The sequence below is a fragment of the Ruegeria sp. BG9 genome (genome assembly GCF_056538305.1).
In genome coordinates, this window is record NZ_JBQFSY010000010.1 from 1 (window position 1) to 57,671 (window position 57,671).

48 protein-coding genes and 1 tRNA gene (1 of these 49 running past the window's edge) are annotated in these 57,671 nt (G+C 58.2%); 31 read left to right on the forward strand and 18 right to left on the reverse strand.

Annotated features, from left to right (window positions below; genetic code table 11):
• The first annotated feature begins 270 nt into the window (after positions 1-270).
• Both ACR0I8_RS17125 and ACR0I8_RS17130 read left to right on the forward strand, forming a co-directional pair.
• The gene (locus ACR0I8_RS17125; RefSeq protein WP_170691822.1) at positions 271-738 is read left to right on the forward strand and encodes a hypothetical protein; all 468 of its coding nucleotides are present in this window, start codon (positions 271-273) and stop codon (positions 736-738) included.
• A gap of 91 nt (positions 739-829) precedes the next feature.
• On the forward strand, positions 830-1,456 hold the full coding sequence (locus ACR0I8_RS17130) for a hypothetical protein (RefSeq protein WP_170691824.1): 627 nt from the start codon (positions 830-832) through the stop codon (positions 1,454-1,456).
• 110 nt (positions 1,457-1,566) lie between these two features.
• Here ACR0I8_RS17130 and ACR0I8_RS17135 read toward each other — a convergent pair whose 3' ends face one another.
• Both ACR0I8_RS17135 and ACR0I8_RS17140 read right to left on the reverse strand, forming a co-directional pair.
• On the reverse strand, positions 1,567-2,307 hold the full coding sequence (locus ACR0I8_RS17135; protein WP_480703425.1) for a hypothetical protein: 741 nt from the start codon (positions 2,305-2,307) through the stop codon (positions 1,567-1,569).
• A gap of 190 nt (positions 2,308-2,497) precedes the next feature.
• Positions 2,498-3,808 (reverse strand): aminotransferase class I/II-fold pyridoxal phosphate-dependent enzyme, encoded by a 1,311-nt coding sequence (locus ACR0I8_RS17140; RefSeq protein WP_170691828.1) that lies wholly within the window; start codon positions 3,806-3,808, stop codon positions 2,498-2,500.
• Positions 3,809-3,908: 100 nt separating this feature from the next.
• On the opposite strand from ACR0I8_RS17140, the gene ACR0I8_RS17145 reads away from it, so the two are divergent.
• On the forward strand, positions 3,909-4,796 hold the full coding sequence (locus ACR0I8_RS17145; RefSeq protein ID WP_170691830.1) for a LysR substrate-binding domain-containing protein: 888 nt from the start codon (positions 3,909-3,911) through the stop codon (positions 4,794-4,796).
• 216 nt (positions 4,797-5,012) lie between these two features.
• Here ACR0I8_RS17145 and ACR0I8_RS17150 read toward each other — a convergent pair whose 3' ends face one another.
• From ACR0I8_RS17150 to ACR0I8_RS17180, 7 genes are all read right to left on the reverse strand, one after another.
• The gene (locus ACR0I8_RS17150) at positions 5,013-6,704 is read right to left on the reverse strand and encodes an adenylate/guanylate cyclase domain-containing protein (protein WP_480703427.1); all 1,692 of its coding nucleotides are present in this window, start codon (positions 6,702-6,704) and stop codon (positions 5,013-5,015) included.
• Positions 6,705-7,088: 384 nt separating this feature from the next.
• Positions 7,089-7,331, reverse strand: coding sequence for a glycine zipper 2TM domain-containing protein (locus ACR0I8_RS17155; RefSeq protein WP_170691833.1), 243 nt, complete (start codon positions 7,329-7,331; stop codon positions 7,089-7,091).
• Between the two features lie 330 nt (positions 7,332-7,661).
• A tRNA-Thr gene (locus tag ACR0I8_RS17160) sits at positions 7,662-7,737 on the reverse strand.
• Positions 7,738-8,054: 317 nt separating this feature from the next.
• Complete coding sequence (locus tag ACR0I8_RS17165; RefSeq protein ID WP_170691835.1) at positions 8,055-8,438, reverse strand: MAPEG family protein; 384 nt, start codon at positions 8,436-8,438, stop codon at positions 8,055-8,057.
• A gap of 72 nt (positions 8,439-8,510) precedes the next feature.
• On the reverse strand, positions 8,511-11,948 hold the full coding sequence (locus ACR0I8_RS17170; RefSeq protein ID WP_170691837.1) for a pyruvate carboxylase: 3,438 nt from the start codon (positions 11,946-11,948) through the stop codon (positions 8,511-8,513).
• 146 nt (positions 11,949-12,094) lie between these two features.
• A complete protein-coding gene (locus tag ACR0I8_RS17175) occupies positions 12,095-13,231 on the reverse strand; it encodes an alpha-hydroxy acid oxidase (protein WP_170691839.1) in 1,137 nt (378 codons plus the stop codon).
• Between the two features lie 39 nt (positions 13,232-13,270).
• Complete coding sequence (locus ACR0I8_RS17180; RefSeq protein ID WP_170691841.1) at positions 13,271-15,049, reverse strand: sensor domain-containing diguanylate cyclase; 1,779 nt, start codon at positions 15,047-15,049, stop codon at positions 13,271-13,273.
• Between the two features lie 180 nt (positions 15,050-15,229).
• Between ACR0I8_RS17180 and ACR0I8_RS17185 the strand changes: the two genes are divergently transcribed.
• The gene (locus ACR0I8_RS17185; RefSeq protein WP_170691843.1) at positions 15,230-17,692 is read left to right on the forward strand and encodes a UvrD-helicase domain-containing protein; all 2,463 of its coding nucleotides are present in this window, start codon (positions 15,230-15,232) and stop codon (positions 17,690-17,692) included.
• A 3-nt stretch (positions 17,693-17,695) separates the two neighbouring features.
• Here the strand turns inward: ACR0I8_RS17185 and ACR0I8_RS17190 are convergent, their stop codons facing one another.
• A complete protein-coding gene (locus ACR0I8_RS17190) occupies positions 17,696-17,986 on the reverse strand; it encodes a DUF1330 domain-containing protein (RefSeq protein WP_170691845.1) in 291 nt (96 codons plus the stop codon).
• A 374-nt stretch (positions 17,987-18,360) separates the two neighbouring features.
• On the reverse strand, positions 18,361-18,585 hold the full coding sequence (locus ACR0I8_RS17195) for a DUF1127 domain-containing protein (RefSeq protein WP_170691847.1): 225 nt from the start codon (positions 18,583-18,585) through the stop codon (positions 18,361-18,363).
• Between the two features lie 902 nt (positions 18,586-19,487).
• Here ACR0I8_RS17195 and mraZ point away from each other — a divergent pair.
• The 9 genes from mraZ (at position 19,488) to ACR0I8_RS17240 (ending at position 29,178) form a co-directional block, all read left to right on the forward strand.
• Positions 19,488-19,991 (forward strand): division/cell wall cluster transcriptional repressor MraZ, encoded by a 504-nt coding sequence (gene mraZ / locus ACR0I8_RS17200; RefSeq protein WP_170374975.1) that lies wholly within the window; start codon positions 19,488-19,490, stop codon positions 19,989-19,991.
• A 4-nt stretch (positions 19,992-19,995) separates the two neighbouring features.
• Positions 19,996-20,988: a 16S rRNA (cytosine(1402)-N(4))-methyltransferase RsmH gene (rsmH, locus tag ACR0I8_RS17205; protein ID WP_170375360.1), complete on the forward strand. Its 993-nt coding sequence runs from the start codon at positions 19,996-19,998 to the stop codon at positions 20,986-20,988.
• Positions 20,985-21,353, forward strand: coding sequence for a cell division protein FtsL (gene ftsL / locus ACR0I8_RS17210; RefSeq protein WP_170374977.1), 369 nt, complete (start codon positions 20,985-20,987; stop codon positions 21,351-21,353). The genes rsmH and ftsL overlap by 4 nt, the downstream gene beginning before the upstream one ends.
• A complete protein-coding gene (locus tag ACR0I8_RS17215; RefSeq protein ID WP_170691849.1) occupies positions 21,350-23,137 on the forward strand; it encodes a peptidoglycan D,D-transpeptidase FtsI family protein in 1,788 nt (595 codons plus the stop codon). The genes ftsL and ACR0I8_RS17215 overlap by 4 nt, the downstream gene beginning before the upstream one ends.
• 22 nt (positions 23,138-23,159) lie before the next feature.
• Positions 23,160-24,641 (forward strand): UDP-N-acetylmuramoyl-L-alanyl-D-glutamate--2,6-diaminopimelate ligase, encoded by a 1,482-nt coding sequence (locus ACR0I8_RS17220; protein ID WP_170691851.1) that lies wholly within the window; start codon positions 23,160-23,162, stop codon positions 24,639-24,641.
• Positions 24,638-26,032: a UDP-N-acetylmuramoyl-tripeptide--D-alanyl-D-alanine ligase gene (locus ACR0I8_RS17225; protein ID WP_170691853.1), complete on the forward strand. Its 1,395-nt coding sequence runs from the start codon at positions 24,638-24,640 to the stop codon at positions 26,030-26,032. The genes ACR0I8_RS17220 and ACR0I8_RS17225 overlap by 4 nt, the downstream gene beginning before the upstream one ends.
• 35 nt (positions 26,033-26,067) lie before the next feature.
• Positions 26,068-27,150: a phospho-N-acetylmuramoyl-pentapeptide-transferase gene (mraY, locus tag ACR0I8_RS17230; RefSeq protein ID WP_170374984.1), complete on the forward strand. Its 1,083-nt coding sequence runs from the start codon at positions 26,068-26,070 to the stop codon at positions 27,148-27,150.
• A gap of 147 nt (positions 27,151-27,297) precedes the next feature.
• Entirely contained in the window at positions 27,298-28,698 is a 1,401-nt protein-coding gene (murD, locus tag ACR0I8_RS17235; protein WP_170691856.1) for a UDP-N-acetylmuramoyl-L-alanine--D-glutamate ligase, read from the forward strand.
• Between the two features lie 99 nt (positions 28,699-28,797).
• Positions 28,798-29,178, forward strand: a complete 381-nt coding sequence (locus tag ACR0I8_RS17240; protein WP_170374988.1) for a glycine zipper family protein — start codon at positions 28,798-28,800, stop codon at positions 29,176-29,178.
• Between the two features lie 23 nt (positions 29,179-29,201).
• On the opposite strand, the gene ACR0I8_RS17245 is transcribed toward ACR0I8_RS17240, so the two are convergent.
• Positions 29,202-30,380, reverse strand: coding sequence for a BaiN/RdsA family NAD(P)/FAD-dependent oxidoreductase (locus tag ACR0I8_RS17245; protein ID WP_170691858.1), 1,179 nt, complete (start codon positions 30,378-30,380; stop codon positions 29,202-29,204).
• A gap of 194 nt (positions 30,381-30,574) precedes the next feature.
• Here ACR0I8_RS17245 and ACR0I8_RS17250 point away from each other — a divergent pair, with 194 nt between their 5' ends.
• From ACR0I8_RS17250 to ACR0I8_RS17325, 16 genes are all read left to right on the forward strand, one after another.
• Complete coding sequence (locus tag ACR0I8_RS17250) at positions 30,575-31,648, forward strand: Hint domain-containing protein (RefSeq protein WP_170691860.1); 1,074 nt, start codon at positions 30,575-30,577, stop codon at positions 31,646-31,648.
• Positions 31,649-31,775: 127 nt separating this feature from the next.
• Positions 31,776-32,939: a putative lipid II flippase FtsW gene (gene ftsW / locus ACR0I8_RS17255; protein ID WP_170374992.1), complete on the forward strand. Its 1,164-nt coding sequence runs from the start codon at positions 31,776-31,778 to the stop codon at positions 32,937-32,939.
• The gene (locus ACR0I8_RS17260; RefSeq protein WP_170691862.1) at positions 32,939-34,036 is read left to right on the forward strand and encodes a UDP-N-acetylglucosamine--N-acetylmuramyl-(pentapeptide) pyrophosphoryl-undecaprenol N-acetylglucosamine transferase; all 1,098 of its coding nucleotides are present in this window, start codon (positions 32,939-32,941) and stop codon (positions 34,034-34,036) included. Before ftsW ends, ACR0I8_RS17260 begins: the two co-directional genes overlap by 1 nt.
• Positions 34,033-35,442: a UDP-N-acetylmuramate--L-alanine ligase gene (gene murC, locus ACR0I8_RS17265; protein ID WP_170374995.1), complete on the forward strand. Its 1,410-nt coding sequence runs from the start codon at positions 34,033-34,035 to the stop codon at positions 35,440-35,442. Before ACR0I8_RS17260 ends, murC begins: the two co-directional genes overlap by 4 nt.
• Positions 35,443-35,514: 72 nt before the next feature.
• Positions 35,515-35,763: a DUF2484 family protein gene (locus tag ACR0I8_RS17270; protein ID WP_170374997.1), complete on the forward strand. Its 249-nt coding sequence runs from the start codon at positions 35,515-35,517 to the stop codon at positions 35,761-35,763.
• Entirely contained in the window at positions 35,760-36,002 is a 243-nt protein-coding gene (locus ACR0I8_RS17275) for a DUF2484 family protein (RefSeq protein WP_170374999.1), read from the forward strand. The genes ACR0I8_RS17270 and ACR0I8_RS17275 overlap by 4 nt, the downstream gene beginning before the upstream one ends.
• A 56-nt stretch (positions 36,003-36,058) precedes the next feature.
• Complete coding sequence (gene murB / locus ACR0I8_RS17280) at positions 36,059-36,985, forward strand: UDP-N-acetylmuramate dehydrogenase (RefSeq protein WP_170375001.1); 927 nt, start codon at positions 36,059-36,061, stop codon at positions 36,983-36,985.
• 108 nt (positions 36,986-37,093) lie between these two features.
• On the forward strand, positions 37,094-38,011 hold the full coding sequence (locus tag ACR0I8_RS17285; protein WP_170375003.1) for a D-alanine--D-alanine ligase: 918 nt from the start codon (positions 37,094-37,096) through the stop codon (positions 38,009-38,011).
• Complete coding sequence (locus ACR0I8_RS17290) at positions 37,999-39,006, forward strand: cell division protein FtsQ/DivIB (protein ID WP_170691865.1); 1,008 nt, start codon at positions 37,999-38,001, stop codon at positions 39,004-39,006. Before ACR0I8_RS17285 ends, ACR0I8_RS17290 begins: the two co-directional genes overlap by 13 nt.
• An 8-nt stretch (positions 39,007-39,014) precedes the next feature.
• On the forward strand, positions 39,015-40,349 hold the full coding sequence (gene ftsA, locus ACR0I8_RS17295) for a cell division protein FtsA (protein ID WP_170375007.1): 1,335 nt from the start codon (positions 39,015-39,017) through the stop codon (positions 40,347-40,349).
• On the forward strand, positions 40,336-40,752 hold the full coding sequence (locus ACR0I8_RS17300; protein WP_170691867.1) for a hypothetical protein: 417 nt from the start codon (positions 40,336-40,338) through the stop codon (positions 40,750-40,752). Before ftsA ends, ACR0I8_RS17300 begins: the two co-directional genes overlap by 14 nt.
• A gap of 349 nt (positions 40,753-41,101) precedes the next feature.
• Positions 41,102-42,703, forward strand: a complete 1,602-nt coding sequence (gene ftsZ, locus ACR0I8_RS17305; RefSeq protein WP_170691869.1) for a cell division protein FtsZ — start codon at positions 41,102-41,104, stop codon at positions 42,701-42,703.
• 213 nt (positions 42,704-42,916) lie between these two features.
• Positions 42,917-43,837, forward strand: a complete 921-nt coding sequence (gene lpxC / locus ACR0I8_RS17310) for a UDP-3-O-acyl-N-acetylglucosamine deacetylase (RefSeq protein ID WP_170691871.1) — start codon at positions 42,917-42,919, stop codon at positions 43,835-43,837.
• Between the two features lie 126 nt (positions 43,838-43,963).
• Positions 43,964-44,827: an outer membrane protein assembly factor BamD gene (locus ACR0I8_RS17315; RefSeq protein WP_170375015.1), complete on the forward strand. Its 864-nt coding sequence runs from the start codon at positions 43,964-43,966 to the stop codon at positions 44,825-44,827.
• A gap of 36 nt (positions 44,828-44,863) precedes the next feature.
• Positions 44,864-46,513 carry a DNA repair protein RecN gene (recN, locus tag ACR0I8_RS17320; RefSeq protein ID WP_170691873.1) on the forward strand — a complete coding sequence of 550 codons (1,650 nt, stop codon included), beginning with the start codon at positions 44,864-44,866 and terminating at the stop codon, positions 46,511-46,513.
• A gap of 100 nt (positions 46,514-46,613) precedes the next feature.
• The gene (locus tag ACR0I8_RS17325; protein ID WP_170691875.1) at positions 46,614-48,299 is read left to right on the forward strand and encodes a chloride channel protein; all 1,686 of its coding nucleotides are present in this window, start codon (positions 46,614-46,616) and stop codon (positions 48,297-48,299) included.
• On the opposite strand, the gene ACR0I8_RS17330 is transcribed toward ACR0I8_RS17325, so the two are convergent.
• On the reverse strand, positions 48,296-49,663 hold the full coding sequence (locus ACR0I8_RS17330; RefSeq protein ID WP_170691877.1) for a DUF3179 domain-containing protein: 1,368 nt from the start codon (positions 49,661-49,663) through the stop codon (positions 48,296-48,298). The genes ACR0I8_RS17325 and ACR0I8_RS17330 overlap by 4 nt on opposite strands.
• A gap of 459 nt (positions 49,664-50,122) precedes the next feature.
• Here ACR0I8_RS17330 and ACR0I8_RS17335 point away from each other — a divergent pair, with 459 nt between their 5' ends.
• Positions 50,123-50,788, forward strand: coding sequence for an outer membrane beta-barrel protein (locus tag ACR0I8_RS17335; RefSeq protein WP_170467984.1), 666 nt, complete (start codon positions 50,123-50,125; stop codon positions 50,786-50,788).
• Positions 50,789-50,814: 26 nt separating this feature from the next.
• Here the strand turns inward: ACR0I8_RS17335 and ACR0I8_RS17340 are convergent, their stop codons facing one another.
• From ACR0I8_RS17340 to cobS, 4 genes are all read right to left on the reverse strand, one after another.
• Positions 50,815-51,156, reverse strand: coding sequence for a DUF427 domain-containing protein (locus tag ACR0I8_RS17340; RefSeq protein ID WP_170375024.1), 342 nt, complete (start codon positions 51,154-51,156; stop codon positions 50,815-50,817).
• Positions 51,157-51,216: 60 nt separating this feature from the next.
• On the reverse strand, positions 51,217-53,007 hold the full coding sequence (locus ACR0I8_RS17345; protein WP_170691879.1) for an aminopeptidase P family protein: 1,791 nt from the start codon (positions 53,005-53,007) through the stop codon (positions 51,217-51,219).
• Positions 53,008-53,090: 83 nt separating this feature from the next.
• On the reverse strand, positions 53,091-54,968 hold the full coding sequence (gene cobT, locus ACR0I8_RS17350; RefSeq protein ID WP_170643028.1) for a cobaltochelatase subunit CobT: 1,878 nt from the start codon (positions 54,966-54,968) through the stop codon (positions 53,091-53,093).
• Between the two features lie 120 nt (positions 54,969-55,088).
• A complete protein-coding gene (gene cobS / locus ACR0I8_RS17355) occupies positions 55,089-56,075 on the reverse strand; it encodes a cobaltochelatase subunit CobS (RefSeq protein WP_170691881.1) in 987 nt (328 codons plus the stop codon).
• A 529-nt stretch (positions 56,076-56,604) separates the two neighbouring features.
• On the opposite strand from cobS, the gene ACR0I8_RS17360 reads away from it, so the two are divergent.
• Positions 56,605-57,501 (forward strand): Hint domain-containing protein, encoded by an 897-nt coding sequence (locus ACR0I8_RS17360; protein WP_170691883.1) that lies wholly within the window; start codon positions 56,605-56,607, stop codon positions 57,499-57,501.
• Between the two features lie 7 nt (positions 57,502-57,508).
• Here the strand turns inward: ACR0I8_RS17360 and ACR0I8_RS17365 are convergent, their stop codons facing one another.
• Positions 57,509-57,671, reverse strand: partial view of a J domain-containing protein gene (locus ACR0I8_RS17365; protein WP_170467975.1) — the end only. 464 nt of this gene lie beyond the right edge of the window; the window shows 163 of its 627 coding nt (coding positions 465-627); its start codon lies beyond the right edge, outside the window; it ends in the stop codon at positions 57,509-57,511.

Consider the following 57,671-nt stretch of genomic DNA (forward strand, 5'->3'; position numbering starts at 1 on the left):
AAACCGCGCAGACAGGCCGGACACATGACTGCTTCTGACAAATGCGCAAATCAGATCAAAAATGTCTTGCTAGGAAGGAGCCATCCACACAAGCCTTTCGCTGCACGTGGCAGAAACAGCTACCGTGCGGACAGAACAATCTTATGTAGCAAATAGACCAATAGGCGACAGCATAGGCTCTAGCCCAAGCTCGATCGTGCAAGTCCATAGTTGCCGGATCAAGGTTGCTTGGGCAGTATGAAATCATCTGGCGTCTAGGAGTTTCTTACAATGCGAAATTTCGCCACTGCACTAATTTTGATTGTAGTTTCCAGCACTGCTGCGCTCGCGGCGTCTCAAGAGACGCAAGGTCTAATCGAGCGCGCTGCTTCAGATTGCAAATCGTTTGAGAATGGCGAATTTGATCAAGGCGACGCGGTTTCAGAGATAACCCTCCGTTCGCAGTTCGGGGACGTTGTTGCCGAGCTTGTCGACGAAAGCGAATACGCGTGTTCTTCTGCAGCATCCCTTTACTGCGGCACCGGCGGCTGCATGCTGAACCTCGTGGTCGATGGCTCAGTACGGGCTTGGCAAGCCACCGGATGGCAATTGATAGAATGGGGCCCGGACACCATTCTTTTGATTGGTCGGGACGGTGGATGGTGCGGCGGTACGGGCGCAGAAGTATGCTATGAAGCGCTGGTCTGGAGTAATGGACAGGTCTTGACCGTAGGACCAAAACCAGAGCTACGAGAGTAGATTTCATTCTGCGTTTTGCGGAAAAAGCCTTGCGCGATTGAGTTGAGAGGAACGAATTCTGGGCTGGCTGAGTGGACTGATTGGTGGACTTTTGATCGGTGGCTTTGCAGCAGCCGCCTTCGTTGTTCATCGGGTCCAATCGCTGTCGGAGATTGATTTCGAGACTGTCCGACCTCCGGTTCCATTTGAAGTCATTGAAAAAGTGCGTGGCGCGGAGACGAGCTATTATTCCAATCAGTCGCAAGCGAGACGGTTTGTTGAACTGATACAAGACGTCATGGCGTTCTTGCATCCTCCACTAGTTTACCAAATGAACTTCTCTGTTGGACCGTTCCGTCTCAAGGGGCAAACACTGGAGCAAACAATCCCTTGGGCGCGTGATGAGGGATACCTGATTATCTCGGAGGCTCCCTTATCGGATTTCCACTGGCTCTACGTCTATCTTGCCGAACAACCCGGATTATCCAATTGGGGCGCAGCAGTTCAATTGGAATTTCTTCGAAAGAAGCACCCCCTTCTGCGCAACATAGGCTGGACTGACATTGCAGCTAACCCCGCGTTGGTCGCAAAAATCTACTCTGGGTACCTTGGAGCCGGCGGGGACTGGGCCACCTGGGAAGCAGATTTGGTTCCCGGTAAGATCGCAGTAGCCCGGCTTGGCGTTGGTTCGGTCGAACAAAGTGGGGCCAATCGCTCTGTTCCCGAACCGTCAGAATAGAATGATGAGTGAAAGCGTTGCACGATCTACAAATGACCGCTCAGGGCTCAAAGCGGTAGTTCGCTACGCTTTGCTTGAATGACCGCTCTGCAGGCAAAGTCACCATTCAATCAAAGGTCGGGTTTATGAATTCCGGAAGCGATGCGCGCGCGCTCGTAAAGACGTGAAAGAAGTGCTCCTAAAAGGTTGAGCCATGTCATCGGAATTAAAACGACAAGGCCATGACCCTTTGTAAAACCTGGATTGCGTAGCTTAAAAAACTGAACGTCTGATGGATCAAGCCGTTCATTGAGACGTTTTTCTTGCGGTGTTTCAATAGTGACCCATCCGACGTCGCGCACAAACGGGTCTTCTGGACGAACTGCCGGATCAGAGAAGCTTTCTATTAGCTGGCGAGCGATTTCCTGAATATCGCCGGGCGACTTAACATCCGGGTGCGGGAAAATTTGCCGAAAGTACTTGCAGAACAGGTGATAGCTCGACGTGTGAACGAGTGTGCCGAGATAGTACACTGGGGTGAATGGATGGCTTAGTTTTTCAGTTAAAGCACGCACGATCCCGAAGCCGTAAGTTGCGCCGCGTCCGCGAAACCTTGGTGCCAACCCAGCCTCTGCCCGCAATACTATGACGCTGCGCCCATGCAGTTGGCGTCGATAGCGGTGAACTGCACAATAACCAATAACACTTTGGTCTGCCGCGCAGTAAAGCTGGATGAATGTTGCTTCTGCCGGCGGTTCTATGACGTGCTGATGAAACTCTTCGGCGGAAACACCCGCAAAGATCTTTTGGTGTACTGAATACAGTTTGTTCGACAGAGCTCGCCGCTCGCAGGCCGATAGTTCTGCTGGCACAACAATCCTGCCTCGGAAAATCCTAGGTTCTTTTCCGGTATGGCGTTCCGTCTCCATTTCGACCGATTGTAGTGCGAGGATGTGGAGATGTCTCTGCTAGGCTCAGAGCAATCGTTCGCTGCGTTCTGTCTGAGTGACCGCTTTGCAGGGCGAAGCGATCATTTTTTCTCCTGCGGCAAATTCTAGAGATTTAGCCGTGAACGAAGTGTATGCTCGCAAAGTGACGGCGCCAGTCAGCCACTTCGGCGGCGATATCGTCGCCCTTCAATCCGCGCGCAATTAAAGAAGCCAGTCTGTCGGCGTGATCAGGCGTCATGCCCCATCTCACCAACTCGGGCGTACCGATGCGCAGACCATTCATGTCACCTTCGATTTCCGTCACCGGCAGGCCAATACCGCAAGCCAGAAACCCAGCTTTGCGCAGGGTCTTGGATGCAGCCTGTCCACCGCCAAAGCGTTCTGCCAGAACGGCGAACTGGTGAGAGGCGGTGAAACCCTCGCGTCCGGCAAAAACTGGAACACCTTGCGCATCGAGGCCCTGGGCCATTGCGCGGGACATTGCGATCATCTCGGCAGCGTAGTCCTTTCCGTAGTCGCGCCAATCAAGCATTGTCACAGCAAGCGCAGCTGACTTAGCGGCGTCGAAGTTCGCCGTCATGCCTGGGAATGCAATGGCATCCAAATCCTTTGCAATCTCCGCATCGTTTGTGACAATCAGTCCCCCAGCAGGACCGCCGAGGCTTTTGTACGTACTCATTGTCATGAAGTGTGCGCCCTCGGCCAAGGGGTTGCGCCAGGCTCTTCCCGCGATAATCCCGCATTGGTGCGCGGCGTCGAACATCACCTTGGCACCGACTTCATCTGCAATGGCCCGTACTTCTTTAACCGGGTGCTCAAAAAGGTTGAGACTGCCGCCGATCGTTATCAATTTGGGGCGCTCCCTTCGCACAAGCGCGCGCAGCTGGTCGAGATCGACTGTGTAGCCATCGGCATCGGTTGGTGCATCTATTGTTCGCAAACCAAACAAACCGGCGCATCCTGAGATGTGATGTGTTACGTGCCCACCGATCGATGCCGGCGGCGCAATGATAGTATCGCCGGCTTGGCAGGTGGCCATGAAGCCATAGAGGTTCGCAATCGCGCCAGAAGGCACGCGGATTTCTGCGAACTTTGCGTCGAAAACCTCCGCGCAAAGCTCGGCTGAGATGACCTCGATCTCTTCGATGGCTTCAAGTCCCATCTCATATTTTTCGCCTGGGTATCCAAGCGACGGGCGCGAGCCAATTCCCGAAGACAGCAATGCTTCAGCTCTCGGGTTCATTACATTGGTTGCTGGATTTAGGTTGAAGCATTCTTGCTCGTGGATTTCCCGATTTCGGGTGGCTAAATGCTCAATCCGATCCAGCAGAGCGTTGGATGAGGTGCGAAACGTTTCGGTTGCGATCTTCTGGACTAGTGCTTCGCTGTCGGCCGGCACCCAGTTTCTCATTTCTATGGTCATCGCAATTCCCTCCTTGGCTGCACACAGATTGGACAGATCGGAATGACAACGCAAACCAGTTTTGTTATTTCTGGGCTTAGAAAAACTAAGGCTGAGATCTATGGCTGTCGCACCACGCCGCCCCAAAGGGCCGCCCCTCAATGCCCTGCGTGCCTTCGAGGCTGCGGCGAGGCTAGAAAGTTTCGTTTCCGCGGCCGAGGAGTTGGGCGTCACGGCCGGCGCGGTCTCACAGCATATCAAAGCCTTGGAAGGCTGGGCCGGAACTACCTTGTTTGAAAGAGGGGCTCACGGTGTTTCGCTATCCTCTTCTGGTCGCAAGCTAGCGGAAGAGTTCACAAATGCCTTTGATCTTCTCGCCGCGGCGACGCAAAGTTTGCGAACCCTAGCACCCAACCCTGAGATCCACATCGCCGCTTTGCCCTCAATTGCGCAGCTATGGTTACCAGCGCGATTGGGCAAGCTGCGCGAGAAGCGTCCCGACCTGAATGTCTCGGTGACAGCGATGGAGAGGCCTCCCAGCCTGTCGAGAGAACTATTTGATCTGTCAGTTTTCTTTTCCGTCCCGGCTGAAACACCGGATCAGATCGTGCTTGCGGAGGACGAAATCTTCCCCGTTTGTTCACCAAGGATAGCAGATGGTCTTGATCTGGAGACCGCGCAGTTGCTGCACGACCAGACGTGGCAAGAAGACTGGTCCATGTGGTCAGAGGCGACGGCGGCTTCAGTTGGTGATCCCCAAAGGGGGCCGAGGTATTCGTTATACGCCCTTGCGGTAGAAGAAGCGAAGTCCGGTGCGGGTGTGCTTATGGGACATAGCTGCCTGGTTGAGCAGGCGCTTCAGTCTGGGCAACTCAAGAAAGTTTCATCGGAAAGTATCGGAACGGGTCGGGTGTTGGCCCTCGAGCTTCCGCATAGATCGAGACGCCATCCTGCGATTGATGAGGTCGTTAGTCTACTTCGAGAGGAAGGACAGCACTTCAACGGATAAGAACTGCTGAGATGGCGAGTCTTTCTGCTTTAGACGCGGCGCAGTCAATCGCTCTACTTGGCGTGAACGACTGCAACGCAGACAGTAAAGTTTTTGCATGCGGCAGGGGGAAAAGCCTTTCCTGCGGGTATCAGATTTCTAGGTTTTACGTTTCTGCGACTTCGCTAGCTTCGCATGGAATGGCGTCAGTCTCTGTTTACCGACTTTACCAGTCACCTATTGAGGTAACCCTGCCTTCAACCAACCTTCACGCCAGTTGTTTGCGGAGGCTGGAACAGTGAAGATTGGTATCTGGGTTTCCTGTGAAGCGGCAGTCAAGCCCGGGCGCAAAATCTGCAGGTCTTTAACCGCTTTGCGAGCGGCTTCTTCATCAGTCAGGTGCCCCAGAGAAGCGATCAGCATGAGATGACTCATGACGAAGCTGGATCGCACTGACAAAGCATCCCGACAAGCTCCAGCCGCTTCCTCATATCGCTCAAGCTGAAAGAGTGCGCTTGCCTGAGCAAGGTAGGCGGCGTGGCGCAACGGATCATGCGGGCTAAGGTCGACAGATTGAACCGCGTGTTTCAGAGCCTCCTCCGGCCTATCAAGCAGGCATAGGTTAATGGATGCCAGCATGTGAACTGTTGCAGCGTTTGGATTTTGCTTGAGCGCTTGTTTGAAAACGTCCCGCGCACGCGGCAGGTCTCGCGCGAGCATTGAGATGGAATGCGCCGCATACGCCATTGCGATCCCGTCTGCACGATCGCTCATGAGGACCCGTTCAGCGGCCTTGATAGCTTCCTTTGGTCCCTCACCAATAGGTTCAAGCCCTTGAACCATTCGTTGAATATGCAACCAAGCCAATAGCCCGGATGCGGACGTATAGTCTGGATCACGATCCAGTGCGAGTGTTGTGAGTTGTATGGCCTTGCGGTTGTCTTCGTCTGTCAAAAGATGGAAGTGCGATTGCGCCCGCAGGTACAGCTCGTAAGCTTCCAAATTGTCCGTTGGTTTCGCTCGTGCTCGGTTTGTTTCAGCGTGCCTCAGCGATGGCTCAATCGCTGTCACGACCTCAACGGTGACTTTGTCTTGAAGGTCAAAAATATCATCAAGCACGCCGTCAAATCGATCTGCCCAAAGATGGCTGCCGTTTTCTGCATCAATCAGCTGCCCTGTAATGCGGACGCGCTGACCTGCACGTCTGACCGAGCCCTCCAGAACATACCGTACCCCAAGAGTGCGCCCGACTTCCCGTATATCTGTGCTTCTACCTTTGAACGTGAATGACGAGTTTCGGGCCAACACCATCAGCCAGCGGAAACGAGACAGCTCTGTGATAATGTCCTCGGTAATGCCGTCTGCAAAAAACTCCTGTTCGGGGTCACCGGACATATTGTCGAACGGAAGCACGGCAATCCCGGGTCTGACATCTGTTGTTGTGGAAAGATTGGCCGAAGTGCCTTTGGGCCAGTGCCAAACACCAATTCGGCGTGTGATGTTCTTCAATTCTGTTTGCTCGCCGCCTTCGAAGTGAGATGCATCACCACGGTCCAAACTGTTGTGCGAGGTGTCGGACATCAAAACCTGATCCGGCTCGGCCAGTGCTTCGAGACGGGAGGCGACATTTATTCCGTCACCAAAAATGTCATCACCGTCCGTGACGACCTCGCCGGTATGAATGCCAATTCGAAGTTTGATACCGTCCGGTTTCTGAGCTGACTGTATTGCGATCGCGCAATCTGCGGCATCTGATGTGGATTTGAACTCGGCAATCCAACCATCGCCCATGCTTTTGATCAGCGTTCCATCATGGTCTTCCAGCAGACACTGAAGCGTTTCTTCACGGAATGATCTGAGCGCTGCAATCGTACCTTCCCGGTCGCGATCCATCAGTGCAGAGTAGCCAACGATATCAGCTGCAAGCACTGTGGTAAGCCTTCTGTCCATTCGTTAACCCCCGTTTCTAGGAACTTAACGCGACACTCAGGTTCTGTCAGCCCGACAAGGTCACCATTGAGCTAACCGCTGTCTTCCAAGCTTTTTTGATTAACGTCGGCTTTCGGGCCATTTGTAGACGCTGATTACCCCGCCTCTCGGTTGCGGGCTTCATCTCGTCGACCGATAAAAAGAGGCGCGCTTGATTACAAGCGCGCCCCAGTCCAACTGGGAGGAGGAAAATTCGCGTTCTCAAGTACACCAACGCTAGTTACTTAATGCGCTAGTTATCGATGGATCTACGAAGGAGTGCAGTGAAGTTGGTCACGCAAGACGCAAATTGCGGTAGCGCAGGTCCCCGCTGGTTGGGCGCTGCTAGTTGCAAGCTGATTGACCAGCATACATCCCTAGTCCAGCACCGGCTGCTGTTGCTAGCGTCTTGCCTGTTCCACCACCAAACCGATTTCCAACTACCCCGCCAAGGGCAGCGCCGCCGAGGACACCCGCCGCGCAGCGTGCGTCGTGCTGTGCTTGGGCCTGCGTTGGCGTTGTCGGCGCTCCGCAAGCAGCCACGAGTAGAGAACCTCCAAGCGCGCAAGCTATCAATTTCTTCTTCATCCAGAACGCCTCTCAAACTTTCGAATTGGTTGTCTGACTAGGTGGCTCCTAGCCATCTATTGTACAAGGCTTCAGCGCCTTTGGGATTTGAGGTTAACCAAATCTTAATAATGAGAACCTGAGGTCCAAGGTTTCGCCTTGGCTTAACGGCCACCTGAAAAACCTGAGATCCGGCCCTACCATTTCAAAAAGTTGAAAAATGATCCTGAGCGCCCATGGTTCACACTAAAAAGCGCGAAGCTCCAACAACGAGAAATCGGGGGACAAATCAGGGGATGTGAACCGTATTTCTTGATTAATTATTAATTATAAGTGAGATGTAAGTTTAAATGGTGCCCCCACACGGACTCGAACCGCGGACCTACTGATTACAAATCAGTTGCTCTACCAGCTGAGCTATAGGGGCACTTTTTCAACTTGGTCCTTGAGTGCAAAGCCAGATCTTTTTGTTCAGATCAAGCCACGAAAGGCTAAGTTTCAAAAGTTAGGGCGCTACCTTGAACATTTTGGTCTATGTTCGTTGGGCAACGGCCAACTGGATGAGCAGGCGTATATGGCAAAATTTTTTGGCCCGCAACCCGCTAATTTACTCAGTTTGCAACGTTGTTCATACACTCCGATTTTAACTGGAGGCAGCCAATGGAACCGTTGGCATCCTTCCGTCGTAGCTTGATCGCATCGGCTCGAAAAATATAGGCGTTCGCCAAAAAACGGATGCTTGGCTCAAAGCGCCAACACGAGGTTCGCAATTGCCGCAACGAGGATAGCTGTGAAGGTCAGGACCATCCCGATCTGGCGCAGAATCACGATCTGCGGGCTGCGGCCAAAGCCGTAGGCGTGCGACAAGCGACCGCTTAACAGACAGAGCCCCAACAGGTTCAGCATCAGCGCCCCGGCACCCTGAAGCTCGACCATGGTGATCAGCAGAAGGGCAAAGGGCGTGTATTCGATGAAGTTGGAGTGCGTCCGGATCACCTTGAGCATGTCCGGCTTGCCACCATCGCCATAGGAGACCTTGTCACTGCGGCGCTGGCTGATGACCAGGAAGCTCAGAACAATGTAAAGGATCGCCAGCAACGAGGCGTAGATTGGGGTGATGGACAGCATCGTGTTCCTCCTGAGTAGAAAAAGGCCGCCCGGTTCCCCGAGCGGCCCTTGTGCTTTTGAAAAATAAACTGGTTATTCCAGTTCGACCAGCAGGTCCTTTGCGTCAATCTGGCCGCCGGGCTGGACATGGACAGCAGAGACCACGGCGTCGCGTTCGGCGTGGATGCCGGTTTCCATCTTCATCGCCTCGATGGTCAGCAGAAGATCGCCTTCTTTGACCTCTTGGCCTGCGGTGACAGCAACGGTCGCGACAACACCCGGCATCGGCGCGCCGATGTGGTTGGCGTTGCCGGCCTCGGCCTTCGGGCGGGCCTGTGTGGAGGCTGTCACAAGGCGGTTGGGCACCCGAATGACGCGGGGCTGGCCGTTGAGTTCGAAGAACACTTTGACCTCGCCTTTCTCGTCGGTCTCACCGATGGCCTGACAGCGGATTTCCAGCGTCTTGCCTGGATCAATCTCGGCCGTGATCTCTTCGCCCGGCTCCATGCCATAGAAGAAGGTGCGGGTCGGCAGGGTGCGCACCGGACCATACGTGCGGTGACGGCCCATATAGTCGAGGAACACCTTCGGATACATAAGGTAGCCGTTCAGATCCTCGTCATCGACCTCTTTGCCGTCCAGTTGCTTGGAAAGGTCGGCGCGGGTGGCCTCCAGATCGACGGCGGGTACGTTTTTGCCTGGACGCTCGGTATTGGGGGCCTCATCCTTGAGGACCTTATGAAGGATCGCAGGCGGGAAACCACCGGGAGGCTGGCCCAGGTTTCCGCGCATCATGTCCACAACTGAATCGGGGAACGCCACATCGGTTGTTGGGCTTTCCACTTCTTCGCGTGTCAGGCCCTGGCTGACCATCATCAGCGCCATGTCACCGACAACCTTGGACGACGGCGTCACCTTCACGATGTCACCGAACATCTGGTTCACGTCAGCATAGGTCTGGGCGACCTCATGCCAGCGCTCTTCCAGCCCCAGAGAACGGGCTTGCGCCTTGAGGTTGGTGAACTGACCGCCTGGCATCTCGTGCAGATACACCTCAGAAGCCGGAGCCTGCAGGCTGGATTCAAAGGCCGCGTACTGGCCACGCACGGCTTCGAAGTAGTCGCTGATCTCACGGATCGATTTGATGTCCAGGCCGGTATCCCGCTCAGTATGGCGCAGCGCTTCGACCACAGTGCCCAGCGTGGCCTGCGACGTGTTGCCTGAGAAGCTGTCCATTGCGCAATCTACCGCGTCGACGCCGGCCTCAGACGCCGCCAAAATGGTGGCGCTGGCGATGCCTGCGGTGTCATGCGTGTGGAAGTGGATCGGCAGGCCGACCTCTTCCTTCAAGGCGCGGATCAGGATCTTGGCCGAGGCTGGTTTCAATAGACCTGCCATGTCTTTCAGGCCAAGAATATGCGCCCCTGCATCGCGCAGCTCTTTCGCCATGCCGACATAGTATTTCAGATCGTATTTCGAGCGATCCGGGTCCAGAATATCGCCAGTATAGCAAACAGTGCCTTCACAGATCTTGCCGCTTTCAACGACCGCATCCATCGCAACGCGCATGTTTTCAACCCAGTTGAGCGAGTCGAACACGCGGAACACGTCGATCCCTTGCGAGGCCTGACGCACGAACTCCTGCACCACATTGTCTGGGTAGTTGGTATAGCCGACACCGTTTGCGCCGCGCAGCAGCATCTGTGTCATCAGGTTCGGCATCCCCTCGCGCAGGTCACGCAGGCGCTGCCACGGGCATTCCTGCAGGAAGCGATAGGCCACGTCGAACGTCGCGCCGCCCCAACATTCCACCGAGAACAGCTGCGGCAGGTTTGCGGCATAGCTGGGCGCAACCTTGATCATATCGATCGAGCGCATCCGTGTCGCCAGCAGCGATTGGTGACCATCCCGCATCGTGGTGTCGGTGATAAGCAACTGGCGCTGGGCTTTCATCCAGTCGGCCACGGCCTGTGGGCCCTTTTGCTCCAGCAGGTTGCGTGTCCCCACCTGAGGTTCGGCTTTCTGGGCAGGGGCTTTTGCTTCTTTCAAATCAGCACGCGGCTCGGGGCGATCCTTGGTTTCGGGATGGCCGTTGACGGTGATGTCCGCGATATAGGTCAGAACCTTGGTGCCCCGGTCACGGCGCTTTTTGAAGGCGAACAGGTCTGGCGTCTCGTCGATGAACTTGGTGGTGTATTCATTCGACAGGAAGGTCGGGTGCTTCAGCAGGTTTTCCACGAATGCGATGTTGGTGGAAACGCCGCGCACGCGGAATTCACGCAGGGCGCGATCCATCCGGGCAATCGCCTTTTCCGGAGTCGGCGCCCAAGCAGTGACCTTGGTCAGCAGCGAGTCGTAGTAGCGCGTGATTACGCCGCCCGCATAGGCAGTGCCGCCATCCAGGCGGATGCCCATACCTGTGGCCGAGCGATAGGCGGTGATGCGGCCATAGTCCGGGATGAAGTTGTTCAGCGGGTCTTCGGTGGTCACACGGGTCTGCAACGCGTGGCCGTTCAGGCGGATCTCATCTTGGTTGGCTTTGCCAGTGGCCTCGGCAAGCGTCTTACCCTCGGCGATCAGGATCTGAGCCTGCACGATGTCGATGCCGGTGACCTCTTCGGTGACCGTGTGCTCTACCTGAACGCGCGGGTTCACCTCGATGAAGTAGAACTTGCCGGTGTTCATATCCATCAGGAATTCGACGGTGCCTGCGCATTCATAGTTCACATGGGCGCAGATGCGGCGGCCCAGTTCACAAATCTCGGCGCGTTGTTCTTCGGTCAGATACGGGGCAGGGGCGCGTTCAACGACCTTTTGGTTCCGGCGTTGGACCGAGCAGTCACGCTCATAGAGGTGATAGATCTCACCATGCTTATCGCCGAGGATCTGAACCTCGACGTGACGGGCACGGGTGATCATCTTTTCCAGATAGCCTTCGCCATTGCCGAATGCGGCCTCGGCTTCGCGGCGGCCTTCCAGAACTTTCTCTTCCAGCTCATCCTCGGACAGAATCGGGCGCATGCCGCGTCCACCGCCGCCCCAGCTGGCCTTCAGCATCAATGGGTAGCCGATCTCGGCCGCCTCTTTCTTGATCGCGGCCATGTCATCGCCCAGAACTTCGGTGGCGGGAATAACCGGCACGTCGGCGGCAATGGCAACCTTGCGGGCACTGGCCTTGTCGCCCAGGGCGCGCATGGTTTCAGCCTTGGGGCCGATGAAGGTGATGCCGTTCTGAACACAGGCATCCACAAAGTCCGGGTTCTCGGACAGGAGGCCGTAACCGGGGTGGATCGCGTCCGCACCCGATTCCTTGGCAACGCGGATGATCTCGTCAATCGACAGATATGCCGCGACGGGGCCAAGACCTTCGCCAATTCGGTAGGCTTCGTCCGCCTTGAAGCGGTGCAGGCCTAACTTGTCTTCTTCGGCAAAGACCGCAACGGTGCGTTTACCCATCTCGTTGGCTGCGCGCATCACGCGAATGGCAATCTCGCCGCGATTGGCGATCAGGATCTTCTTGAAATCGGTCATTTTGGGTCCCGGTCTTGGTGTTTCGGCCGTGTTCATAGGCGGAGAATACGCGCAGGTGTATCAGTGGTTCTGGGTATAACCGGCATGTTAACGCTCGCAAACGGCCATTGTTCGCGCGTTTCTTGTAGCGTTGCTGCGCCGCAGCATCAATCTTCGAGATGAATCGTCTTGATTTGCGTCAGGTCGGCAAGGCCCATCTGCCCCATATTTGCGAGCATATCCTGCCGCAAAAGGTCAATCACGTGAGCTGGTCCTTTGGAGCCAAGTGCTGCCAGCCCATACAAAAAGGCCCGTCCAAGCATGACGAAATCGGCCCCTTTGGACAAAGCGCGAAGGATGTCCAACCCGCCTTCGATGCCGCTGTCGAAGATCAGAGGCAGGCCGGTGACCCTGCGAATCTCCGGTAGAACTTCGATGCTGGCGGGGGCACCGTCAAATTGACGGCCTCCGTGGTTCGAGACCCAAAGCGCGTCCACCCCGGCTTGTTCAAGCATTTCGGCATCGTCGGGGCGCATGATTCCCTTGATTACGAAGGGCCCATCCCACTGATCGCGCAACCGTTTGACGTAATCCATGTCCGGTGACGTGCGCAGCAAGTATCCGACATGGGCCGTGAGCGGCATCGATTTTGTGTTGTCGATGTACTTGTCCAACGTGCGCATTTTGGGCATGCCCTGTCGCAGCATCCCAAACGCCCAAGCGGGGCGCCGCGCGACTTGGGCCAGCAATCTCGGCGTCAGCCTTGGCGGATGGGTCAGCCCTGAACGTGTCTGACGCTCTCTGCGGGACGCGACAGGAACATCTGCCGTCAGGACCAACGTTCTAAATCCCGCCTGTCGGGCGCGGGCCAGAAAATCTGCTCGAATCTCGGGGTCCCTAGGCGGGTAAAGCTGGAACCAGGCGTTTTTACCCAGATGAGGGGCCAGATCTTCCGGGGATTGGCTGGCTACCGTTGACAATGTGTAGGGCAGAGAGGCCTGCGCCGCCGCACGCGCCAAAATGCCCTCTGCGTCCGGCCAGATCAGACCCGACATGCCGATCGGCGCGATTCCGAAAGGAAGTGGGCAGTCCTGCCCCAGAAAGCGCTTGCTGGTGTCGTATTCCAGTTCACCTTTCAGAATCGCGGGGAGTAGCCGCACCGAGTCCAGTGCCGTTCGGTTTCGAACCATGGCCGTTTCGGTCCCTGTTCCGCTTTCGGTATACTCCCAAACAAAATGCGGAAGCCTTCGTCGGGCGCGGCGTTTCAGGTCGGCAATGCCGGGATAGGTGCTGTGCAGGTCCATGGCGCTTGATCCAACCTGCGCTGCGATTCGGCAAGGGGATCACGCCGCATCAGGCTTTGGATTGAGTGGTTTTGGTCCCGGACGTTCAGCCGCCGAGTCGCTATGACCACTTGCAACGCGCACCTGGTTTCGGCCGTTATCCTTGGCTGAATAGAGGGCATAATCGGCCGCTCGCATCAAGTCTTGCGGCATCGTCCCATGTGCAGGGTAATGCGCTACTCCGACCGAAATCGTGATCCGCGGCAGGGACTTGTCGCCATATCTGACCGACACGGCCTCGACAGCTTGACGCAGGGTATCAGCCCGCGTCACGGCATCATCCGGTGTGTTGTCGGGGAGAATCAGCATGAATTCCTCGCCACCGATACGGCAGGCGATCTCATCGCGGTCGCAGCCTTGTTCCAAGGCGGCGCCCACGGCACGCAGAACCATATCACCCGCATCATGCCCATGTGTGTCGTTGAATTTCTTGAAATGATCCACATCCACCGCGATCAAGCTGAGCGGCGCACCGGTCTGCTGGCTGCGGCTGATTCCCCGGCGGAGGCTGTCGGTCATGTGGCGTCGATTGAACAATCCTGTCAGAGGATCGCGTACGGATTGGTCATGTAACTGATCGCGCATCCGCACATTGGCAATCGCCATGCTGATCTGTTCCGCGCAGAGCTGCGCCAGTTTCTTGCTGGCGTGAAAGGCCTCACACTTCCCCTCGTGCGCGCGCAGGTGCAAAAGGCCGACCGTTTCGCCATGAGCGAGAATTGGAAAACAGAAATAGGCCCGCCCGTCATGGGGTTCGGCATGCTCGCAGACAAAATCAATCTCGGAGGCGCCGAATTCATAGGTTCGCCCACGGCGCAGGCCCCAACAACCCTCGGGGTGGATATGCGCCTTGTGGGTGCCGCCATTCCAGCTGGCGCACCCGTCCAGGACATCGCGCGAGTTGGAATAGACATAAACGCTGCCCTCAGCCTCGGGCAGGATATGCGTCATGAATCTTGAGACCATGTCGAACAGCTCGTCCAGCGAGCGGCTGGATTGCAGCCATTCATTCAACTCGCCTAGCAGCCGCACTTCGCGCGCGAGGCGCAGTTGGTCGTCCATCAGCTCTCGTTCTTTCTGCGCACGCACGCGCAGCACGCCCAACTGCCTGCGATTGTTGCGATGCACGATCAGGATCACTGCCGTCAAGGCCAGCAGGACCACCGCACTGATCGCAATCAGCGAAATTCGAACCCGATCAATGAACAGGTTCCTCACATCCGTGATGTCGGAATAGAATTCAATCGCGCCGAGGAATTTTCCGCTTTGAATCACAGGCGTATATATTTCGGCCACGTGGCGGGTGTTGCTGTCCAGATTCTCCAACTGGTCGGCGTTTAGCGAGTCCACCTCGGCGATGGGCTTTTCCTCATGCTTGTAGAACAGGTTGCCCATGGCCACCACGTCCTTGAAATACGGTTTGGTATTCACCGAGCCGACGTCGCCGTCCCGCGTGGACCAGAACACCTCACCCGAGGAATCGAACAGTTTGAAGCGGTAAATATCTGAGGTTTCGGGCAGCAAGCTTAGAAAAGCCTCATCATGTTGGCTGAGGATATGCCGTTCGAAGCTGGTTTTGACGTCAAAAAGCTGGCTTTCCACCTTCTTTTCCAAACGTAAGGCGTGATGGCGAAGATCCGATTCCAGCATGCGATCCACAAGCGGGGCAGGCAGCTTATATATGCCCCAACCTGCCAAAGCCGTCATAGCGATCAGCGTTGCCGTGCTGACAAAGACCTTTAGCTTGCCAATAAGGCGTGCTCTTGCCGTCTGTTCCATACCCGCATTCTCCCACAAAGTGCGGAGCAACATCGGCAAGAGGTTTTGACAGAGTGTTAACTTCGTTGCATGTGGGGGTGTGAAAATGATTAAGATTTGTATGACCCCGAAGGAAAATTCGCGCGAACAACCCGTGAACAAACCCTTTTCCTTTTGGCCCATCCAGCGTAGTTTGCTGATATGAGCAGTTTTGACGAAATGGACGCCTTCGAGGGCGCATCGCTATCAGCGCAAGCCATGGCCGCGCGGCCCATGCGCTATCTGGACGGCCTCAATCCCGCGCAGCGCGAAGCTGTTGAGCAGCTGGACGGTCCGGTTCTGATGTTGGCCGGTGCCGGAACAGGCAAGACCAAAGCTCTGACCACGCGGATTGCGCATCTTCTGACCACTGCTAAGGCGCGTCCGAATGAAATTCTTGCCGTGACCTTCACCAACAAGGCTGCGCGCGAGATGAAAGAGCGGGTGGGCCGTCTTCTTGGCCAGCCCGCCGAAGGGATGCCATGGTTGGGGACCTTCCACGCGATCTGCGTTAAACTGCTGCGTCGGCACGCCGAGCTTGTCGGTCTGAAGTCGAATTTCACCATTTTGGACAGTGATGATCAGAAGCGCTTGATAAAGCAGCTGGCGAATCTGAATGGGGTCGAAGTGAGAGCTTCTACGGATCGCTGGCTGGCAGCCATCATAGACAAGTATAAAAATCAAGGCTGGAGGCCGGAGCAAGTTCCGCGCTCGCAAGAAAGATTGATCGACCTCGAAACGGGCCGCGAGTATTCACCCGGCGAGGCTGGATCAAGCCGCAAAGAAGTCATGTCCAGTATCGACTTCTATGAAAAATATCAGCCGCGGCTCAAAGAATTAAACGCCTGCGATTTCGGTGACCTGCTGCTACACATGGTCACGATTTTCCAAACCCATCAGGACGTGTTGGAGCAATACCAGCGCTGGTTCCGGTACATCCTCGTAGATGAATATCAGGATACCAACGTCGCCCAGTACCTCTGGCTGCGTCTGCTGGCCGGAGGGCACAAGAATATCTGTTGCGTGGGCGATGATGACCAGTCGATCTATGGTTGGCGCGGTGCCGAGGTGGGCAACATCCTGCGGTTCGAAAAGGACTTTCCCGGCGCCTTCGTGGTGCGGTTGGAGCAGAATTACCGCTCGACCCCGCATATTCTGGCGGCTGCGTCGAATGTGATCCGTGGCAATGAAGGCCGTCTGGGCAAGGAGCTTTGGACCGATGCTGAGGACGGTGAAAAAGTTCGACTGATCGGCCATTGGGATGGTGAGGAAGAGGCGCGCTGGATCGGAGAAGAGATCGACGCGATGCAGGGCGGCACGCGTGGTGTGCGGCCGATGAACCTCGACCAGATCGCAATTCTAGTCCGCGCCTCACACCAGATGCGCGCGTTTGAGGACCGGTTTCTGACGATTGGTCTGCCTTACAAGGTGATCGGCGGCCCTCGGTTCTACGAGCGGATGGAGATTCGCGATGCCATGGCCTATTTCCGGCTGGTGGTCAGCCCTGAGGACGATCTGGCGTTTGAGCGGATCGTGAACACTCCCAAACGCGGTCTTGGCGACAAGGCGCAGCAGACGATTCAGGTTGTGGCGCGTCAGAACGGGGTATCTCTGGTCGAAGGGGCGCGGATTGCGGTTGAGAACCAGTTGATCAAGGGCAAGGGCGGCAAGGCTCTGCGCGAATTGATCGACGGTTTGGCGCGGTGGAATGGGCTGACGCGGGGGCCTCGGATCGAGGTCGATGACGACTCGGTCATTGACGACGGGGTGTCGCCCATTCGCTATGGTGCGCCGGAGCACACGCATATCGAGCTGGCGCAGATCATCTTGGACGAATCCGGCTATACCGGGCATTGGCAGAACGACAAGACGCCTGAGGCTCCGGGCCGGTTGGAAAACCTTAAGGAACTGGTGAATCAGCTGGACAATTTCGAGAACCTGCAAGGGTTTTTGGAGCATGTCAGTCTGGTGATGGACAATGAACGAGAGGGCGACGGGGCAAAGGTCTCGATCATGACGCTGCACGCGGCCAAGGGGCTGGAGTTTCCCGCCGTGTTCCTGCCGGGGTGGGAGGATGGTTTGTTCCCCTCGCAACGCTCCATGGACGAACCGGGCCTCAAGGGCCTCAAGGGTCTCGAGGAAGAACGGCGGTTGGCCTATGTGGGCATTACCCGCGCTGAGGAGGTCTGCACGATTTCTTTCGCGGCCAATCGGCGGGTGTTCGGGCAATGGCAGAACGCGATGCCATCGCGGTTCATCGACGAATTGCCCGAGGATCATGTGGAAGTTCTGACGCCTCCGGGGCTGTATGGCGGCGGGCAACCGGCCGCGACGATCGAAACCCGCGCGGCTGAGGCGAATGTATACAACTCTCCGGGCTGGAAGCGGATGCAGGCGCGGCAGGGTCAGTATGGGATGTCCCAGCCGAAAGAAAGTCGGAATACGGTGATTGATGCCACGGCCATTGCCAGCTTCACCTTGGGTGAGCGGGTGTTTCACCAGAAATTCGGCTACGGCGCGGTTACCGGCATCGAAGGGGATAAGGTCGAGGTCGATTTCGACAAAGCAGGCGTGAAAAAAGTTGTTTCCCGTTTCCTGACCGCCAAAGACGACGTTCCGTTCTGATCTCTAGAGGCCTTCGACCAGCACCAGATTGGCCGTCGTTGTCTTGCGTCTGATCTTGGCCAACTCGATATAGTCCGGGTCGTCTTTCCACGCCCGGGCCGCGGCCACGTCCGGAAACTCCATCAGCACGATGCCTTCTTCGGCCCAACTGCCTTCGACAATCTCGACGGGTTTTGACGAAATGGTCAGCAGGCGCCCGCCGTGCCGGTCAAAGATTGGCATGAAACCTTCAAGATACTTCTGATACCCGACCGGATCATGAATGGAAATCTGGGCGATAAAATAGGCGGCCATGGCGCACTCCTGAAAAAACGTAGCTGCGCCGATCTTAGTCCGTTTGCCCAAAATGCAAAAACGGCGGTTTCCCAGGGAGGAGGAAGGGAAACCGCCGTTCTTTTCTACATCAGGGCAGGGAGGAGGAGAGCCCCGATGTATCTGAACCCGGGTTTGAGCCCGGTATGAGGAAGACGCGGCGACGTCAGGGAGGAGGAAGACGTCACCGCGCGCTTTCAACACCAGGCAGGGAGGAGGAGAGCCCGGTGTGTCTTGGTCCGGCGTTGCAAGGCCGGTATTTGGTGCGGCGACGTCAGGGAGGAGGAGAGACGCCGCCGCTGATTACAGACCCTAAAGGGAGGAGGAAGGGTCTGATCTCGTGTATTCGTTTGCGCTTAACGCGCTGTGAAGTCGTCAGCCGCCTGACGGGCCAGGCCGCGGATCATTGCGCGGCTCAGGCCGAGATCGGCCAGCTCGCGGTTCGACAGCGCCGACAGCTCACTTACCGTTTGGCGGTACAGGCGGTAGCGGGCAAAACGTGTCTTTGCGGCCTCGACCAATGTGGTGATACCGCCAAAGTGAGTGCCTTTGAGTGCCGGTGTGTTTGTTGCCATTGCCATCTTGTTGTTCCGTTCATTCTTGTCTTGCTGACCGGTGCCAGCGTTTGCTTGAGGATGAAAATAAGTGAATGCTGCGATTGCACAATAGCCCGCAACGTCAATGCTGCTATGCAGCAAATGCATGGATATCAGAGCCTTGTCAGTCGCGGTTTGAAATCACCCATGATTTTTTGGGGTTTGCGGGACCTTGGGCGCTAAGTCTTGGTCGAGCAAAGATTCCTTCTCACCATTCGACTTGCCCGGAGTTTGAGCGCAGCTGCGAAAGTTTGTGCGTTTGATGGACGCTTTGTTTCAACTCGATCACGGGAAAGCGATCTTAGATCGTGGCTTGGGAATTCGTGGGAGCAGATCAAAGCGGCCAAATTCCACGCGGTTTCCTTCTGTGTGATTCTTTGCTTTTTGCGTTGCTGACGGGTCTCAGCCGGCATTTATTCCGAGAATTCGAAATTTTTTTGGGAAATCATGGGTGATCGCGGGAGGTTCATGAGGTCACTATATCTAGCGATCGAATGACATTTGATGTCGATATGAGGTGTGTTGGTTCTGAAATTGGCTCAAAATACACCTTGTTTTCATAGCCCGTATTAGATGGTGCCCAAAAATTCCTGTTGATTTCCATGAATTCCCATGTCATCCCTAATGCATCCGATGAGGACGAGGCAGCAGGGGCAGCAAACGACCCCAACCAAAAATAATCAGGTTTCATACAGGCATCTCGCTTTCATCACTCAAGAGATCCGGCGCGCGGGCGAGCAGACATCCCCCCAGGTGGCGCGTGCAGCTGGACATCCCGCAAAGCGGGCCAATGCGGCGGGTTGATCAGTGGCAGCAGATCAACCCGCCGTTTTTCATCCGGGGGGACGTGAAATTCAAGTGGGGCGCAAGCGAAAGGGACAGTCGTCTTGGCGCGCAGGTTTAGAGGTGAAAGCCACCATAAGGTGGACACGAAGGGCAGGGTCTCGATCCCGGCCTCGTTTCGCCGTGTGCTTGAATCGTCTGACCCCAATTGGCAGCCCGGTGACAATCCTGAGCTTGTGATTGTCTATGGCGACCACCGCCGCAAATACCTTGAATGCTATACCATGCAGGCAATTGATGAGGTCGACGATAAGATCGACGCTCTGCCGCGTGGCTCGATGGAGCGTAAGATGCTTCAGCGTATGTTCCATGGTCAGTCCTTTCCCACCAATGTGGATGAAACCGGGCGTCTGGTTTTGCCGGCCAAGCTGCGCAACAAGATCGACCTTGAGAATGAGGCCTTCTTCATAGCCGCCGGTGACACCTTCCAGATCTGGAAGCCTGAGACCTATGAGGTCGAAGAGCTCGCCAAAGCCGAGGAATGGATGGACGATCTGCCGGATGATTTCGACCCGATGGTCTATCTCGATGGCGTTGAGGACGCGTAACGGCATGTCCGGCGCGGTCTCCTCATCTTCTAACCCACATATTCCAGTCCTGCTGCGCCCTTTGCTGGCGGCGGTGTCTCCGGTGGAGGGCACTTGGCTGGACGGCACCTTCGGCGCAGGCGGCTATACTAGGGGTTTGTTTGAGGCCGGGGCTGAGAAAGTGATCGGCGTGGATCGCGATCCTCTTGCGTTTGAGATGGCCGCAGACTGGGCGGGTGGCTATGGCGACCGACTAGTAATGCAGCCCGGAGTGTTCTCGCGCTTGGATGAGTATGCCCAGGATCTCGACGGTGTAGTGCTGGACCTTGGGGTTTCGTCCATGCAGCTGGATCTGGCCGAGCGCGGCTTTTCTTTCATGAAAGACGGCCCGCTCGACATGCGCATGAGCCAGGAGGGTGAAAGCGCCGCCGATCTGGTCAACACGGCGACCGAGACGCAATTGGCCGACATCCTGTTCCACTACGGTGAGGAGCGTGCAAGTCGGCGTATCGCCAAGGCCATCGTCAAAGCCCGCGCCGAGGAGCCCATCACCACGACCTTGCGTTTGGCCGAGATCATCGAATCCTGCCTGCCGCGCCCCAAGCCGGGACAATCGCACCCTGCGACGCGTAGTTTTCAGGGCCTGCGGATTGCAGTGAACGCCGAATATGACGAGCTGTTTCAAGGCCTTATGGCTGCTGAGCGGGCCTTGATGCCTGGTGGGCAACTGGCCGTTGTGACCTTCCACTCCATCGAAGACCGGATGGTTAAACGGTTCTTCCAGTCTCGGGCTGGTAAGACGGGTCGTGCCAACCGGTACGCGCCCGAGATGGAACAGGAGCTGCCGCAGTTTACGCTTAAGACCCGCAAGGCCGTCGGGCCAGACGAGCAGGAATTGCAGGAAAACCCGCGTTCGCGATCGGCCAAGCTGCGTGTCGCGATCCGTACCGAGGCTCCGGCTGGGGAGATTGACGCCCGCGCCATCGGGATGCCGCAACTTGGGGGAAGGGCAAGATGAAGAGTATTCTGTATGTGTTGACCGCTCTGTCCGTGTTCGGATTGGCCTTGTGGGCCTATCAGGAGAACTACCGGACCCAGCAAGTTGTGAAAGAAATGCAGGCCCTTCAGGGTGAGATCGGCGTGGCGCAGGTTAGGCTGGCGGTTCTGAACGCCGAATGGGCCTATCTGAATCGCCCGGATCGCCTGCGTGAGCTGGCCGATTTGAATTTCGAACGCATGGGCCTGTTGCCCTTGCGGGCTGAGCAATTCGGACGTGCGGACCAGATCGCTTATGCCGAGGACCCCGACCTGCCGGTTGTTGACCCGATCGAGCTGCAGGCGATCACCGATATTCAGGCCTTGGGTGAGGTGCAGATTCCATGACCCGCACTCCCCTCCGCCCTCTGGCCCGCGTTCTGGATGCCCGCGCGAAGGGTGAAAACCCAAAGGTCATCGAGCGCGAGAATATCCGCCAACGTCATGAAAAGATGAAAGATCGCGCCCGCGCTCGTGCCGAGGGGCGTCTTTTGGTTTTGGGTCTGTTCTTCTTTTGCGCCTTCTCGGTAGTCGGCGTCCGCATGGGCATGCTGGCAACGTCCGAGGCGCAAGAGCCACTTGCCAGCGCGCCCGGTGCCTCAATCGCCATGCAACGCGCCAACATTGTTGATCGCGAAGGGCGTATTCTGGCGACCAATCTGGATACGTATTCCGTCTACGCGCAGCCGCCCTTGATGATTGATCCGATTGCGGCAGCTGATCAGCTGGTCGCGATTTTCCCGGATCTCGACAAAGAGCGTCTGGTCAAGGACTTCACCGGTAAACGCAAGTTCCTGTGGATCAAGAAACGCATCTCGCCGGAGCAGAAACAGGCGGTGCATGATATCGGCGATCCGGGCATCCTGTTCGGTCCGCGTGAAATGCGCCTCTACCCGAATGGCAAGCTGGCGGCGCATATCCTTGGTGGTTCGGGTTTTGGCCGCGAAGGCGTAAGTGCTGCTGAGGTGATCGGTGTTGCTGGAGTTGAGAAGAAGTTCGACGACTATTTGCGTGACCCGGCCAACGGCAGCAAGCCGCTGCAACTGTCGCTCGACCTGACCATTCAGGCAGCAGTCGAGCAGGTGCTATATGGCGGGATGAAGATCATGAACGCCAAGGGCGCCTCAGCGGTTCTGATGAACGCGCATACGGGTGAGGTGATCTCGGCCGCGTCGCTGCCGTCGTTTGACCCCAATGACCGTCCGCGCCCGCCAACCTCGGGATTTGATCCGTCTGATAGCCCTCTGTTCAATCGTTACGTGCAGGGTGTCTATGAGCTTGGATCGGTCTTCAAAATCTTTACCGCCGCACAGGCGGTCCAGCTTGGCTTGGTGAACTCCGAGACCATCATCGACACCTCCGGTCCGATGAAGATCGGCCGTTTCCCAATTGGTGAGTTCAACGGCAAGAACTACGGCAAGATCAGCGTGGCGGATGTGATCGTTCACAGTTCGAACCGGGGGACCGGACGGCTGGCCTTGCAGATCGGCGCGACACGCCAGCAGAGCTTCCTTGAAACGCTGGGCATGTTCGAACCCACCCCGTTCGAGATTGTCGAAGCCGCAGGTGGTGCGCCCCTCAAGCCCAAGAAATGGGGTGAGTTGAGCACGGTCACCATCTCTTACGGTCACGGCCTGTCGACCAGCCCGATGCATCTGGCGGCGGGGTATGCCGCGATTGCCAATGGCGGGCACTATGTCAGCCCGACGATCCTGCGCCGCAATGGCCCTCAATACGGCCCACGGGTGATGTCGGAGAACACCGCGCGTCAGGCGCAGAAGATGCTGCGCAAAGTGGTGACCGACGGCACGGCGAGCTTTGCCGAGGTCAAAGGCTATGACGTTGCGGGCAAGACCGGGACCGCCGACAAACCCAAACCGCGTGGCGGCTATTATGATGACAAGGTGATCGCCACCTTCGCCACCATCTTCCCGGCTTACGATCCGAAGTATGTGCTGATCGTCACTTTGGATGAACCCTCCATTCTGGCCTATGGCGAAAAACGCCGCACGGCGGGCTGGACTGCGGTGCCCGTTGCGGCTGAGTTGATCGGCCGTGTCGCGCCGCTTTTGGGCCTGCGACCCCGGCTTGAGCTTGAGGCGAGCGCTGCTATAACCCTGACCTCGAATTAGGGTGCCAGAGAACAGGTGGGTCATGGGCGCAAGAACAAAGAAACTCAGCCAACTGGCCCTGACAGCACGCGGAGGCGCGAATCCCGACATCACCGGGCTGGCGGTCGATAGCCGTGATGTCAAAGACGGTTTCCTGTTCGCAGCGCTTCCCGGTACGCGCGTCCATGGCGGTGAATTCATTCAATATGCCTTGCGCATGGGGGCTGCCGCTATTCTGACCGATGCCGAAGGCGCGCAGATCGCCGAGGCCGAACTGGCCGCATCCGACGCTGCTTTAGTTGTGGTTGAAGACCCGCGTCAGGCGTTGGCCGGCTCAGCTGCGCTTTGGTTCGGTGCGCAACCTCAGACGATTGTGGCGGTCACCGGAACCAATGGCAAAACCTCGGTCGCCACATTCGTTCGCCAGATCTGGGCTGAGCTTGGCCACGCCGCCGTCAACCTTGGCACCACGGGGGTCGAAGGCGCATGGACGGCCCCGCTGGCCCATACAACGCCCGAACCGATCACTTTGCATCGCTGTCTGTCCGAGGCCGCCGAGAATGGCGTGACCCACGCGGCGATGGAGGCGTCCTCACACGGGCTGGAACAGCGCCGCCTTGACGGAGTGCATCTGGCCGCTGCTGGTTTCTCGAATTTCACGCAGGATCATCTGGACTATCACGAGACGTTCGAGGCGTATTTCGCAGCCAAAATGGGCCTGTTCGACCGTGTACTGCCTGAGGACGGCACCGCAGTCATCAACCTGAGCGACCCGAAGGGTGAGCAGGTGCGCAAGATTGCTGAAGCGCGGGGGCAGTCTGTGCTGACCGTCGGGCTGGGCGAGGCCGACCTGTGTCTGATGAACCAGCGGTTTGACTCGACCGGGCAGGATCTGCGGTTTTCGTGGCAGGGCAAGACCTTCCAGACGCGCCTGAACTTGATCGGAGGGTTCCAGGCCGAAAACATCCTGCTGGCTTGCGGACTGGTTATCGCGGCAGGCGACGACCCTGAGCGGGTGTTCGAGACCCTGCCGCATCTCACAACCGTCCGGGGCCGCATGCAGCTAGCCGCAACCCGCGACAATGGCGCGGCGGTGTTTGTGGATTATGCCCATACGCCGGATGCAGTCGCCACGGCTTTGAAAGCGTTGCGACCGCATGTGATGGGACGTCTGATCGCGGTCATTGGCGCGGGCGGAGATCGCGACGCCACCAAGCGCCCGCTGATGGGAAAGGCCGCCGCCAATCACGCGGATATCGTCTTTGTCACTGACGACAACCCGCGCAGCGAAGACCCGGCCTCTATCCGCGCCGCCGTGATGGACGGTGCGCCAGAGGCGACCGAAGTAGGTGATCGCGCCGAGGCTATTCTGCGGGGTATTGACGCTTTGCAACCCGGCGATGCTCTACTGATTGCAGGCAAAGGTCACGAAACCGGCCAGATCGTAGGTGATCAGGTGCTACCCTTTGATGATGTGGAACAGGCGAGCATTTCCGTGGCCGCTCTGGACGGGAGGGTCGCATGACACTCTGGACTGCGGCAGAGGCCGCCGCTGCAACCGGCGGGCGCGCTACCAGTGAGTGGACTGTGGATGGCGTGTCGATTGATACGCGGATATTGCAACCGGGCGACTTGTTTGTCGCGTTGAAGGCCGCGCGCGACGGCCATGATTTTGTAGCTCAGGCGCTGGAGAAGGGCGCTGGCGCCGCCTTGGTGTCGTATGTCCCTGAAGGGGTGTCCGAAAATGCGCCTCTGTTGATTGTCGATGATGTGCAATCCGGGCTGGAAGCACTCGGACAGGCCGCCCGCGCCCGGACCGAGGCGCGTGTTGTGGGAGTGACAGGGAGTGTTGGCAAGACCTCAACCAAGGAAATGCTGGCCACCATTCTGGAAACGCAGGGCAAAACCCATGCCAGTGTCGCCAGCTATAACAATCACTGGGGTGTGCCACTGACGCTAGCACGTATGCCGCAAGACACTGAATTTGCAGTGATTGAGATCGGGATGAACCATCCGGGCGAGATTGCCCCGCTGGCTCGTCAGGCGCGCCCGCATGTGGGTTTGGTGACGACGGTGGCCGCTGTTCACCTCGAAGCGTTCGAGTCCGTTGCCGGTATCGCTCATGAGAAAGCGGCGATCTTTGAAGGGTTGGAGCCCGGTGGTGCAGCCATCGTGAACGCTGATGTCGAACATGCGGGTATATTGCGCCAGGCAGCACAAAACCTTGGCGCTGGAATCGTTGAGTTCGGTCGGCAAGGTGCAGATTACAAGCTGATCGAAGTGACTACCGGGTCCGAAACCGTTCAAGCACGGGCTGAGGTTGGTGACACTGTGTTTGCCTTCGACGTCCAATCGGCAGGTACGCATTTTGCGATGAATGCGCTGGGCGCGTTGGCCGCTTGTGTTGAGATGGGTGTCGGCTTGAATCAGGCAATAGACGGCCTGCGTCAATGGTCGCCAGTCAAGGGGCGCGGGGTCCGGGAGACTCTGCCGCTGGCGATTGGCGGTCAGATCGAATTATTGGACGACAGTTACAATGCCAACCCGACCTCGATGGAGGCTGCGCTGGACGTGTTGGCCGCCTCGAACGGAACGCGCCGTATCGCCTTTTTGGGCGACATGAAGGAGTTGGGTGCTCAAGAGGTCGCAATGCATGCAGGCATGGCCGAGGTGAGCGCGATGGCGCAGGTCGATCAGGTTCACTGCATCGGGCCGTTGATGAAAGCGCTGCACGAGGCTTTGCCGGATACAAAGAGGGGCCTGTGGTTCGAAACCAGCGCCGAGATGGCTGAACACCTGCCGGATTTGATCGAAAGCGGCGATACCGTGCTGGCGAAAGGCTCGCTCAGCATGGCTTTGGCCCGGATTGTTGACGGTCTGCGGAAAATGGGGCAAGGGGGCGCGCTTGACGGGTAACGCGCCCGTGCGCCTCGTGTGAGAAAGGTACTGTAATGCTGTATTGGTTGACCGCCCTGTCGGACGGAGGGGATTTCTGGAACCTCTTCCGCTATATCACATTCCGCGCGGGTGGGGCCTTTTTGACGGCGCTGATCTTTGGGTTTCTGTTTGGCAAACCTCTGATCAACGTGTTGCGCCGCAAGCAGGGCAAAGGTCAGCCGATCCGTGATGACGGGCCCGAGGGGCATTTCTCCAAAGCCGGGACGCCCACCATGGGTGGCTTGCTGATCGTAGGGGCGCTGGTCACGTCAACGCTACTATGGGCGCGCTGGGACAATCCCTACGTCTGGATGGTGCTGTTTGTGACGTTGGCTTATGCGGCCATCGGGTTCGCCGATGACTTTGCCAAGGTCTCCAAGCAGAACACCAAAGGCGTGTCTGGCAAAATGCGCCTGGCACTGGGGATCATCATCGCCGTGTTGGCGGCCTTCTGGGCGTCTTTGCATCATCCGGAGGCTTTGCAGAACCAACTGGCCGTGCCGATTTTCAAGGATACGCTGGTCAATCTAGGGATCCTCTACATCCCGTTTGCCGTTATCGTGATTGTGGGCTCTGCCAATGCCGTGAACCTGACCGATGGTCTTGACGGTTTGGCGATCATGCCCGCGATGATTGCTGCTACGACTCTGGGAATCATCGCTTATGCGGTAGGGCGCGTCGACTTTACTGAGTATCTGGATGTGCACTACGTACCCGGAACGGGCGAGATTCTGATCTTCACCTCGGCCCTGTTCGGCGGTGGCCTTGGGTTCCTGTGGTATAACGCCCCGCCTGCGGCTGTGTTCATGGGCGATACCGGGTCGCTCGCCTTGGGTGGCGCGCTGGGCGCGATTGCCGTGGCGACCAAGCACGAGTTGGTGCTGGCCGTGGTCGGCGGCCTGTTTGTGGTCGAGGCGCTGAGTGTGATCATTCAGGTTCTCTATTTCAAGCGCACCGGTAAGCGCGTGTTCCTGATGGCTCCGATCCATCATCACTATGAAAAGAAAGGCTGGGCGGAACCCACCATCGTGATCCGGTTCTGGATCATTTCGCTGATCCTCGCGATGATCGGTTTGGCGACACTGAAGGTCCGGTAGCCCTCCCGCCTGGTTCAGAGGGCCTGCGGCCCTCTTGCCACCTGTTGGGCATGGCTCGCGCTGGCGCGCGAGCCTGAAAGCGCCCTTGCCATCGGGATTTCCTTCGGTGCAGTGTGGCGCGCATTCAAGTTGAAAGAAGGGGGCGGCATGATCCCGGTCAAAGGTTTCTCAGGGCAGAAGGTCGCCGTTTTGGGCCTTGGTCGGTCGGGTTTGGCGACCGCGCGTGCGTTGCGTGCGGGTGGGGCGGAGGCGATCTGCTGGGATGACAATCCGGCCGCGCGCGAGACCGCTGAAGGGGAGGGGTTTCAATGCCTCGACCTGCGGCGCCACGGGGCGTTTGATGATATCGCCACGCTGATCGTTTCACCCGGTATTCCGCATCTTTACCCTCAACCGAACCCGGTTGTCGCAGCCGCTTTGGAGGCCGGGGTGCCCGTGGACAACGATATCGGCCTGTTCTTTCGATCCTTTGCGGGGCCTGAGTGGAACAACTACGACACGCCGCCGCGTGTGATCGCGGTGACAGGATCGAACGGCAAATCGACCACGGCAGCCCTGATCCATCACATCCTGTCCGAGGCGGGGCGTGAGGCGCAGTTGGCGGGCAATATCGGGCGTGGCATCTTGGATGTAGACCCCGGCGGCGATGGATCGGTCGTTGTGCTGGAGCTGTCGAGCTATCAGACCGAGCTGGCCCGCGCATTGACGCCTGATGTAGCGGTATTCACCAACCTGTCGCCGGACCATCTGGATCGACACGGTGGAATGGGTGGCTATTTCGCCGCCAAGAGACGCCTCTTTGCCGAGGGCGGGCCAGACCGTGCCGTGATTGGTATTGATGAGGCCGAAGGTGCATTCCTGGCGGGGCAATTGGCCGAGGGTCCGGCGGATGATCGGGTGATCCGGATCTCGGTTGAGCGCAAGCTGACCGGTCCGGGATGGCAGGTCTTTGCCCGCAAAGGCTTCCTTTCGGAGTATCGCAAAGGGCGGCAGATCGGCTCGATTGATCTGCGCGGCATAAAGGGGCTGCCGGGCGCGCATAACCACCAGAACGCGTGTGCCGCCTATGCCTCTTGCCGGTCTCTGGGTCTGGCGCCGCGCGTGATCGAGGATGCCTTGCACAGCTATCCGGGCCTGCCGCATCGCAGTCAGATCATCGCCGAAGCAGGTGGGGTGATTTTCGTGAACGACTCCAAGGCGACGAATGTAGACAGTGCGGTGAAGGCTCTGAGTGCGTTCAAGAAGATCCGCTGGATTTGCGGCGGATTGGAGAAAGAAGGCGGTATCGACGCCCTGAACGGTGCCACGGATCAGGTGATCAAGGCCTATGTGATTGGGCGCGAGGCGGCGGGTTTTGCCATGCAGCTAAAGGTCGAGGCCAAGGTCTGCACCACAATGGGCGCTGCCGTTGAACAGGCCATAGCCGACAGCGAGGCTGGGGAGACCGTTTTGCTGGCCCCTGCAGCCGCCAGTTTTGACCAATATGACAATTTCGAGCGGCGCGGGGATGACTTCACGGCGCAGGTTCAAAAGCACCTTAACGCCTAGCCCGTTTGCAATTCCTTGCCGATTGGGCGACAGTTTGCGGGTACCGGCTTGAAGCCGTTTAAGAATTTGCTTTTCTGCTCGGAAATTCAAAAAGAGGTCATGAATATGCCTAACCCGAAATCCCTTCTGATCGTCCCGGCTCTGCTGCTGGCTGGGGCTTGCACGAATACAGGCGCAAACTACGTGCCCGTTATTGATGGCCCGGTTGGCCCCAACTACCAGTCGGACCTGCTGCAATGTCAGCAACTGGCGGCGTCTCAGGCGGCGGTCGATGGATCGACGGCGGGTAACGCGGCGATTGGTGCGGCCGGTGCTGCGGCGACTACGGCGATCATTCAGGACAGCAGCGACAATCTGGGTCGCGCTGCTGCGGCGGGGGCTCTGATCGGGGCCGGAGCTGACGTGATCGCGAAGAACCAGAATAAGGAAGTCATCGTGCGCAACTGCATGCGCGGACGCGGCTATAACGTCGTCGGCTAAGGCAGCGCAGTTAGTCGTATCGGCTAACGCGCGGAAATGGCCTTTCCGGCGGCATGGCCCGAGGACCACGCCCACTGGAAGTTATAGCCGCCAAGCCAACCGGTGACATCTACAGCTTCACCAATCGCATAGAGGCCGGGGACATCCCTGGCCTCCATCGTTTTTGACGACAGGTCATCTGTGTTGATCCCACCCAGAGTGACCTCAGCGGTGCGGTAGCCTTCGGTGCCTGAGGGGGTCAGCTGCCATTCGGACAGCGCCGAGATAAGATCGTTCAGCGCCGTGTCCGACTGATCGGCAAGGTTGCCCTTCAGTGGGATATGCTGGGATAGGTGATCTACCAACCGCGATGGCAAGTGCCGGGCGAGTTCGGTGGTCAGGGCCTTGCGCCCTCCGGCTTGTCGCTGATCGCGCAATAGATCGAACAAGGGCAAGTCCGGGATCAGGTTGACGCGGATCGCTTCTCCCTCATGCCAATATGACGAGAGTTGCAACACCGACGGCCCACTGAGGCCGCGATGGGTGAACAGGAGTGCTTCGTCAAAACTGGTGCGGTCGTTGGACAGGCGCGCAGGCAGAGAGACGCCAGACAGCTCCTTGAACCTCCCGTCCGAGAAGGTGAATGGGACAAGCGCGGCGCGGGTATCGGTGACGCGCAGATTGAATTGCTGCGCGATGTCATAGGCGAGACCTGTCGCACCCATTTTGGGGATCGACTTGCCGCCTGTTGCCAGCACAAGATTGCGGCAGGTCAGGCTGTGCCGGGCACCTTCGCGATCGACCTCCAGCGCGAACCCGGCTTCGGTCTTGCGCAGCGCTTTGACCTCGGTCCGTAGCCATAAGTCAGCCCCTGCGCGGGCCATCTCATCCAGCAGCATCTGAACGATTTGCTTCGAGGTGTCGTCACAAAACAACTGCCCCAGCGTTTTCTCATGCCATGCGATGTCGTATCGCCCGACCAGATCGATGAAATCCCATTGCGTATAGCGCGCCAACGCGGATTTGCAGAAATGGGGGTTTTGCGACAGGAAATTGGCAGGCCCCGAATACATGTTGGTGAAGTTGCAACGCCCTCCGCCCGAGATACGGATCTTCTCGCCGGGCGCTTTCGCGTGGTCGATCACCAGAACCCGCCCGCCGCAATGCGCCGCGCACATCATGCCGGCAGCACCGGCCCCGAGGATGATCGTGTCGAAGGTCATGCGCTGCGCATGGCTTGGTTTGTCAGCAAAGGCAATAGCGGCACAATCAGCAGCTAGCAAAGATGTAGCGGAACCACAGTAATAGGAAAACAAGGCGGCTGAACTTGACCCCCTAGACGCGAAGCCATACCAATTTTCCAGAGTGCCGGCGAAAATTTGTGCGTTTGCAATTGTAGGCGGAGTTTTTTGGTTTTATGCCCTCAACGATTTTTGGTGCTTTTCGCTCCGATACCACCTTGAGCGATGCGGGCGCATCCAGCGCCGTTGTAAACTCCACTTTCACAATCTCTGCCTACAGCCAGATCACCATCGAAGATGGAGCGGACGATACGATCTTTGATGGAGACGATCAGTCGAACGAGACCGCGAACGATCTGACACAAACATTTAATGGCAATACGATCTTCTGGGATTTTACAGTTTCGGTGACGGATGGCACTAACACCTATCAGATCGGCCTGTTTGACTATGACATCAACGGCGACGGAAACTCAATCGGGGTCGACAGTGAAGACGGGTTCTTTATGGCATTTATCGGCGGTACCGTACCGCCGCTGAACACCACTTTGACGATCACCGCAATCATCGACAACGGCCCGAACATCGACATCGACACTGTGGTGCCTTGTTTCACGTCTGGCACCTTGATCGATACACCTGATGGCCCACGATTGATTGACGATCTGAACACAAGCGATTTGGTTCTCACGCAGGATAATGGTGCTCAACCGATCCGTTGGATTGGCAGGCAAGACCTCGACAAAATCGACCTGACGCTGAAACCCAAGTTAAGGCCGATCCAAATCGCGCATGGTGCTTTGGGGCAGGGGGTGCCTGCACGTGATCTTTGCGTTTCGCCACAACACCGCATGCTGGTCAGGTCAGCTATTGCTGAGCGCATGTTCGCCAAAGATGAGGTCTTTGTCCCGGCCTGCAAACTGCTCGATCTGCCTGGCGTTTCAGTGCAGACGGGAGGCGCGACGGTTACGTATATCCACCTTCTCCTTGACCGCCACGAGGTTATCTTTGCCGAGGGCGCGCCGACGGAAAGCCTGTTCACGGGGCCCGAAGCGCTTAGGGCGATTGGAAAGGATGCGGTCAAAGAATTGCGGCAAATTATTCCGCAGTTGTTTTTAGACACCCACGAGCCTGAACACGCGCGACTGGTCCCGAGGAGGGGGAGGCAAATCCGCAATCTCGTTCAGCGTCACGTGAAAAACGGCAAGCCAGTGGTTCAAAGAAAGGTTCAGGCCAACAGGGGCGGATGACATCTCGTTAAGGCGCCGTTTTCGTTTGCACGGCTCATTTCCCTAGCCCAAACGCCAAATTCACTGTAGACTCTCAAACAGATCCCGAAAACGGGACGTCGAGTGAGGCAGTAAGTGGCGGTATCTCATGACTGAGATGGTGTATGGCGCGGTCCAGGACCAGCGCGGGGAACCGATTCTACCAAAGTGGTGGCGGACGATTGATCGCTGGACGATGTCCTGCGTTCTGATTCTGTTTGTCATCGGATTGTTGCTTGGGCTGGCCTCATCGCCTCCTCTGGCCGGGCGGAATGGGTTTGATCCGTTCCACTATGTCGAACGACAGGCGCTCTTCGGCGGATTGGCGCTGATCGCGATGCTACTGACCTCGATGATGTCTCCGACACTGGTACGCCGTCTGGCTGTGCTGGGCTTTCTGGGGGCCTTCGTGGCGCTGGCGTTCCTGCCGGTCTTCGGGACGGATTTCGGAAAAGGGGCCGTGCGCTGGTACTCGCTGGGGTTCGCCTCATTGCAACCGTCCGAATTTCTCAAGCCTGGATTTGTGGTCGTCGCGGCGTGGTTGCTGGCGGCCTCGCAAGAGATCAATGGCCCTCCAGGGCGGTTGTGGTCCTTTGCGCTGTGTATGGCTATTGTCGGCATGCTGGTCATGCAGCCTGATTTCGGGCAAGCCTGCTTGATCCTCTTCGGCTGGGGCGTCATGTATTTCGTGGCCGGAGCGCCGATGCTTTTGCTGGTTGGCATGGCCGGAGTGGTCGTTCTGGGCGGGATGTTCGCCTATTCCAACTCGGACCACTTTGCCCGCCGCATTGACGGCTTTCTGAACCAGGAGGTCGATCCGACCACTCAGCTTGGCTATGCCACCAACGCCATTCGCGAGGGCGGATTGTTTGGTGTCGGTGTGGGAGAGGGGCAGGTGAAATGGTCTCTGCCCGACGCGCATACGGATTTCATCATCGCCGTTGCGGCCGAGGAATATGGGCTGATCCTGGTGCTGATCATCATCGCCCTTTATTCGATTATCGTTGTGCGCTCACTGATGCGCCTGATGCGTGAGCGGGATATGTTCATCCGTCTGGCTGGCACCGGGCTGGCCTGTATGTTTGGCGTCCAGGCGATGATCAATATGGGTGTGGCCGTGCGCCTGTTGCCTGCAAAGGGCATGACGCTGCCCTTTGTCAGCTATGGCGGCTCATCCCTGATCGCGGGCGGTATTGCGGTTGGCATGTTGCTGGCCTTCACACGCTCGCGCCCACAGGGTGAGCTTGGTGATATTCTGCGCGGACGAGGCTGATGGGCAAACCTTACCTGTTGATTGCGGCTGGCGGCACCGGGGGCCACATGTTCCCGGCGCAGGCTCTGGCCGAAGCGATGTTGCAAAAAGGCTGGCGCGTGCGTCTGTCGACCGATCCTCGGGGCGCCCGCTATACCGGAGGCTTCCCGCACACGACCGAGATTGTCGAGGCGTCCTCGGCAACCTTCGCACGCGGCGGTCTGGCCGCAAAAGCGATGGTGGGGCCGAAGATTGCGGGCGGTGTGACAAGCATGGCCATGCAAATGCTGCGCGACCGTCCGGATGTGGTTGTAGGCTTTGGCGGCTACCCGTCGATCCCGGCGCTGGGCGCGGCAACGCTGCTGAAACTGCCGCGTATGATCCATGAACAGAACGGCGTTTTGGGGCGTGTGAACCAGCTCTTCGCCACACGCGTGGCCCAAGTGGCCTGCGGTGTTTGGCCTACCGATCTGCCCGAAGGTTCCAGCGGCATTCACACTGGTAATCCGGTCCGGGCCTCGGTGCTGGAGCGTGCCGCTGCGCCCTACATTCCGCCCGGCGAATATCCGATGTCGGTTCTTGTGATGGGTGGCAGTCAGGGTGCGCGTATCCTCAGCGATGTGGTGCCTGAGGCAATTGCCGCTTTGCCCGAATTCCTGCGCGGGTTCATCCGCGTCTCGCATCAAGCCCGCGACGAGGATGGAGAGAGGGTCACGGCCTTTTACGCAGATCACGATATCCGCGCAGATGTGCAGCCGTTTTTTGACGACGTACCGCGACGCATGTCGGATGCGCAGCTTGTCATCAGCCGTTCGGGCGCGTCGAGCGTGGCCGATATCTCGGTCATCGGTCGCCCGTCGATCCTGATCCCATTCGCCGCCGCCGCAGGCGATCACCAAACCGCCAATGCCCGAGGGCTGGTGCAGGCAGGCGGGGCGATCATGATCCCGGAAAAGGCGCTTGACGTCCCCTCACTGACCGAGCAAATGACCACGGTTTTGACCAACCCCGAAGCCGCGCAGACAATGGCCCATGCCGCCCTCTCGACAGGTGCCCCCGACGCTACTGAGCGACTGGTCGCCCTTGTCGAGCAACTGGCGCAGAAGGAGACCGCATGAATCCCGCAACCAAACTGCCGCAGGACGTAGGACCGATCCATTTCGTTGGGATCGGCGGGATCGGGATGTCGGGCATCGCCGAGGTGTTGCTGAACCTCGGCTACCGGGTACAGGGGTCGGACCTGAAAGCCTCGAAAATCACGGATCGGTTGGCGTCTCTGGGGGCCGAGATTTTCGTGGGACAGAAGGCCGAAAACTTACGAAACGCCGCCGTGGTCGTCACCTCGACCGCGATCAAGCCGGGTAACCCGGAACTGGATGAGGCGCGCGCCCAAGGACTGCCCGTCGTTCGCCGCGCCGATATGCTGGCCGAATTGATGCGCCTGCGCTCGAACATTGCCATCGCCGGGACGCATGGCAAAACCACCACGACCACTATGATGGCTGAACTGATGGTGGCCGGAGACTTCGATCCTACCGTCATCAATGGCGGTATCATCCACGCCTATGGTTCGAACGCGCGCATGGGGCAGGGCGAATGGATGGTGGTCGAGGCCGACGAATCCGATGGCTCGTTCAACCGTTTGCCCGCAACCATCGCCATCGTCACCAATATCGACCCCGAACATATGGAACACTGGGGCGATTTCGATAAGCTGCGCGACGGGTTCTATGAGTTCGTGTCGAACCTGCCCTTCTACGGTCTGGCGGTGTGCTGTACGGATCACGCCGAGGTGCAGGCTCTGGTTGGGCGCATCACCGACCGCCGCGTGCGCACTTATGGCTTCAACGCGCAGGCCGATGTGCGGGCCGAAAACCTGACCTACAAAGCCGGCGTCGCGCATTTCGACATCCACCTGCAATACGAAGACAAGGTGATCGAAGGCTGTACTCTGCCGATGCCGGGTGATCACAACGTCTCGAACGCGTTGTCGGCTGTCGCTGTGGCGCGCCATCTGGGCATGAAGGCATCCGAAATCCGCGAGGCATTGGCGAATTTCGGCGGCGTCAACCGCCGCTTCACCAAGGTCGGAGAGATCGACGGTGTTACCATCATCGACGATTACGGCCACCACCCGGTCGAAATCGCTGCCGTTCTAAAGGCCGCTCGCCAAGCCACCGAAGGCCGCGTGATCGCCGTTCACCAGCCTCACCGCTATTCGCGCCTTTCCAACCTGTTTGATGATTTCTGCACCTGCTTCAACGACGCCGACGTGGTTGCCATCGCCGATATCTTCGCCGCCGGAGAAGACCCGATCGAGGGAGCCTCGCGCGATGATCTGGTGCAGGGCCTCATCCGTCATGGCCACCGCCATGCGCGGGCCTTGCTGGACGAAAACGATCTGGAGCGTCTGGTCCGCGAACAAGCCCGCCCGGGCGACATGGTCGTGTGTCTCGGCGCCGGGACAATCAGTGCATGGGCGAACGGGTTGCCTGAGCGGTTGCAACGAAAACAGGCTGTTTGACGGCTGATCTTATTTACTGCACAACCTGAGGGCGTGTGACCTATTGCCAAGACCGCGTCCCAGGAGGGGACAATGGACTATTCGACCATCTTTGCCGCCCTTTGGGCGATCAGCGCCACTATCGTGGCCTTGTTGCCGATGCGGCTGCAATTCCCTCCGGGTATTGTCCTGTTGCTCTGCGCGCCGGTGATGATCATCTGGCTGGGTTATGACCATGGATGGGTCTGGTCGGTTCTGGCCTTCGGAGGTTTCGTCTCGATGTTCCGCAACCCGATCCGCTATTACTGGCGCAAATGGGTGCGCGGAGAGGTGATGGAATGACCTTCTCTCTTGCCCTCGCGGCCCTTTGGGGCCTTGTTGCGAACCTTCTGGCGATGATCCCCAGCAAGGACAACCACTGGACCCGCGCCTACATCCTGATTGCAGTCGGGATCCCTCTGCTTGGATATGTCACCTATGAGAACGGCCCGTGGATAGGGCTGATAGTCCTCGTGATGGGTATGTCGATCTTGCGCTGGCCGGTGATCTATCTGGGGCGGTGGCTGCGTAGGCGGATTTGACCGTTTCGCTGCGGATACAGGTTGCCAACTCCCTCTGAATCCGCGAGTTAGCAGCTATGACTGTTCTTCCTGTGCCTCGTGGCAAACTGTCCGAAAACCGAAGCCTCAGCGACCTGACATGGCTGCGTGTCGGCGGCCCGGCTGACTATTTGTTCCAACCTGCGGATGTTGAAGATCTGCAAGGCTTTTTGCGCGAACTTCCCGATGATGTCGTGATTTTCCCGATGGGCGTCGGGTCGAACCTCATCGTGCGCGATGGCGGTTTGCGCGCCGTGGTGATCCGGCTGGGGCGGGGCTTCAATGGGATAGAGATCGAGGGCACTACGGTCACCGCAGGTGCTGCGGCTTTGGATGCACATGTGGCGCGTAAAGCGGCGGATGCTGGTGTGGATCTGACCTTTTTGCGCACGATTCCGGGGTCAATCGGTGGTGCCGTTCGGATGAACGCAGGCTGTTATGGCAGCTACACGGCGGATGTTTTGACAAAGGCCACTATCGTCACACGACAGGGTGAGGTGATGGACCTTGGCGCAGAGGATCTGAACTTTCGCTACCGTCAATCCGACCTGCCTGACGGCGCAGTGCTGATCTCGGCAAGTTTCGAAGGTCCCAAAGGTGAACCCGAAGCGCTTCATGCCCGAATGGCGGCGCAGTTGCAAAAGCGCGACGAGACCCAGCCCACCAAAGACCGCAGCGCCGGTTCGACCTTCCGCAATCCGGCCGGGTTCTCCTCGACGGGGAAGACGGATGATGTGCATGACCTCAAGGCTTGGAAGGTCATCGACGATGCGGGCATGCGCGGGGCCACGAAAGGTGGTGCGCAGATGAGCCCCAAGCACTCGAATTTCCTGATCAATACGGGCGAGGCGACCGCCGCAGACCTCGAAGGTCTGGGTGAAGAGGTGCGAAAAAAGGTTTACGAAACAAGCGGCATCACGCTAGAGTGGGAAATCATGCGGGTCGGTGATCCGCTGAAAGAATAAAGCCCCAACCGTCAGACCATAACAGGCAATTAACGGCGACGGATCAAAGGCATAAACGCAGTACGGACCACCACATAAGGTCCGGGGACATTGAGGCACACGTTGGGTATGTCGAGCAGGACAAACCCCAAAGTGGCGGTATTGATGGGCGGCCCCTCGGCGGAACGCGAGGTGTCTCTCAGCTCTGGGCGCGAATGCGCAGCCGCCCTTGTGGGAGAAGGCTTTGAAGTGGTTGAGCTGGACGCAGGTCCCGACCTCTACGCGCGCCTTTTGGATATCAAGCCGGACGTGGTTTTCAACGCTCTGCATGGCCGCTGGGGCGAGGATGGCTGCGTACAGGGCCTGCTTGAGTGGATGCGCATTCCCTACACCCATTCGGGTGTTTTGGCCTCGGCGCTTGCAATGGACAAGCAGCGTAGCAAGGAGGTCTATCAGGCCGAAGGACTGCCCATTGTTCCCAGCGTGATCGTGCCCAAGGTCGAGGTGGTTGAGGTTCACGTGATGGAGCCGCCTTACGTCGCCAAGCCCAACAATGAAGGGTCGAGCGTCGGCATCTACATCGTGCACGAAGGGTCGAATGGTCCTCCGCAATTGTCGGAGGATATGCCCGATCACATCATGGTCGAAAAATACGTCGCGGGTCGCGAGTTGACTGTGACCGTTATGGGTGATCGCGCCCTGACCGTGACCGAGATCATGACGGATGGCGGTTGGTACGACTACGATGCCAAGTACAAGCCCGGCGGCTCGTGGCATGTGCTGCCCGCGGACATCCCGCAGGAAATCTTTGACCGCTGCATGGACTACGCTTTGAAAGCGCATAACGCTTTGGGCTGTCGCGGCGTGACCCGCACCGACTACCGGTGGGACGACACTATGGGCGCGGATGGTTTGTTCCTTCTGGAAACCAACACCCAGCCCGGGATGACGCCGACCTCGCTGGTGCCGGAACAGGCGGAACATTGCGGGATGAGTTTCGGCCAGCTCTGCGCCTGGATGGTGGAGGACGCCTCATGCGACCGCTAAGAGCCTCCCGCGCGCCAGTGATCCATCGGGCCAAACCTCTGGCCGGGCCGGATGCTGATTTCGAATCCGCTGATACCGAATCCCATGAAACGCAGCCTGTTCTGCGTTTGGGCGGGGTGAAGCTGTTCAACCGCACCGCGCGTCGGTCTGATCCGGCACCGTCGCGCCTCAGCTACCGGTTCCAGCGTTGGATGCTGACACCGGGCATCCGCATGGGCGTCAAGCTGGGGCTGCCCGTCTGCGCTGTTGCGGCTGCCGTTGGTCTTTACTTTGCGTCTGAGGAACGACGCGAGGCGCTTAATACCTATATCGCCGACATACGCACCTCGATTCAGGAGCGTCCTGAGTTCATGGTCAATCTGATGGCCATTGATGGTGCAGGTCCCGGCCTGTCGGATGACATTCGCGAAGTGGTGCCTTTGGATTTCCCAATCAGTTCTTGGGATCTGGATGTCGAACAGATGCGCGACACGATTACCGGGCTTAATCCGGTGAAATCGGCCACAGTGCGCATTCGGCCCGGTGGCATCCTGCAGGTGGACGTTGTCGAGCGTCAGCCTGTCATCGTGTGGCGCACCCGAGAGTCTATCGAGCTTTTGGATGAGACCGGCGTTCATGTGGACCTGATCGCGTCGCGCAAGGATCACATCGATCTGCCTTTGATCGCGGGCAAGGGCGCGGATGAGCATGTCGCCGAAGCGCTTGAGATTTTCCGCACCTCACGCAGCCTTGGCAGCCGTGTTCGGGGTCTTGTGCGCATTGGTGAGCGGCGCTGGGATCTGGTGCTGGATCGCGGCCAGCGCATCATGCTGCCGACGGATCGCCCAGTGCGCGCGCTCGAACGGGTGCTGGCTGTGAACGAAGTACAGGACCTGTTAGAGCGTGACGTGGCCGTAGTGGATATGCGCCTCGGACAGCGGCCAACAATCAGAATGACCAAAGCCGCCAGCGAAGACTGGTGGAATACCAAAGTGACAGTGGGTAACGGGCAGTAACGACCATGATGACCGATCTTTATCAGTCCCAACGTGCAATGCGGCAAATGCGCAGACAAGCGATGCAGCGGGGCGTTATCGCCATTCTGGATGTAGGTAGCTCGAAAATCTCGTGCCTCGTGTTGCGGTTTGATGGCACCGGGCGACTGAGCGAGGATAACACCATCGGCTCGATGGCCGGGCAGACCGGGTTCCGGGTCATTGGCGCAGCGACCACGCGTTCGCGCGGGGTGCAGTTCGGCGAAGTCACAGCCATGCAGGAAACCGAGCGCGCCATTCGCACCGCTCTTCAAGCCGCGCAGAAGATGGCCGATATCCGGGTTGACCACGTCATTGCCTGTTTCTCGGGTGCGAACCCGCGTTCCTACGGTCTGGACGCTCAGGTCGATCTGGAAGGTCAGCTTGTGACCGAGGCCGAGGTTGGCCGTGTTCTGAACGCCTGCGATGTCCCGGATTACGGGGCAGGGCGTGAGGTTCTGCATGCCCAACCGGTGAATTTCGCATTGGACAACCGCTCGGGCCTGATCGACCCGCGTGGGCAGATGGGGCAATCTCTGGCCGTCGACATGCATATGCTGACCGTCGACGCAATTGCGATCCAGAACATCGTCCGCTGCATCAAGCGGTGCGATCTGGAGCTCGCAGGGATTGCGAATTCAGCCTACGTCTCGGGAATCTCGGCATTGGTTGAGGATGAGCAGGAGCTGGGCGCGGCCTGTATCGACATGGGCGGTGGCACCACTAGCGTGTCGATCTTTATGAAGAAGCACATGATCTACGCCGATTGCGTGCGCATGGGCGGTGATCACGTCACACAGGATATCTCGATGGGCCTTGGCGTGCCGACCGCCGTGGCCGAGCGGATCAAGACATTCAATGGCGGTGTCCATGCGACCGGAGCCGACGATCGCGATCTGATCGATATCGGCGGCGATACCGGCGACTGGGAACATGATCGTCGCACCGTCAGCCGGGCCGAGCTGATCGGGATCATGCGCCCTCGTGTCGAAGAGATTCTGGAAGAGGTGCGCGTCCGCCTGGATGCCGCCGGGTTCGAACATATGCCCAGCCAGCAGATCGTGCTGACCGGTGGAGGTAGTCAAATCATGGGGCTCGACGGCCTCGCGACCCGTATCCTTGGCCAGCGTGTCCGTCTGGGCCGTCCGCTGCGCGTTCACGGCCTGCCGCAATCCGCGACGGGGCCGGGCTTTTCCTCGGCCGTTGGTCTCAGCCTGTTTGCGGCGCATCCGCAGGATGAATGGTGGGATTTCGAGATCCCCGTCGACACCTATGCCGCGCGCCCGTTCAAACGCGCCGTTCGGTGGTTCCGTGACAATTGGTAGAACTCTGCGCCGCGCCTTGTGCGTGGCGCTTGTGCCCGGCCTCGCTTCGGCGCAGTCCGTCATCTCACCTGAGACGTTTCTGGATTCTGTGCTGGGCAAAACGGTGCAATTCCACGAAATCCGCAGCGGTGATCTGGTGGGAACCGAGCAATTCCTGAACCGCAAGACCTCGGTCTGGCGGGTCGAAGGTGGAGGATGCGTCTACGGTCAGATCACGACGCCGAAAGGGCAGATCTGTTTTCTCTATGATGATGATACGGACGGCATTCCTGTTTGCTGGTGGCCATTCGAATATAAGGGCCGTTTGATGGTCCGGCTGGCAGAGCTAGGCAATGGTGAAATCCAGGAGGTGCGCAGTATGACCAATCACAGCCTGAATTGTCCAAGTGCCCCAATCAGTTGAAAAACACCTTGCGAAGGCCTGATTTATCCCTCAAGATATCCACAGGACCCGTGAGAGGTCTTGCGGCAGGACATTGAGCAGTTTTCCGCACTAGTTTTGATTTAAATCCGGGGCGTGACGCGTAGGTCGTTCACTGCTCGGATGCTCTGTGTCTTGTAGTGGTCCGCGTTGTTTCCGCTATATTTGGCAAAGCCTGCGAAATGCCGCCGGTTGCTGCCTTATTTCGTCCATATTTTGTGGAATCGCGTGATTTTTGACGTGACCTTTACGCATCACATCGCTAGAATCGAAGATGGATAGGTAAAGAAAAACACCGCTTTGGCGGAACAAAAATACAGGCGGACAGAGCATGACATTGAATCTTTCGATGCCCGGGCACGACGAACTGAAGCCTCGGATTACAGTATTTGGCGTTGGCGGCGCGGGCGGTAACGCGGTCAACAACATGATTGAAAAGCAGCTGGACGGCGTGGATTTCGTCGTCGCGAACACCGACGCGCAGGCGCTGCAGCAAAGCCAGTCCTCGGCGCGGGTGCAGCTGGGCGTGAAGGTCACCGAAGGTCTGGGGGCAGGGGCCCGTCCGACCGTTGGGGCCGCTGCCGCAGAAGAAAGCATTGAACAGATTGTCGACCATCTGGCGGGCGCACACATGTGCTTCATCACTGCCGGTATGGGCGGTGGCACCGGTACAGGTGCTGCTCCGATCATCGCGCAGGCCGCGCGTGAGCTGGGCGTGCTGACAGTCGGTGTCGTTACCAAACCCTTCCAGTTTGAAGGGGCCAAGCGCATGCGTCAGGCCGAAGACGGCGTTGAGTCGCTGCAAAAGGTCGTCGACACGCTGATCATCATCCCAAACCAAAACCTGTTCCGTTTGGCCAATGAAAAGACGACCTTCACCGAGGCGTTCTCGATGGCGGACGACGTTCTGTATCAGGGCGTTAAGGGTGTGACCGACCTGATGGTCCGTCCGGGTCTGATCAACCTTGACTTCGCGGACGTTCGCGCCGTGATGGATGAGATGGGCAAGGCGATGATGGGTACCGGTGAGGCCACTGGCGAAGATCGCGCCATTCAGGCGGCCGAGAAGGCGATTGCCAACCCGCTGCTGGACGAAATCAGCCTCAAAGGCGCGAAGGGTGTGCTGATCAACATCACCGGATCGCACGACCTGACGCTGTTCGAACTGGACGAAGCCGCCAACCGCATTCGCGAAGAAGTGGACCCCGAGGCGAACATTATCGTTGGCTCGACGCTGGATACCGCAATGGAAGGCGGCATGCGCGTTTCGGTCGTCGCAACCGGCATCGACGCCAGCGAGAAGACCTCGGAAGTTCCGGTCGCGCGCCGTTCGATGTCCGAGCCTTTGACGCGCACCGTTTCTGCTGAAGAGCCGGTGCAGGAAGAGGCACCCGTCGCAGCGGAGGCCACGCCGGTTCAGACCGAAAACCGTGAACCATCACTGTTCGAAGCGGCAGAAGAGCCGGCCCCGAGCCAGTTCCAGCCGCAAGTTGAGCAGGATGATGATGGTCTTCCGCCCCCCGCCTACCAACCGCGCGTGGCCGAGTTCGAGCCGCAGCCGGAACCGGTTGAAGAGACCCCCGAAACCTATACCGCGCCACATCAGTATTCTGCCGGTACCCCCTCGCCCGAGGCGCTGCAACGCCTTCAGGCCGCCGTTCAGAATGTCCCCTCAGCGGCGCAGCGCCTGACGGCCACCCGGCCACAGGAACCGGCCCCTCAGCCGCAGGCAGAACACGAAGAGCGCCCCCGCTTCGGGTTCAATCGTCTGATCGACCGGATGACCGGCCACGCGGCAGATACACCCGCGCAACCGCCGCGTCATCAGCCGCAAATTCGCCAAGCTGACGCTACGGCACCTGTCCAGGAAGAGGCTGATCCGGATCAAGATCGTATCGAAATTCCGGCCTTCCTGCGCCGTCAAGCCAACTGATCGCGGTAACAAAATCATTGCAAAGGGTCGCCAAAAGGCGGCCCTTTATTCATGATTTACAGGATCTTAAATAGCCCTGAGCAGGGTTTTGCCGATCTGTCACATTCATGTTTCATTCAGTTGCAAAGAGTGAGTTGAGCCTGAGGGGCCTCTTCCTTAATTCAGTGTCCAACACAGCCCGTATAGGCTGGACACCACGCTCTGAGGCCCATTTTGCAACATACGCTCAAATCTCCGGTTACGTTTAACGGCGTTGGACTGCATGGCGGTCAGCCTGCAATCATGGTTCTGAAACCGGCAGCCGCCGGTCACGGAATCTGGTTCAAACGGACGGATATTGAGCTGGGCAATGCGTTGATACCTGCAGTCTACGACATGGTCGAGCGTACACCGCTCTGCACCCGCCTGGTGAATGACGCCGGTGTTTCAGTCTCGACTATTGAACATATCATGGCAGCGCTTGCCGGGTGCGGAGTTCACAACGCTCTGATCGAAATTGACGGGCCTGAAGTTCCGATCATGGATGGTTCCTCGATCGACTTTGTGCGTGGCATCATGGCGAAAGGCGTTCGCCGTCAGGCCAGCCCGGTTCTGGCCTACGAAGTGCTGAAGCCTGTAACGGCGTCTCGTGAAGGGGCTAGTGCCTCGATCAAGCCTGCGGACGGGCTGATCATCGACTTCCACATCGATTTCGAGGACGCGGCCATCGGAAGCCAAACGAAAACGCTGGACATGCGCAACGGGTCCTTCGTGCGCGAACTCAGCGATAGCCGCACGTTCTGCCGCAGGATCGACGTCGAAACCATGCGTGAGAACGGCTTGGCTTTGGGCGGGACGCTGGAAAACGCTGTGGTCGTTCAAGGCAGCGAGATTCTGACACCGGGCGGTTTCCGCCACGCGGATGAAGCTGTGCGCCACAAGATGCTGGATGCGCTGGGTGATTTGTATCTGGCTGGTGGCCCGATTCTGGGTCACTTCATCGGCGACAAGTCGGGCCATTCCATGACCAACACGCTGTTGCGCACATTGTTCGAAACACCTGGCGCGGTTCGTCCGATCCTTTGTACCCCCGAGCAGGCCGCCCGTCTGCCCGGTCAGGGCCTTATTGCCGCCGAAATCCCTGCTGTCGCCTAATCTGATCAACTCTGACGACATTTCCGCCAGGAAGTGGATAATGCGTTTTGCACCAGAATTTTCTGTGCTAGACCGAGGCTCGATCCGGTTTGGATCCTGTAAGTAAGACGACTAAGGATGAGCGGTATGGTTGGCAACAAAGCGGCAGTCAGACTCGCAAGTGCGATTCTTCTGGCAGCAGTTTTGAGCGCCTGCGGCAACGGGGGAGGCCTGTTCGGTAGCAAAGGCGCGGATCGGGATCAGAACCTTGAAGGGTTCACACCGGAACAAATCTATACGCGCGGTGAATATGAGCTGTCGCAGAATCGCTCGGACGACGCGGCGTGGTATTTCTCGGAAGTTGAGCGTCTGTATCCATATTCTGATTGGGCCAAACGCGCGCTGATCATGCAGGCGTTTTCGTTCCACGCCGACAAGAATTACGAGGAAAGCCGTGCTGCGGCACAGCGCTATATCGATTTTTACCCAACCGACGAAGATGCGGCTTATGCGCAGTATCTTCTGGCGCTCAGCTATTATGACCAGATTGACGAAGTTGGCCGCGATCAGGGGCTGACTTTTCAGGCCCTGCAAGCGCTGCGCACCGTGATCGAGGTTTATCCGGACAGCGAATACACCACCTCGGCCGTGCTGAAATTCGATCTAGCCTTCGACCATCTGGCGGGCAAGGAGATGGAGATCGGGCGCTATTACCTACGTCAGGATCACTACGTCGCGGCCATCAACCGGTTCCGTGTCGTGGTCGAGGATTTCCAGACCACCTCTCACACCGCAGAGGCGCTTTATCGCCTGATCGAGGCGTATCTGTCCCTCGGCCTGTTTGATGAGGCGCAGACGGCGGGCGCGATCCTGGGCTACAACTACCAATCCTCGGAATGGTATGATGACGGGTACAAGCTGCTGACCTCGCGTGGGTTGGATCTGAAGAGCCGTGGTAACAACTGGCTCAGCACGATCTATCGCCAGACGATCAAAGGTGAGTGGTTGTAATCGCCATGTCATCAGGCTTGGGACGCTAAAGACCCGATGCTGCGCGCCCTCGATATTCGCGACATGCTGATCATTGACCGGCTGGAACTGAGTTTTCAGCCGGGCTTGAACGCGTTGACCGGTGAAACCGGCGCGGGCAAGTCGATCCTTCTGGACTCGCTGGGCTTCGTCCTTGGATGGCGTGGACGGGCTGAGCTGGTCCGCCAAGGCGCTGCACAGGGCGAGGTCGTAGCCGAGTTCGAATTGCCCGAAGGGCATCCCGCCCATGCTGTTCTGTCTGAGGCCGGTTTGCCGGGTGGTGAAGAATTGATCCTGCGCCGCGTCAACACGGCAGAGGGCCGAAAAACCGCTTGGGTCAATGATCGCCGCTGTTCAGGTGAAGTCCTCCGCGCTTTGTCGGAAACACTGATCGAATTGCATGGGCAGCATGATGACCGGGGATTGTTGAACCCTCGTGGGCACCGTGTTCTGCTGGATGACTACGCTCAGGTCTCGGAACTATTGGCCAAGGTCCGTCAGGCGTGGTCGGAGATGTCGCGCAGCCGCAAAGCGCTGGCCGAGACCGAGGCCGCTTTGGCAGCCATGCGCGCTGAAGAGGAATTCCTGCGCCATTCCGTGGCCGAGTTGGACAAGCTCGATCCGCAACCCGGAGAAGACGCTGATCTCGATGCCCGCCGCCGCATGATGCAAGGGGCAGAGCGTATCCGCGACGATGTCGCCCGCGCATTTGATCTGCTGGGTGGTGACGGGGCCGAAGGCGCGATTTCGGATGCGACACGTTGGCTCGAAGGCGTGTCGGACTCTGCAGGTGGCCAGTTGGAGGAGCCGATTGCAGCGCTTGGCCGGGCCATGATCGAATTGGGTGAGGCGCAGGACGGTGTGAACGCCTGCCTGCAGGCGCTGGACTTCAATCCCGCCGACCTAGAAGCCGCCGAGGAGCGTTTGTTCGCCATCCGAGCACTGGCCCGTAAACATGATGTGGCCCCGGATGATTTGGGCACCTTTGCCGATACTCTGCGTGATCGCTTGGGTAAGCTGGATGCGGGCGACGCCGATCTGGCCGACCAACGTGCTGCGGTTGAGGCGGCCCAGGCGACCTATGATGCGGCTGCGGCAGATCTTAGCGCTGCGCGTCTAGCTGCGGCTGGACAATTGGATCAGGCCGTCATGGCGGAGCTTGCACCGCTTAAAATGGAACGCGCGGTTTTTCGGACAGAAGTTACCACGTCCGATCCTGGACCCGAGGGCACCGACGCGGTGGCCTTTACCGTCGCCACCAATCCCGGCGCACCATCGGGGCCGTTGAACAAGATCGCCTCAGGCGGAGAACTCAGCCGTTTTCTGCTGGCATTGAAGGTTTGCCTGTCCGGTGATGACAGTGCCCGGACCATGATTTTTGATGAGATCGACCGGGGTGTGGGCGGTGCGACGGCCGATGCGGTGGGGCGCAGGCTGGCGTCTCTTGCACAGGGCGGGCAGGTTCTGGTCGTCACGCACTCCCCTCAGGTCGCAGCGCGCGCAGCCCATCACTGGCGTGTGCAGAAGCAGGTCACCGATGGCCAGACGCTTTCGACCGTAGTGCCGCTGGCCGAAATAGATCGCGTGGATGAAATTGCCCGCATGGTCTCGGGCGATACGATTACAGAAGAAGCGCGCGCGGCGGCTCGCGCTTTGTTAGAGGCTTAATGCGTCTTTGGCGCAATCTGCTGGCCTGACCGTCGCTATCTTACTTTTCTCAGACCTCGCCGTGGCTTACTAAGGGTTAAGATATGATCCCCGAGAGCCAATGACCCAATCAACCCGCACCGTTCTGCGCAACCAGCTCAATCAGGCTCTGGCCGCGATCAAGGACGCGTTGCGGGTGATGCGTCGCCGGGGGCCAAGCCAGATTCAGTTTTGGTTTATCGCTCTGGCGATTGGGATTGCGGCAGGGTTCATGGCGCTTGGGTTCCGCAAGGCGATCCGGGGGCTGCAGGCTTATATCTACGATACCGAGGATATCCTGCTGCTGCACAGCCACGCTGAGAAGCTGCCTTGGTTCATCGTGCTGATCATTCCGATCATCGGCGGGGTGATCGTGGGGCTAATCCTCACGCGTTTTACCGACGATGGCCGTGTCCGTTCGGTCGCGGATGTGATCGAAGGGGCAGCGGTCAGCGATGGACGTGTCGAGACCAAGGCTGGCGTCGCTTCATTGTTCGCCTCGCTGATCACACTCAGTACAGGCGGCTCCACAGGGCGGGAAGGGCCGGTGGTCCATATGGCCGGGGTCATCTCGACCTGGGTCAGCGACCGCATCCATGCGGACGGAATCACTGGACGCGACCTACTGGGCTGCGCTGTGGCCGCGGCAGTCTCGGCCAGCTTTAACGCGCCCATAGCGGGCGCGCTGTTCGCGCTTGAGGTCGTTCTGCGCCACTTCGCTGTCCACGCTTTTGCACCTATCGTTATTGCCTCGGTCGCAGGGACGGTGATCAACCGTCTGGAATATGGCGACGTCACCGAGTTCACGCTGGATACACCCGGTTCATTGCAATTCTACGTCGAACTGCCTGCCTTCCTTATCCTCGGCCTGATCTGCGGGTTGGTATCCTTGCTTCTTATGCGTTCGATCTTTTTCGCCGAGGATTTCGGCAATCATGTTCAAGCCCGACTTTCCCTACCCGGATGGCTGCGCCCGGCGGTTTCGGGCGCGATGCTGGGCCTTCTGGCGATCTGGTTCCCGCATATCATTGGCGTTGGGTATGAAACGACGATCCGCGCCCTGGCCGGTGATCTGGTGCTGACTACGGCAATCCTGTTTGCGATCCTCAAGACAGTGGCGGTTGCAATTACCATGGGCGGGCGCATGGGCGGAGGCGTGTTTTCGCCTTCTCTGATGATCGGAGCGCTGACCGGGCTGGCCTTTGGGCTGATCGCCACCGGATTGCTTCCGGATGTATCGGGAACCCATACCCTTTACGCTTTTGCCGGAATGGGGGCCGTGGCTGCTGCGGTTCTGGGCGCGCCGATTTCGACCACTTTGATCGTGTTCGAGCTGACCGGAGACTGGCAGATCGGTCTGGCGGTGATGGTATCTGTCTCGATGTCCACCGCCTTGGCCTCGCGCCTTGTGGACCGGTCGTTCTTCCTTACCCAGCTGGAACGTCGCAATGTGCATCTGGCGGCGGGACCACAGGCCTATCTGTTGGCGATGCTGCGTGCTGGAGCGGTAATGCGACCGATTGGCGATGCGCGCTCGATCACCAAGGAGGAAGCGCAGGCGCTGATCGAAAAAGGCCTCTGTGTCAAGGCAAGCGCGACACTCGAGGCGGCGATGCCCTATTTTGACCGCGATGATATTCCTTGTATCCCCGTGATCGTCATGGACGAAAACGGGACAGAGACGCCGGTTGGCGCGCTCTATCACATCGACGTTCTAAAGGCCTATAACCGGGCGCTGGCTGCGACAGCGGCCGAGGAACATTCCTAGCCGTTATACACGCTCGCCGCGTCGCCCAGGTAGTTGTCCCACGCGAACCAATAAGAGATATGCCCGGCCACGCGCGGCAATTGTGTGCCATCCGGTCCGATCAGCATCTCTTCAGACAAGGTCCATTTGCGACCGCTCTCATCGACCAGACCTCCGCCTGATGCTTTGAACCGGTGGCCCGCACGCTCGTAGGCGCGCACTGTCCGGCGGTCTGAGTTGCCGATCAGAACCAAAGGTCGATCCGCGATTGCATCGTTAATCACACGAGTTCTGTCGAAAGCGTCCAGCGGCCAGGCCCGTGCGGCGCCGAACTGGCGGATGGTGAAAATGTAGTCTTTCTGGCGATGCTCGGACTGATCCACCAAAGCTGGGAACATCAACTCGGGCGAGGCGAAATACTCGCGATACACCACGCCCGAGCCATAGTTGCGACGATGCCCGGTGCTGAGTGACAAAACGCGCGTGTCCGGGTGAGAGGTTTTCCAACTGTCCCAGGTCGTGATCACCACGGGGCGCTGCTTCAACTCGATCCCGCTGTCGACCAGCGGGCCGACCACGGGCTTGCCGGTATACTGGTTCCACAGCGAATGCGTCTCGCGGTCGAACATCAGCTTGTTCGAGCGATACAGGAACCCCGAGGAACCGAAGACAAACGGTTTGCGCCGCCCCGGCACCTGCGTCTCAAACAAGATGCCGGACCCGCAGAGGGTGCAATAGGCCAGCGCTACCGGCACGCCACCGATCACCTCGTTGAACATCTCGTGCCAGCCCATGATCCGCAGCGGGTAAGCGCGCACGTCGCCGTTGATCGAAACCCCAAAGACCAGGTCGTCATCTTTCAGATAGTCGGCGTCGGAGGCCGAAATCAGCTTCGGATTGTCCAGCGAAGGGATGCCATCCTTGCGCACGCCGCCCCAAGTGATCTCCTCCAGCCGGATCTTCATCCGCTCGCGCTGCAGGTATTCGGGACGCAGGAACAGGTCGAAATTGTCGTCGATCCGCAGCAGGACCTCGCGCTTGAACGGGATCAATGAAGGGTGTGGGACGATCTGAGGATTCTGCTCTTGCCAGAGCATCCAGTCGAACCAGTCGGTGCCGAGTTGCTCGCCGGTCAGAGTCTCCATCACCTCAACGATATCATCGCGCCGCCGGTCGGTGAAGCGCATGGCGGTCAACAGGGCAGGGACCACATCCGGGCTCCCGCGCTGTACCAGAAAGGCCATCTTGGCTTCGAAATCCGTACGACCGCCGCGCAACGTGCTGTGCAGCGCGTCCAGCACAGGGTCTTCCTGCGCCCAGCTTGTGGCAGGCGCCAGCGCGCTGGCTCCGACCATTCCAACAAATTGGCGACGAGAAACAGGCATGGCACCCTCCGATCCTTTTTCGCGCTTAGTATGAGGGCAAATGTACCGCCTTGCATGAAACGGCTGCGTGATTGGCGCGTGATCACCCGCGATCGTTGATTTGTGGGGAGAGGTCTGAAAAACAGAGAGGGTATTTTCAGAGCAGATTTCCCATGACCAATGCGATGCCTAGCAGTTAGCCGCGTCGCGCGCTTTGGCTGGCATGGGCGCCTCTCCCTCGCACAGTTCACCGCTTTGCCCATTTTCTATGTGTTGGGGTCGGACTTCCTGGGTATGCGTACGATTTTGATCGCACCTCTTTGCTCGCGTCGACACTGGCCGACAAACACTCATGAGGTTTTGGTGGCGGGCGGGCCACTATGGGCTTCTCTTTGAATTGAACACATTGTCTGAAAGTGCGGTGTCTCCTAGCCTGATTGACGAACTTCTCATGAAAGTCACTCTGATTGAGGTTTGGGCATGTCTTACGAACGATTTTCTTGGCTGACAGCGGCGGTTGCGATCTCGATGATTGGAGCTGCCCCATCTCGCGCGCAGGAGGCGCCCTATGTCACTGGCTTTCTCGGTGTTACCGATATGGGCGACTATGATTTTGATTTCTTTCAAACGGTTCCTTCAATCGTGGTCGGTCAAGGCACCATCACAACCGACACTGGAATCTCCTACGGACTGGCCGTCGGAATGAAGGTCGCGCCTAATCTGCGGGCCGAATTCGAACTTTCACACGCCTCGAATGATACAAAGGAAATCGGCCGCCCGTTTACCCAGTACGACGGAAGCTTTGATGCGACATTCGGGATGGTAAACCTCTGGTATGACATCCCGGTGCAGGGCAGGTTCAAGCCCTATATTGGCGGGGGACTTGGGTTTGCGCGGGTTTCCCACGACGGTCAGTCCGGTGCTGGCGTCACATTGGTCGATGACAGTGACACCGCTATTGCAGGGCAATTGGGGTTTGGTGGCCGCTTCCAAGTAGGGGAACGCGGAAACATCGACATCGGGTACCGTTACAAGACGACCGGCGATCTTGATTTCACCACGACCCAAGTGTTCATCCCGACAGATCTCACGGATGGCCGCTACTCGTCGCACTCGCTCATTCTTGGGTACAGCTACAGTTTCTGACAGACGTAACTAAGTAATTCCGGCCCTCAAATCTGTTCGACCTTGATCGAGTCCACCGGGTAGAAAGCCAGATAGTCTTTGAGGCCAGCCGTCTCCTTGCCGGGGGCCTCAAAGCTCCAGGCCGCGTTTTCGGTGACCGAGGACTTGTTCACGATCGAGAAATGCGTGGCATCGCCTTTGTGTGGGCAGTGAATCACCTTGTCTGTACGGTCCAGGAAGGCCATCGCGATGTCAGAACGGGGAAAGTAGATCACGGGTTCCAGATCACCTTCGCGCAGCTCTAGCGCGTTCGAGCTTTCGCCCAGAATGGCCCCACCAGAGCGGACGCTCCATTTGCCGGGTGCTTCGGTGATCGTGATTTCAACCATGTCTTTTCCCTCGTTCTTGTCAGGGCCTCTCCTTTGCCCATTTTATGTGACAGTCTGATGTCAAACTGGCGCAGTTGCGGCATCCAACCACAGTTGAGCGTCCTCGCCCAGCCTTGGCCTGATTTTTTCCGCAACGTCGCGGTGATAACTGTTCAGCCAATCCCGTTCCTGCGCGGTCAGCATGTCGACCAGGATCAGGCGGCGGTCTATGGGCACATAGGTCAACGTGCGCCACTGCAACATGGCCCGTTCCGCATCGCCGTCGGGCAGCGACGGTGCTTCCTCTACGACAATCAGGTTTTCGATCCGGATGCCAAACGCGCCCTCGCGGTAATAGCCGGGTTCGTTCGACAGGATCATACCGGGCTCAAAGGGTACGTGGCTGACGCGCGACAGGCGTTGCGGGCCTTCATGCACGCTCAGATACGCGCCGACACCGTGACCGACGCCGTGGTTGAAGTCCTGCCCCGCCTGCCACAGAGGCGCGCGCGCCACGCATTCGATATCGCGCCCGGCCAGTCCAATTGGCCAGCGCAACATCGACATGGCGATCATGCCTTTCAACACGCGGGTAAAGCAGACCTTTTCGGTCTCTCCGACCTCACCTATTGCGATGGTGCGCGTGATGTCGGTGGTGCCGTCCAGATACTGCCCGCCGCTGTCCAGCACCAACAAATGACCTTCCTGCAAGGTGCTGTCGGTCTCTTCCGTCACGCGGTAATGCATGATCGCCCCGTTGGCGCCGGTTCCGGCGATCGTGTCGAATGAGATATCCTGTAGCGCATTGTCCCGCCGACGGGCTTCTTCCAGCCGGGTCACGACCTGCGTTTCGCTGATCTGCCCCGGCGTTTGCTGATCCAGCCAGAACAGCGTTTCGACGACGGCAACGGCGTCGCGCAGGTGGGCCTCGGCGCTGCCTGCAATCTCGGCCGGGTTTTTGCGAGCCTTGGGCAGGGCGCAAGGGTCGCCTCCATCAACCATCCGGTCCCCAAGCGCATCCGCTACAATTTGAGGCACTGTGCCCGGATCGACCTGAACCTTACCTTCTAGGGCAGCAACGGCGTCCAGAAATCCATCAGGCTGGTGAACCGAAACCTGAGGGCTCAGATGTTCTCCCAGTTCGCCTAGTTTTGCTGCAGCCATGAACAGATCAACACGACCGTCCGCATGTAGAATGGCAAAGCCATGGGCGACCGGGTTGTAAGCAATGTCCGAGCCGCGAATGTTCAACACCCACATGATCGAGTCGGGCAAAGTGATCACCGCCGCACTCCGCCCGCCGTCACGCAGGCTTTCAGCCAGTCGGGTGATTTTGCTCTCAGCGGTTTCCCCTGCAAACTCAATCGGATGTACCTTGACAGGGTTCATCGGTGGGGCGGGCTGATCCTGCCATATCCGGTCCACTAGATTGGCACAGCGCACCAACTCGATCCCGCTTCCCTCAAGGTCCGTCTGCGCGGCTTTGATCTGACCTGCGGAATGAAGCCATGGATCAAATCCGACCGATCCCCCGTTCGGCAACTGCTGTTTCAACCAACTGCTCAGGCTCACATCGGGCCAGGGCACCGGAGTGTAGTCCTCCGCCACCTGCGCCTTGACCTGCGTCCGATAGCGCCCGTCTATGAACACCCCGGCCACGTCCCGCAGGGCGGCGCAAAACCCGGCCGAGCCAGTGAACCCGGTCAGCCAGGCCAGTCGTTCGTCCCGAGGGGCCACATACTCACCCTGATGCGCATCCGCGCGCGGCACCAGAAAACCGTCCAAGCCTTCGCACTCCAGTTCCTGCCGCAAAGCAGCCAATCGCGGAGGTCCTTGTTCGGGCCGTGCTGTCACCTCAAAAGACTGAAACATACCTGCCTCCCTCAAGCCAAAGTGTGGTTTCAAGCCACCTCTTTATCTTTTTGAAAAAATACCCGGCGGAGGCAAGGCCAGCCTCAGCTGGCCCTTTTCATCCCCATCACTCGGGCCCGCGCGCGCGGGTCGCTGTCGAACAAAGCCGCCAACTGTTCGGTCATGGCGCCAGCCAATTGCTCCACATCGGTTATCGTAACCGCACGATCATAGTACCGGGTCACGTCATGCCCGATCCCAATGGCCAACAATTCCACCATCTTGCGCTTTTCGACCATGGCGATCACGTCGCGCAGGTGTTTCTCCAGATAGTTCGCCGGGTTCACACTGAGCGTGGAATCATCGACCGGAGCACCGTCGGAAATTACCATCAGGATCTTACGCGCCTCGCGCCGCGCCAGCATCCGGCGATGGGCCCATTCCAGCGCCTCACCGTCGATGTTTTCCTTCAGCAGCCCTTCCTTCATCATCAGACCAAGATTGGGCCGCGCCCGTCGCCATGGGGCATCGGCACCCTTGTAGATGATATGGCGCAGATCGTTCAGACGTCCCGGCTGTTGCGGGCGGCCTGCATTCAACCAAGCTTCACGGGCCTGACCGCCTTTCCAGGCGCGGGTCGTAAAGCCCAGAATTTCAACCTTCACATTGCAACGTTCCAGCGTCCGGGCCAGAACATCCGCGCAGATGGCCGCAATCGAAATCGGACGCCCCCGCATCGAGCCCGAATTATCAAGAAGCAGAGTCACCACGGTATCTCGGAACTCGGTGTCCTTTTCGACCTTGAAGCTTAAAGGTGTAGTCGGGTTGGCAACCACGCGCGCCAAACGACCGGCGTCCAGAATACCTTCCTCGCGGTCGAATTCCCACGACCGGTTCTGTTGCGCCTGCAAGCGGCGCTGCAACTTGTTGGCCAAGCGGCTGACCGCACCTTTTAACGGTTCAAGCTGCTGATCCAGATAGGCGCGTAGCCGTTCCAGTTCAGCAGGCTCTGCCAAATCCTCGGCCGCGATCTCCTCATCATGGGTGTTCAGGTAGACCTTGTACTCCGGATCAGCCTCGGACGCAGGCGGAGGGGCAGGCGGCTCCAGCGGAGCCTCGCCCTCGGGCATCTCGGCCTCATCCCCCATCTCATCCTCGGCCATCTCGTCCATCGAGACTTGGGCCTGAGATTGATCCTGCTGCTCTTCCTGCGACTGCTCGGGCGTGGCGTCAGGATCCTGTTCCTCCTGATCATCCTGTCCGGTGCTGTCGGGATCGGGCTGCTCTTCGGCGTTTTCCTCGGCCTGATCTTCCTGTTCTTCGTCCAGCTCATCAGGATCATCACCCAGCTGGTCGCCATATCCCAGATCCTTGATCACCTGACGGGTGAACTTGGCAAACTCTGCCTGATCCGAGAGGATTTCGTCGAGCTTCTCAAGCGTGCCGCCGGCCTGTTCCTCGATGTATCCACGCCAGAGGTTCATGACATTATTAGCCGCCGGCGGCAGATCACGCCCGGTGGCCAGATGCCGGATCAGATAGCCCGCAGCAACGGACAAAGGCGCGTCGGCGGGCTGCTTGCACTGGTCATAACCGCGCCGTAGGGCTTCATGGCTAATCTTGACATCAATGTTGGAGGCCGTCCCGGGCATATCCCGCGCGCCCATCGCCTCACACCGGGCGGTTTCCATCGCTTCATAAAGGTCCCGCGCCATGTCTCCCGGCGGTGCATAGCGCATATGGGTCGCGTCATCGTGATAGCGGCGCTGCAAGGCCAAGGCATCGGCGGTTCCGCGCGCCAGCAAAACCTCTTCGCGCGTCATCCGGCGGGATACCTGAGGCAACCGCATGGCCTCGCCCGAAAGGCCTGAGGGATCGACGGTATAGCTTACGGAAAGCTCCGGATCGTCGGCCATGACCTTTGTAGCCTCGGCCAGAGCCTTTTTGAACGGATCAGCAGGGTTGTCGTTCTTTTGTGCCATGTCCCCAAGCCTTTCACATTGCCGTCCCGATTTCCACCAAACAGGAATCCGGATCCGCCTTCATCTGGCTAAAAATACCTCCGCCGGAGGCATTGCGCCCGAAGCGGGCGCTATTCGGCGTCAGTCCAAGCTCACGCTCGCCGCGCTTTCCGGCAGTTCTTCGTCAAAGCAGCGCTGATAGAACTCAGCCACTGTCTGGCGCTCAAGCTCATCGCACTTGTTCAAGAAGGACAGGCGGAACGCATAGCCGACATTGCGGAAAATCTCGGCGTTTTGGGCCCAGTTGATCACGGTCCGTGGGCTCATCACGGTCGATAAGTCGCCGTTCATGAAAGCGGTCCGTGTCAGGTCGGCGACGGTGACCATCTGGCTGACGGTCTTGCGGCCCTCAGCCGTGTTATACAGCGGAGCTTTCGAGAGAACGATCATCGTCTCGGCGTCGTGGCTGAGGTAGTTCAGCGTCGAGACCAGCGACCAGCGGTCCATCTGTGCCTGGTTGATCTGTTGCGTGCCGTGGTACAGGCCGGTGGTATCACCCAGACCCACAGTGTTCGCGGTAGCGAACAGGCGGAAGTTGGGGTTCGGCGTGATGATTTCGTTCTGGTCCAGCAGGGTCAGCTTACCATCATGCTCCAGCACGCGTTGGATCACGAACATCACGTCCGCACGGCCTGCATCGTATTCGTCGAACACGATGGCAACGGGATTGCGCAGCGCCCAGGGCAGGATGCCTTCGTGGAACTCGGTCACCTGCTTGCCGTCCCGCAGCTTGATCGCATCCTTGCCGATCAGGTCGATCCGGCTGATGTGGCTGTCCAGGTTCACACGTACGGCGGGCCAGTTCAGGCGGGCGGCGACCTGTTCGATATGGGTCGACTTACCTGTGCCGTGATAGCCCTGAATCATCACACGACGGTTATGCGCAAAACCTGCCAGGATCGCCAGAGTTGTCTCCGGGTCAAACTTGTAGGTCGGGTCAATCGCAGGCACCCGGTCGCTACGTTCCGCAAAACCTTTGACCGCCATGTCGGTATCAATGCCGAACACGTCACGGACCGAGATCTCTTCGGTGGGTTTTGCGTTGATATCAATCGATCCGTCAGCCATTCGTCTTGTCCTTATCCTTAGGCCCGTCTTGCCGGGTTTGAACCCGTGTGTGGTGCAACATATTCCGACCAAGGGCAAGGGAAAGCCGCGCGCTAAAAACGCTGACAGGATGTTTCTTATCAACTGGCCTTATCTGCCGGAAGGGCGGGGTCGTGTTAGAGTAGCCTTGAGCAAGCGGCTTGGGTTGGGTTCTTCAATAAATCGTCAACCTTATGAAAACCTGATGTCTCTATTCGCGTGGCAACTACGGCAAGTCGCGGTCTGGGCTCGGGCTTGAGTTCCAGCTCAAGGACAAGTTTGAGGGCCCGTTCATTCAATCATCGTTAAGAGGACGCCTCACTCCGAGACGGATTGGGATTAAAATTCACGAAATTATATATTTCTTTGAATGGACCTAACTGAAGGGTAAAATGAGCAAAGTCCGCATGTGTAATGGGCTTTATGTAGGGGGTTAAGGTGTTCGCGATATCCTCTGTTAAATCAGGGCGGCTTCAATTGTTACCTGTTGTCGACCGGCAAGGTGCAGTGAATGCCTTTTGACGCGCTCCTCTACACGGTGACTGAGACCGGTGGCACTGGTAACCTCATAGTTCAGGGATCAACGACACCTGCGATTATCTCAGGGCAAACGGTTTCTTTCGATGGCGGCACGACCTTCGTGCCCTACACCTACCTTGGTCAGGGGAACTATCGCGGGACCAGTGAAACCGCGGATTTTATCCAAGTAGGTGGGCAGATTTACGCTTTCAATAGTGTCGATCCGACCGGGTCTCTCAGCACCGGGAATTGGGAGATCACCGTGAGTGACCTCGATCCGGTCAACCCGCCTTGTTTTGTAGCCGGAACGCTGATTGACACAGAAAGCGGGCCACGCCCTGTTGAATCTTTGATGGCTGGGGATCGGGTTTGTGTGGCAGGCGGGCAAACCTTGCCGATCATCTGGATAGGCAAAAGAACTCTCAGCGCGAACGCGTTGCGCAAAAATCCAAAGTTCAGGCCCGTCCGGATTCAGCGCGGCGCTTTGGGTGATGACCTGCCCAGCCAAGACTTATTTGTTTCCCCCCAGCATCGAATTGTGCTGGAAGGTTGGCGGGCCGAGCTTCTTTTTGGTGAGCCCCGGGTTTTTTGTGCCGCAATACATCTGGTGAATGATGGTTTGATCCGTCAGATGCCGCCTGAAGCACCAGTAACTTACTTCCACATTGCCTGTAGTCGGCACGTGGTCCTTTCGTCACATGGTTTGCAAAGCGAAAGCTTGTTCCTTGGTGATCTTGCGTTGAAATCATTCCAACGCGAAGACGTCGAGGAATTGCATGCCTTGTTTCCCGAGCTTAGTAATCCGGCTTCGGCGCAACGACAGCGGACACACTTGCGTTGTCTGAAGCGACCCGAAGCAGAAGTATTGCGGGATTTGTTGCCAGGGTAAGAGCGTTTTACTTAAAGTTCCGGCTGTCCTTGATCTGATCCCAGGCCCAGACGACCTCTTGCAGTTGCTCTTCCTGAGACCGGTCACCGCCGTTCATATCCGGGTGCAGCACCTTGATCAGCTTCTTGTAAGCCTTGCGAACTTCGGCTTTGGACCAGCTGTCATTGGCC

Bases quoted from the DNA above. Each gene is read 5' to 3' on its own strand.
- ACR0I8_RS17275 (WP_170374999.1), top strand. From the start codon at position 35,760: ATGACCTTCTCTCTTGCCCTCGCGGCCCTTTGGGGCCTTGTTGCGAAC.
- ftsA (WP_170375007.1), top strand. From the start codon at position 39,015: ATGACCGATCTTTATCAGTCCCAACGTGCAATGCGGCAAATGCGCAGA.
- murC (WP_170374995.1), top strand. From the start codon at position 34,033: ATGAATCCCGCAACCAAACTGCCGCAGGACGTAGGACCGATCCATTTC.
- ACR0I8_RS17145 (WP_170691830.1), top strand. From the start codon at position 3,909: ATGGCTGTCGCACCACGCCGCCCCAAAGGGCCGCCCCTCAATGCCCTG.
- ACR0I8_RS17340 (WP_170375024.1), bottom strand. From the start codon at position 51,156: ATGGTTGAAATCACGATCACCGAAGCACCCGGCAAATGGAGCGTCCGC.
- rsmH (WP_170375360.1), top strand. From the start codon at position 19,996: ATGTCCGGCGCGGTCTCCTCATCTTCTAACCCACATATTCCAGTCCTG.
- ACR0I8_RS17260 (WP_170691862.1), top strand. From the start codon at position 32,939: ATGGGCAAACCTTACCTGTTGATTGCGGCTGGCGGCACCGGGGGCCAC.
- mraY (WP_170374984.1), top strand. From the start codon at position 26,068: ATGCTGTATTGGTTGACCGCCCTGTCGGACGGAGGGGATTTCTGGAAC.
- ACR0I8_RS17245 (WP_170691858.1), bottom strand. From the start codon at position 30,380: ATGACCTTCGACACGATCATCCTCGGGGCCGGTGCTGCCGGCATGATG.
- ACR0I8_RS17155 (WP_170691833.1), bottom strand. From the start codon at position 7,331: ATGAAGAAGAAATTGATAGCTTGCGCGCTTGGAGGTTCTCTACTCGTG.
- ACR0I8_RS17240 (WP_170374988.1), top strand. From the start codon at position 28,798: ATGAATATGCCTAACCCGAAATCCCTTCTGATCGTCCCGGCTCTGCTG.
- ACR0I8_RS17185 (WP_170691843.1), top strand. From the start codon at position 15,230: ATGAGCAGTTTTGACGAAATGGACGCCTTCGAGGGCGCATCGCTATCA.
- ACR0I8_RS17290 (WP_170691865.1), top strand. From the start codon at position 37,999: ATGCGACCGCTAAGAGCCTCCCGCGCGCCAGTGATCCATCGGGCCAAA.
- ACR0I8_RS17285 (WP_170375003.1), top strand. From the start codon at position 37,094: ATGTCGAGCAGGACAAACCCCAAAGTGGCGGTATTGATGGGCGGCCCC.
- ACR0I8_RS17170 (WP_170691837.1), bottom strand. From the start codon at position 11,948: ATGACCGATTTCAAGAAGATCCTGATCGCCAATCGCGGCGAGATTGCC.
- ACR0I8_RS17190 (WP_170691845.1), bottom strand. From the start codon at position 17,986: ATGGCCGCCTATTTTATCGCCCAGATTTCCATTCATGATCCGGTCGGG.
- ACR0I8_RS17270 (WP_170374997.1), top strand. From the start codon at position 35,515: ATGGACTATTCGACCATCTTTGCCGCCCTTTGGGCGATCAGCGCCACT.
- ACR0I8_RS17215 (WP_170691849.1), top strand. From the start codon at position 21,350: ATGACCCGCACTCCCCTCCGCCCTCTGGCCCGCGTTCTGGATGCCCGC.
- ACR0I8_RS17335 (WP_170467984.1), top strand. From the start codon at position 50,123: ATGTCTTACGAACGATTTTCTTGGCTGACAGCGGCGGTTGCGATCTCG.
- ACR0I8_RS17330 (WP_170691877.1), bottom strand. From the start codon at position 49,663: ATGCCTGTTTCTCGTCGCCAATTTGTTGGAATGGTCGGAGCCAGCGCG.
- ACR0I8_RS17220 (WP_170691851.1), top strand. From the start codon at position 23,160: ATGGGCGCAAGAACAAAGAAACTCAGCCAACTGGCCCTGACAGCACGC.
- ftsL (WP_170374977.1), top strand. From the start codon at position 20,985: ATGAAGAGTATTCTGTATGTGTTGACCGCTCTGTCCGTGTTCGGATTG.
- recN (WP_170691873.1), top strand. From the start codon at position 44,864: ATGCTGCGCGCCCTCGATATTCGCGACATGCTGATCATTGACCGGCTG.
- murD (WP_170691856.1), top strand. From the start codon at position 27,298: ATGATCCCGGTCAAAGGTTTCTCAGGGCAGAAGGTCGCCGTTTTGGGC.
- ftsZ (WP_170691869.1), top strand. From the start codon at position 41,102: ATGACATTGAATCTTTCGATGCCCGGGCACGACGAACTGAAGCCTCGG.
- ACR0I8_RS17195 (WP_170691847.1), bottom strand. From the start codon at position 18,585: ATGGCAATGGCAACAAACACACCGGCACTCAAAGGCACTCACTTTGGC.
- ACR0I8_RS17345 (WP_170691879.1), bottom strand. From the start codon at position 53,007: ATGTTTCAGTCTTTTGAGGTGACAGCACGGCCCGAACAAGGACCTCCG.
- cobS (WP_170691881.1), bottom strand. From the start codon at position 56,075: ATGGCTGACGGATCGATTGATATCAACGCAAAACCCACCGAAGAGATC.
- ftsW (WP_170374992.1), top strand. From the start codon at position 31,776: ATGACTGAGATGGTGTATGGCGCGGTCCAGGACCAGCGCGGGGAACCG.
- ACR0I8_RS17165 (WP_170691835.1), bottom strand. From the start codon at position 8,438: ATGCTGTCCATCACCCCAATCTACGCCTCGTTGCTGGCGATCCTTTAC.
- ACR0I8_RS17175 (WP_170691839.1), bottom strand. From the start codon at position 13,231: ATGGACCTGCACAGCACCTATCCCGGCATTGCCGACCTGAAACGCCGC.
- ACR0I8_RS17125 (WP_170691822.1), top strand. From the start codon at position 271: ATGCGAAATTTCGCCACTGCACTAATTTTGATTGTAGTTTCCAGCACT.
- ACR0I8_RS17360 (WP_170691883.1), top strand. From the start codon at position 56,605: ATGCCTTTTGACGCGCTCCTCTACACGGTGACTGAGACCGGTGGCACT.
- ACR0I8_RS17250 (WP_170691860.1), top strand. From the start codon at position 30,575: ATGCCCTCAACGATTTTTGGTGCTTTTCGCTCCGATACCACCTTGAGC.
- ACR0I8_RS17140 (WP_170691828.1), bottom strand. From the start codon at position 3,808: ATGACCATAGAAATGAGAAACTGGGTGCCGGCCGACAGCGAAGCACTA.
- murB (WP_170375001.1), top strand. From the start codon at position 36,059: ATGACTGTTCTTCCTGTGCCTCGTGGCAAACTGTCCGAAAACCGAAGC.
- ACR0I8_RS17325 (WP_170691875.1), top strand. From the start codon at position 46,614: ATGACCCAATCAACCCGCACCGTTCTGCGCAACCAGCTCAATCAGGCT.
- ACR0I8_RS17180 (WP_170691841.1), bottom strand. From the start codon at position 15,049: ATGGAACAGACGGCAAGAGCACGCCTTATTGGCAAGCTAAAGGTCTTT.
- ACR0I8_RS17315 (WP_170375015.1), top strand. From the start codon at position 43,964: ATGGTTGGCAACAAAGCGGCAGTCAGACTCGCAAGTGCGATTCTTCTG.
- ACR0I8_RS17225 (WP_170691853.1), top strand. From the start codon at position 24,638: ATGACACTCTGGACTGCGGCAGAGGCCGCCGCTGCAACCGGCGGGCGC.
- cobT (WP_170643028.1), bottom strand. From the start codon at position 54,968: ATGGCACAAAAGAACGACAACCCTGCTGATCCGTTCAAAAAGGCTCTG.